Here is a 41605-nt window from a genome sequence, read left to right as displayed (position 1 = left end):
GTCGTTTCCACCCCTCCCCCGGCCCATGCCCCCAGAATTCACGGCACAGTTCCGAAACACGTTCCTTTTAGACCTTGCCAACGTTGAACCTTCAAGGAGCTGGCCGATGAAATCCACCCTGACGCAACACGTCTCGACAATCCTGGCCACCACCCTGGCCACCGCCGCCCTCGCCACCGGCGCCGCCACCGCGGCTCCGCTCACCCTCGACCCCGTGGCGACGCCCACCGACTCGGCCCTGGGAACAGGGTCGGCGAGCGGGGAGCGGTCAGATCACCTGCAAGATGCAGGGCGGTACCTGGATCGAGGGCGACAGCACCCGCCCCTCCTACTGCCATATCGGGTTCCAGCCGAGTTCCCTCACGATCGACGCCGCCCCGCCCGCGGCGCAGCCGGTGGCGACGACCACCGATTCGGGATCGTCCGGCTCGTCCAACTCGGGCTCCTCCGGCCTGGGAGACGTGCTCGGCCCGTGGATCTGCGGCGGCAGTTGGGACCCGGTGCGGCATGGCTGCTTCCCCAAGGTGGGAGAAACCAACTAGTCCGCGCGGTAACGAGATTCGGCCGGTCACCCCATGGGTGACCGGCCGAATTTTCAGCTGTTACAAGCGGTTCCGCTCAGTAGCGGTAATGGTCCGGCTTGTACGGGCCCTCCACGTCCACGCCGATGTACTCGGCCTGGTCCTTGGTGAGCTTGGTCAGGGTGCCGCCCAGGGCCTCGACGTGGATCTTGGCGACCTTCTCGTCGAGGTGCTTGGGGAGGCGGTAGACCTCGTTGTCGTACTCCTCCGGCTTGGTCCACAGTTCGATCTGCGCGATGACCTGGTTGGAGAAGGAGTTCGACATGACGAACGAGGGGTGGCCGGTGGCGTTGCCCAGGTTGAGCAGGCGCCCCTCGGACAGCACGATGATCGAGCGGCCGGTCTCCTTGAACGTCCACAGGTCGACCTGCGGCTTGATGTTCAGGCGGTCGGCGCCCGAGCGCTCCAGGGCGGCCATGTCGATCTCGTTGTCGAAGTGGCCGATATTGCCCAGGATGGCCTGGCCCTTCATCGCCTTCATGTGATCGAGGGTGATGATGTCCTTGTTGCCGGTCGAGGTGATCACGATGTCGGCGTCGGCGATGGCCTGCTCGACGGTGACCACGTCGAAGCCGTCCATCAGCGCCTGCAGCGCGTTGATCGGGTCGATCTCGGTGACCTGCACGCGCGCGCCCTGGCCGGCCATCGACTCCGCGCAGCCCTTGCCGACGTCGCCGTAACCGCAGATCAGCACCTTCTTGCCGCCGATGAGCACATCGGTGCCGCGGTTGATGCCGTCGATCAGCGAGTGGCGGGTGCCGTACTTGTTGTCGAACTTCGACTTGGTGACCGAGTCGTTGACGTTGATGGCCGGGAAGACCAGCTCGCCCGCGGCGGCGAACTGGTACAGCCGCAGCACGCCGGTGGTGGTCTCCTCGGTGACGCCCTTGACCGACTCGGCGATGGCGCCCCACTTGCCGCCGTCCGCCTCGAGGCTCGCGCGCAGCAGGTTCAGGAAGACCTTGTACTCCTCGGAGTGGGTCTCGTCCTCGGGCGGCACGACGCCGGCCTTCTCGAACTGGGCGCCGCGCAGCACCAGCATGGTGGCGTCACCACCGTCGTCGAGGATCATGTTGGCCGGCTCGCCCGGCCAGGTCAGCATCTGCTCGGCGGCCCACCAGTACTCCTCCAGCGTCTCGCCCTTCCAGGCGAAGACCGGGGTGCCCTTGGGCTGGTCGACGGTGCCGTGCGGGCCCACCACGACCGCGGCGGCCGCGTGGTCCTGGGTGGAGAAGATGTTGCACGACGCCCACCGCACCTGCGCGCCCAGCGCGACCAGGGTCTCGATCAGCACCGCGGTCTGCACGGTCATGTGCAGGGAGCCGGAGATGCGCGCGCCCTTCAGCGGCTGCACGTCGTGGTACTCGCGACGCAGCGCCATCAGGCCCGGCATCTCGTGCTCGGCAAGGCGAATCTCCTTGCGGCCGAACTCGGCCAGTGACAGATCCGCCACCTTGTAGTCGATCCCGTTGCGAACATCAGGGGTCATCGTGCTGGACACTGAGGTCGTCATCTGCCTCTCCTGGTCGGCTGCTTCCCCCAAACCCTACGCGGCGGCCGGAACGTCGTACGCGGCGAGGATGCGCTCTCGTTTGCGAGGTTGGATATTGGCCCGGCTGACATCGCCCGCGTAATGGGCCAGCAACCGCGGGTCCATCACGATGCGCCAGATCGGCGGGAACAGGGCCAGCAGAATCATGGTGGCGTAACCCGCCGGCAGCTGCGGGGCCTCCTCGGAGGAGCGCAGGGTCTGGTACCGGCGGCCGGGATTGGCGTGGTGGTCGCTGTGCCGCTGCAGGTGGAACATGAAGATGTTGGTGACCAGGCGGTCACTGTTCCAGCTGTCGCTGGGGGCGCAGCGGGCCCAGTTGCCGTTCGGCCGTTTGCTGCGCAGCAGGCCGTAATGCTCGACATAGTTGACCGTTTCGAGCAGCCCCGCGCCGATCACGGCCTGCAACAGCAGGTACGGCAGGATCGAGGGGCTGTAGATCGCCATGAGCGCGCCGAACAGCACGATGGTCATGCTCCACGCCTGCAGGATGTGGTTGTGGACACTGAACCAGCGGTGGCCCTTGCGCGCCAGCCGCTCGCCTTCGAGCCGGATTGCCGAACGGAAGCCGCCGATCACGCTGCGGGGCAGGAACTCCCACAGCGACTCGCCCATGCGCGCGCTGGCCGGGTCGTCGGGGGTGGCGACGCGGGCGTGGTGGCCCCGGTTGTGCTCGACGAAGAAATGCCCGTACGCCGACTGCGCCAGCGCCATTTTCGACAGCCAGCGCTCCAGGTTCTCGACCCGGTGCCCGAGTTCGTGCGCGGCGTTGATGCCGATACCGCTGACGAGTCCGAGGGTGGTCGCCAGACCGATCTTGTCGACCGTGGACAGGTCGGTGCCGGCCCACATGCACGACGCGATGATCAGGCCGATCACCTGGATCGGCAGGAACAGGTAGGTGCACCACCGGTAGAACCGGTCGTTGCTCAGTAGTTCGTAGTCCTCGTCGCGCGGATTGGTGCCGTCTTCCCCGACAACCCAGTCCAGCACCGGGATGGCGATCAGGATGATGATCGGTCCGAGCCACCAGAACACCGTCAGCTTGGTGTGCAGCACCAATTGTGAAGGCAGCAAGGCCGACATGGGGGCGATGAGCCCCAGCACCCACAGGTGGCGTTTGGGATCCGGCGAACCCAACCGTTTGCCGAACATTTGCACGTTTACTCCGCTACTCGACCTCATCCGACTTCGCCGCTACATATCTTGGAACCTGGTTGCTGTTACAGCACGCGCGTATCCCGAAAGGTGGTCACCGTTACATCATGAGCAGTCAGTTCCGACGCAACCGACCCTGTGGCTCCCGTCACTTCCAGTGCGCGCAATCGAGCGGCGAACCGCGCTCTGCGCAACCGGTCGCGGCTCAGCGCAACCACACGTACCGAACCTGCGGCCGTCCCGTTCGACCGTAGTCGGTGCGCCGTTCCACCACGCCGTCTTCGGCCATCCGCTCCAGATATCGCCACGCGGTCACCCGCGAAACCCCTACCGCGCGACCCGTTTCCCCCGCGGACAGACCGTCCGGCGCGGCCCGCACCGCGCGTGAGACCTCGTCCATCGTCTGCGGCGCAATACCTTTCGGCGAGGTGGGCCGCTGATCCGGGGTGCGCAGCACGCCGAAGGCGCGGTCGATGTCGTGCTGCGACACCGCCGTCTCCCCCGCCGGCAGCGCCGCACGGTACTCGACGTAGCGTTCCAGCTTCTCCCGGAAGGCCGCGAAGGTGAAGGGCTTCAACAAATACAGCACCACGCCGTGCGAGACGGCGGCGCGCACCAGGGCCAGATCGCGCGCGGAGGTGACCGCGATGACGTCCGGACGCGGCCGCAGCACCGCCAGCGCCGCGGCGACCGCGAGCCCGCTCATATCTGGCAAACCGATATCCATCAGCACCAAATCAACGGGGACGCCGGAAGATTGTGACCTTTTCGCGATCGTCAGCGCCTCGCGCCCGGTGTGCGCCACCGCCACCACATCGAAACCGTCCAGCCGTTCCAGGTAAGAGCGGTGTGCCGCAGCAATTTTCGGATCATCCTCGACGATCAGGACTCGGACCGTCGCGGGAGTCGTCGAATGCACCGTTCCCGGCGTGGTCTTCATCGCGGAAACCTCACGATCACAGCGGATTCCGGTTCACGCCGGGCCCGCAACTCACCGGTGTGCCGAGCCACCAGCCGCCGCACCAGCGCCAGTCCCAGACCGTGGTGGTCGGTCTTGGTGGAGTACCCGCGCTCGGTGGCGCGGGTGAACAGTTCCTCGGACATGCCCGGACCACTGTCGGCGACCCGCACGTACAGCTCGGCGTCGTCGCGCCGCACGGTCACCTCCAGCCACGCGTCCTCGTCGTGCCCGACCTCGTCGAGGGCGTTGTCGATGAGATTGCCCAGCAGCGTGACCATCTCGTGCGGGGTCAGCGGATCGGTGGAGTCGAGCAGGGTGTCGCCGGTGACGGTCAGTTCCACGCCGCACTCGGCCGCCTGCTCCACCTTGCCCAGCAGCAGCGCCACCACCGCGGGTTCGGCCACCGCCCCGGTGAGCCGGTCGATGAGGGCCTGGGACAGCTCGAGTTCCGCGGTCGCGAAGCTCACCGCCTCCCGGGGACGGCCCAGCTCCACCATGGTGACCACGGTGTGCAGCCGGTTGGCGGCCTCGTGCGCCTGGGCGCGCAGCGATTCGGCGAACCCGCGCACCGAATCCAATTCGCCCAGCACGTCCCGCAATTCGGTGTGATCGCGCAGGGTGACCACGGTGCCGATGCGGCGTCCGGCGTGTTCGACCACATCCTGATTCACCACCAGCACCCGCTCCGGCGTCACGTGCATCTCGTCGCGCACCACGCCGGCCCCCAAGCGCTGCAGCGACACCGGCAGATCCGATCGGGTCACCGGGCCGTCCGGCAGCCCGAGCAGCAGCCGCGCCTGATCGTTGACCACCTCGGCGGCGGCGTCGCCCTTGCCGAACACCAGCAGCCCCTCGTGGATGGAGTGCAGCACCGCGTCGTGATGCTCGTACATCATGCGCAATTCGGCCGTTCCCAGCCCGTGCGTCTGCCGTAACAGTCTGCGCCGCAACAACAGTGAGCTCGCCATGGCCAGCGCCAGCCCGCCCGCCGCGACGGCCAGGATGAGCGGCAGCTGGGCGCGCACCTGCTCGCCGATGTGAGTGCGGGTGACGCCCGCCGACACCAGCGCGACGATGCGGCCGTCGCCGTCACGCACGGGGGTGACCGCGCGGATCGAGGGCCCGAGGGTGCCGGTGAAGGTCTCGGTGAAGGTCTCCCCCGCCAGCGCGCGATCGATATTGCCGCTGAAGGGTTTACCGATCCGGTCGGTCTCGGTGTGGGTGTAGCGGGTCCGGTCCGGGGCCATCACCACGATGAAGTCCATGCCGGTGGCCTTGCGGATGGCTTCGGTCACCGGTTGCAGCGCGGCGGTCGGGTCGGGGCCGCGCACGCCGGCCAGGGTGGAGGGCGACTGCGCCACGGCCACCGCGGTGTCGACGACCTCCGCGCGGGTGGCGTCGTCCTGCACCCGGCGGGTCTGCAGGAAAGTCAGCATCGTCGCGGCGGCGATCACCGCGGCGAGCACCAGCACCTGGACGACGAACACCTGCCCGGCCAGAGTGCGGCGGGGTCTTCGACCTTTCACGATTCCTCCGGATGCTTCATGAACATAATTTACGCAACAGTGACCGGCGTCACTCGGTGGAACATGATTTCCGGCGTGACGAGCGACACCACCACACCACCGCGCCGAGACCGTACCCATTGGCTGTATCTGGCGGTCATCGTGGCCGTCCTGGGCGGCGTCCTGGTCGGCTGGCTGGCTCCGGGCTTCGGCAAGAGCGTCGGCGAACTGGGCACGATCTTCGTGAACCTGATCAAGATGATGATCACGCCGGTCATCTTCTGCACGATCGTGCTCGGCATCGGCTCGGTGCGCGCGGCCGCCCGGGTCGGCCGGGTGGGCGGGCTGGCGATCGGCTACTTCCTGGTCATGTCCACGGTGGCGCTGGGCATCGGCCTGGCGGTCGGCAATCTGCTGCACCCGGGTTCGGGCCTGAACGTGGCCGCGCACGCGAAGGAGGTCACCAAGTACGCCACCGACGCCAAGGCGGCGGGCGGCACCTGGCAGTTCTTCCAGGACATCGTGCCGACCACGCTGCTGTCGTCGCTCACCTCGGGCAAGGTACTGCAGGCGTTGTTCGTGGCGCTGCTGGTCGGCTTCGGCATCCAGGCCATGGGCGCGGCGGGTGAACCGATCCTGCGCGGGGTGGCCTCGGTGCAGAAGCTGGTCTTCCGGGTGCTGACCATGATCCTGTGGCTGGCCCCGATCGGCGCGTTCGGCGCGATGGCCAATGTGGTGGCGCGCACCGGATTGGACGCGGTCAAGCAGCTGGCGCTGTTGATGGTGGCCTTCTATCTCACCTGCATCGTGTTCATCTTCGGCGTGCTCGGCCTGCTACTGCGGGTGGTCACCGGAACCTCGATCTTCAAGCTGGTCCGCTACCTGGCGCGGGAGTACCTGCTGATCTTCGCGACCTCGTCCTCGGAGTCGGCGCTGCCGCGGCTGATCGCCAAGATGGAGCATGCCGGCGTGGACCGCACCACCGTGGGTGTGGTGGTCCCGACCGGGTATTCGTTCAATCTCGACGGCACCGCCATCTACCTGACCATGGCCACCCTGTTCGTGGCCGACGCCATGGGCAAGCCGCTGGCCTGGCACGAGCAGATCGGTTTGCTGCTGTTCATGATCGTGGCGTCCAAGGGTGCGGCGGGCGTGACCGGCGCGGGCCTGGCCACGCTGGCCGGCGGGTTGCAGAGTCATCGCCCGGAGCTGCTGGACGGCGTCGGCCTGATCGTCGGCATCGACCGGTTCATGTCGGAAGCACGGGCGCTGACCAACTTCTCGGGCAACGCCGTCGCCACACTGCTCGTCGGTACCTGGACCAACACCCTCGACCCGGCCCGTGTGCGCGCGGTGCTGGATCGCGAGATCCCCTTCGACGAGCGGGCCATGGTCGACGACCACCCGGCCGCCCCGCACGACAAGGACCTGGTTCCGGCCTGACCCCAACCCCTGGGCCGAAACCGGACCGCCGGCGCGTTCCCCCTGCTGCGCGTCGCCGGAACCCGCGCACCCTGTCCGCGCGACGAGCCGCCTCCGGCTCGCGCGGACAGGGTGCGCGCTCGTTTCTCAGGCGCCGACCGCGCCCAGCGCCAGGGTCGCGGCGATGGCATTGGCCAGCTCCGCACCCTTCTTCACGAAGTGCCGCGCGAAATACTCCAGATGCTCGGCGTGCTCATGGAAGTGGTGCGGGGTGAGTACGGCCGAGAACACCGGCACATCGGTGTCGAGCTGCACCCGCATGAGCGCGTCGACCACGGTCGGCGCGACGAAGTCGTGGCGGTAGATGCCGCCGTCCACCACCAGCGCGACCCCCGCGACCGCGGCATACGCGCCGCTGGTGGCCAAACGCTTGGCCTGCAACGGGATTTCGAAGGCGCCGGGCACCTCGATCACATCGATCTCGGTATACCCGCGCCCGAGCAGCTCGGCCCGGCAGGATTCGACAGCCTTGTCGACGATGTCGCTGTGCCAGCGGGCGGCGACGAGGGCGATGCGATTCGGCATGGGTGACATGGGGATTCCTCCTGTTCGCTGTCACCCAGGGCATAGACGCGAACAGGGCCCGACCGCGCGGGCGGACGTGCCGGTGCCGCGTTCTCTTCCATCCGGACTCTGACCGTCGGCTCCGGGATCACACCGGAATCTGCTGGACCCACACCCGAGGGTGTGGCGCTCGCGGGCTCGTGCGTCCGGATCGGCCCGGGTCGCCATTGCCGCCGGTGGGGAATTCCACCCCGCCCTGAGAACGTGTACGACCGGACAGTAACACGGGGGTTCCGCCGTCCGGAACCCCCGTGTCCCGGTCAGCGCAACAGTACGTCCGCGTCGGCGGGGAGGGCGTCGACGGGCCACCAGCGCAGATCGGTGGATTCCGAACTGCGTACCGGGACAGCGACTTCCGGGGCCTTGATCTTGAACAGCAGGTCCAGGTGCCGGGTGGGGACGCCGAGGGAGCAGGTGATGGGGTGGGCCTGCGCGCCGTAGAGGCCGGGCTCGAGGGTCAGGCCCTCGATGCCGGATTCCTCGGTCGCCTCGCGGAAGGCGGCCGCGGCGACCGAATCGTCGGATTCCTCGCAGTGGCCGCCGAGCTGGATCCACCGGCCCACCCGCGGGTGCAGGGTGAGCAGCACCTCGCGCTCGTCGTGGGAGAGCACGATGGCCGAGGCGGTGATGTGCCCGGCCGCGTGCTCACGCAGGCAGCCGCGCGGCGCGGAACCGAGGAAGGCCAGCATGGCCTCGCGCAGCGACTGCTCGGGACCCGTTGCCGGGGACCAGGTCTCGAGCAGTTCGGTGGCGGACTTGTGCAGCGACTCCGCGCTCACAGCTCGACCAGGCCGATGCCGGGCTCGCCGACCTCACGCGGGGCGAGCTCGTCGAGGGGGTAGCCGACGGCGATCGCGCCCAGCGGACTCCAATCCTCGGCCAGACCCAGCACCTCCCGGGTGACGTCGGGCGCGAAGATGGTGGACCCGATCCAGCAGCTGCCCACCCCGCGCACGGCCAGCGACACCAGCAGACCCTGCACGGCCGCGCCGACCGCGACGGTGAACATGGTCTTCTCCGCGGCCCGGCGGGTCTCGTCCGGATAGTCGTGCGCGCCGTCGGGCACGCAGAACGGGATGATCACCTCGGGGGCGTCGAACAGGATGCGGCCCCGCGCGACTCGCTTCTCCACGCTCTCCGGGGTGCGGCCGTCACCGGTCAGGTCGGCCCGCCACTTCTCGGCCATGGCCTCGAGCAGCTGGTCGCGCAGACCGCGCTTGCGCACCCACACGAACCGCACCGGACGGGTGTGGTGCGGGGCGGGCGCGGTGAGACCGGCGGCGACGGCGGCCCGGATGATCTCGGGTTCGACCGGGGTGTCGGCGAACTGGCGCACCGAGCGGCGCAACAGCAGCGCCTGTTTGCGGCCCAGGTCCACCGATTCCTCGGTACCGAGCCAGAACAGGTCCTCCTCGCCGCGGCGCAGCAGGTCCCCGGCGGTGGAGCCGTCGTCGGCGTAGTCGAGGCCGCGCACCACCGCGACCGGGACGCCGCCCAGCTTGCCCTTCACCAGATCCGCGGCGGCGGCCAGTTCGTCGGCGACCGCGACCAGGGTGACGTGCAGTTCATTGCCCTGCCCGTCGACCGCGCCGTTGTAGTCGTGCAGCACCCGCAGCCCGGACGCGCCGATGGCGGCGTCGATCTGGCCGTTGCGCCAGGCCCGGCCCATGGTGTCGGTGATGACCACGGCCACCTGCACGCCGAGCCGTTCGGCCAGGCCCGCGCGCAGGGCCTTGGCGCTGGCGTCGGGATCCTCGGGCAGCAGCACGAGCTCGTCCTGCTCGACATTGGAGCCGTCGATGCCGGCGGCGGCCTGCACGATGCCGAGTTTGTTCTCGGTGATGAGGGTGCGGTTCTTGCGGGCGAGCACCCGCACCGACTCCTCGAGCACCAGCCGGCGGCGGGCGGCGTCGCGCTCCTCGGGGTCGGTGGGCACGGAGACCACGCGGCCCTCGGCCTTGGCGACGATCTTGCTGGTGACCACCAGCACGTCGCCGTCCCGCAGCCAAGGCGCCTGTGCCGCAATGGCTTCGGCGACGTCGTCGCCGGGCCGGAATTCCGGCAGGCCCGGAATCGGCAGGATGCGCAGTTCGCCGCCGGACGCGTGGTCGCCCGGGGCCTGGATGGAATCCGTTGTCACGGTTTGACTCCCGCGATGTCGAGGGCTTCGCGAACCATCTCGGCGGTGGTCGCCGGGTCGGTCATGAGCAGGGGGACGCTGCGGACTTCGACGCCCGGGATGTCGGCGGTATCGCCGGTGTGGACGAGCCAGCCGTCGAGGATGCCGGTGCCCGAGCGCGCGCCGTAGTAGGCGCCGACCGCCTCCGCGGAGGTCTCCACGCCGATCACCGACAGGCATTCATCGGCCATGCCGCGCAGGGCTTTTCCGCCGATGACCGGGGACAGGCCGATCACCTTCGCGCCCGACGTGCGAATTGCGCCCCGAATGCCGGGGACCGAGAGGATGGCTCCGACGCTCACGACGGGGTTCGACGGAGCGAGCAGGATCACATCGGCCGACTCTATGATTTCCGTCACACCCGGCGCCGGTTTCGCAGCTTCCGCCCCAATAGTCACAAATCCATGGGTCTCAACGTTCGCCCGGTACCGGACCCACCACTCCTGGAAATGGATCGCGCGGCGTTCGCCAGCGTTCTCCGGGTCCGCGATGACGACATGGGTTTCGCAGCGGTCGTCGGTTGCCGGGAGCAGCTTCACCCCGGGCTGCCACCGATTGCAGAGCGCCTCGGTCACCGCGGAGAGCGGATACCCCTGACGCAGCATTTCCGAGCGGATGAGATGGGTGGCGATATCACGGTCGCCGAGGCCGAACCAATCGGGCTGGGCGTGGTATTTCGCCAGCTCCTCCTTGGCGCTCCAGGTCTCGTTCGCGTGTCCCCAGCCGCGTTCCGGATCGATGCCGCCACCCAGGGTGTACATGCAGGTGTCCAGGTCAGGACAGATGCGCAGCCCGTGCATCCAGACGTCGTCGCCGACATTGACGATGGCCGTGGTGTCGGCGCCGGGCAGCAGCTCGCGCACGCCCATCAGGAACCGGGCGCCGCCGACTCCGCCGACCAGGACCGCGATCCGCAGGCCGGCGCCGGGCGCGGTGTCCGCTTGTTCTCGAGTCACATCCGCACAGCCTATGCGGTGACGGGCCGAAAGCGGCTCGCAGCTCATTTGCTGTGAATTTGCTGCCTGATCTGCGGGAACGTCGCCAGAAGGGGTCACAGATGGTAACGGAATCGCTTCGGCAGCTTGACCATCGCCGCTCCCGGCGTGTCTAATCACAGGCATGTCATTCCGGGTCCGCGTGAGAGTGCAAGGCGCGGACGGGTTTTCGAACAGCTGTTCGCACCGGAGTGGCGCAAGCTCGGGGATGGCCGCGGGACTACGCCGCGGTGTTGGGCCGTCGGTGGGATCGGCTCCGACGGATTAATCATTCTGCGCTAACACACAGTGAGGAGGCGGAGCGATGGCCGATGAGCTGGCCCCGTCGGGCATTCCGGGCGGTGTATCGCAAACCGATTCCACGACTGGCGCAGCACCTGACTTCTGCGCCGACGATCGGAACGGATACGAGGGGGGTGAACCGATGACGACACGGCCGGGGGGCGGACAGTGGGCGCGAGCCGCCTACCAGCCCGAACCACCGCGGCTGAGCCTGATCGTCACCGGTGCCGAGGATATGTACGACACTTTCGCGCGCGGCGGTCGCATGATGACCGAAGCCGAACAATGGCAGGAACGGGCACTGTGCGCCCAGACCGACCCGGAGGCGTTCTTCCCCGAGAAGGGCGGCTCCACCCGCGAGGCCAAGCGCATCTGCCTGGGCTGCGAGGTCCGCGACGAGTGCCTGGAATACGCCCTCGCCAACGACGAGCGCTTCGGCATCTGGGGCGGCCTCTCCGAACGTGAGCGCCGCCGCCTCAAGCGCGGCATCATCTGAAGGAAAACCGCTGTAGCCGAGGGGAATTCCGGGCCGGGCGGGCCCGGGTCCCCTACTCCGGCTCGGGATCGATGATGTCCGGCTCCACCCCGAGATAGGTCGCGATCTGCTGCACGAGAACCTCGCGCAGCAGATCGACCAGGTCGTCCGGGTCACCGGCCCGCAACTCCAAAGGCTTGCGGAACAACACGACTCGCGCGCGGGTGGCCATGCCGTAGCGATCCACCCCCGCGGGGATCAGACGCGACAGCGGCACGGGTCCGTCGGCCACCACCTCATCGGGCCAGGTGACCGAATCCGGGTGCAGCGGACGGATTTTCGGCACGTCGTCCACCGCGATGTCGAGCTTGGTCAACTGCTCGTGCCAGCGGCTCTCCAAAGGCGCGAACGCCTCCAGCACCAGCCGGTCGAACTCCTGGCCGCGGGTGCGCCGGGCCGGAACCGTCGGAGGCAGCATCGGCCCGCGCACACCCCGCCCGCGGCGGATGACCGACCGCGCGGTGGGCGGCCGCCTCTTACGTGAACGGGTCATACCCTTGAATCTAACCCTTGCCCCGGACGGGTGCGCGCACCCGCCTCGCGGGCTCGCGGCGATGTCCGGGACACGCCCGGCGGGGCCCTTCCGGGCCACGATCGCACAGGTACCGCAGGCCCTTGTGGCACGAGTGAGACGCGGTTCATTGAGCGTGTCTGTGTCCACGGGGCCGTGAGGGGGGTTACCCTGCTTGGCGTGATCCCCATGCGTCGTTGCTGCCGTCCAGGCTGCAAGAACCCGGCCGTCGCGACGCTGACCTATGTGTACTCCGACTCGATGGCGGTCGTGGGTCCCCTGGTCACGGTCGCGGAACCACATTCCTGGGACTTGTGTGAAACACATGCCTCCCGGATCACCGCGCCGAAGGGATGGGAGTTGGTCCGGCACGAGGGCGGGTTTTCCAGCTCCACCCCCGACGACGACGATCTGACCGCCCTGGCCGAAGCCGTCCGCGAAGCCGGATTGCGCCGCCGCACAACGGATCCCGACCCGCGCGCCTACGCCGACTACGCCCCGGCCCCGCAGCGCACCACCCGCACGGGCCGCACCGGCCGCCGCGGGCATCTACGCGTCCTACCCGACCCGCCCAGCTGATCGAGCGCGCGCCGTCGAGCCATACCCGACGAGTCGCCCTCGGTTCACCGAATCACTTGACCCGACAAGTAGGGGCAGGCGAAGTCCGCCTCGGCAAGGGTCTGCTACTAGGGTGTTCCCCATGACAGTCGCCCGGTCCGCCGAGTCCGTTCAAGCAGTCATCAAGGCATACGACGTTCGCGGCGTGGTCGGCGAGCAGATCGACGCGGACTTCGTCCGCGATGTCGCGGGCTCCTTCGCCCGGCTGATGCGCACCGAGGGCGCGCAGCGCATCGTGATCGGTCACGACATGCGTGACTCCTCCCCCGAACTGGCCGCCGCCTTCGCCGAGGGCGTGCTCGCCCAGGGCCTGGACGTGGTGCACATCGGCCTCGCCTCCACCGACCAGCTGTACTTCGCCTCCGGCCACCTGGACTGCCCGGGCGCCATGTTCACCGCCAGCCACAACCCGGCCAAGTACAACGGCATCAAGCTGTGCCGCGCCAAGGCGCTGCCGGTCGGTCAGGACACCGGCCTGGCCACCATCACCGAGGAAGTCATCGCCGGCGTCCCGGCCTTCGACGGCCCGCGCGGCACGGAGTCCCGCGAGGACCTGCTCACCGCCTACGCCGACTTCCTGCACAAGCTGGTCGACCTGAGCGGTTCGCGCCCGCTGCGCATCGCGGTGGACGCCGGCAACGGCATGGGCGGCTACACCGTGCCCGCCGTGCTGGGCACGCTGCCGCAGTTCACCATCGAGCCGCTGTTCTTCGAACTGGACGGCTCCTTCCCCAATCACGAAGCCAATCCGCTGGATCCGAAGAACCTGGTCGACCTGCAGGACTACGTCCGCAAGACCGGCGCGGACCTGGGCCTGGCCTTCGACGGCGACGCCGACCGCTGCTTCGTGGTGGACGAGAAGGGCGACCCGGTCTCCCCGTCCGCGGTCACCGGCCTGGTCGCCGAGCGCGAGCTGACCAAGGAGCCGGGCGCCACCGTCATCCACAACCTGATCACCTCGAAGGCGGTGCCGGAGCTGGTGACCGAGCTGGGCGGCACCCCGGTGCGCACCCGCGTCGGCCACTCCTTCATCAAGCAGCAGATGGCGGCCACCGGGGCGATCTTCGGCGGCGAACACTCCGCGCATTACTACTTCCGCGACTTCTGGGGCGCCGACTCCGGCATGCTGGCCGCGCTGCACGTGCTGGCCGCGCTGGGCGAGAAGGACCGCACGATGTCGGAATTGGCTTCGGCCTACGCGACATACGCGGCCTCCGGCGAGATCAACTCGACGGTCGCCGACGCGCAGGAGCGGACCACCGCGGTGGTCGAGGCCTTCGGCGGCCGCGCCACCTCGGTCGATCGGCTGGACGGCGTCACCGTGCAGCTGGCCGACGGCGCCTGGTTCAACCTGCGCGCCTCCAATACCGAACCGCTGCTGCGGCTCAACGTCGAGGCGCGATCGCAGGACGATGTAGACGCACTCGTAACCGAGATCCTGAGCATCGTGCGCGCCTGACTGGAATAGTGGAATCACAGAGCTTGGATTCACCAGCGTCTGGTGACCCGATGAGGGGAGGTGGCAACGCCCGATGATCGCTGGGACACCGGTAATCGACCTCGATGACGTCGCCTCGCTGGAGGCGGCGGACGCCGGGGGTGTGCTGCGCTCCGCCGCATCGGGGGGAGCGCAGGTAAGGGCAACCGCCGCCGCGCTTTCCGAGGATGCGCTCGCCCGGCTGACCGATCTGCGCCCGCGCAGCCTGGTCCTGGTCTCGGGGAGCGGACGCGCCGCCCGCGCGGCCGCGCTGCTGATCGCGGCCCTGGGTGACCACACCAGCCTGCCGCTGGTGCCGGCGACCTCGATCCCGCCGTGGGTCGGGCCGCTGGACGTGGTGCTGGTGGCCGGTGACGACGCGGGCGATCCGCGCCTCGCCGAGGCGGTGGACCGAGCGCTCCGACGGGGCGCCGAAGTGGTCGTCGCCGCACCGGACGAGGGCCCCATCCGGGCCGCGGCCGCCGGACGCGCCACCATTCTCGCGCCGCGGGTGCGGGTGCTCGACCACAATCTGATGCTGCGCTACCTGGCCGCGGGCCTGGCCGTGCTGAGCACCGTCGACCCGCATCGGGTCGGACCGCTGGTGCCCGAATTGAACGCTCTCGCAGACCTGCTCGACGAGGAGGCGCTGCGCGACGGCCCGCAGCACGAGGCCTTCCACAATCCGGCCAAGACCCTGGCCACCCGCATGATGCAGCGCAAGCGCGTCGTGCTGGCCGGTGATTCCACCGCGGCCGCCGAGCTCGCCGGACACGGGTCGGAGGTGCTGCTGGCCGCGGCCGGGCAGATCACCGCGGCCGTCTCGCTCTCGGAAGCCATTGCCGCGCACGGCCGCCTGGTGCAGACCGCGGGCGTGGCCGCGCCCGGCTTCGACCCGCTGTTCCACGACGAGGAGCTCGACGGGCCCGCGCCGGTGGAGCAGGTCCGGATCTTCGTGGTGAGCGCCGGCCCGGACGAGGTCGCCGTGCGCCGCCGGCTGGCCGTGTTCGGCTCGGACGCCGGACTCGTCGACACCGACCTGATCACGGTGGACACGGAGGCGGCCGCCGCCCCGTCCGCCGACGCGCCCGGGCAGCCCGTGCCCGCCGCCGCGAGCGGCGAAGTCACTGAGCTTGCTACGAGCAGGCTTGCGGTACTCGCACTTCGGCTGGAGATGGCGGCCGCCTATCTCCGACTACTCGGTTCCCGCCCGGCCACCGGACCGGGTCGCTACGACGGGGGCAATTACTAGTGCACGAACTCGTTGGTGCGCTGCGTTCCTACGCTTGGGGTTCGCGCACCGCGCTCGCACAGCTGTGCGGACGACCGGTTCCCTCCGCGCATCCGGAAGCCGAACTCTGGTTCGGGGCGCACCCCGCCGATCCAGCCCGCGTACAGATCAACGGTCACAGCGAATCCCTGCTGGAGCTGGTCAGCGCCGACCCGCAACACGAACTCGGGCCGGTGGCAGGCGAATTCGGCGGACGGCTGCCGTTCCTGCTGAAGATCCTGGCCGCCGAGGAGCCGCTCTCGCTGCAGGCGCATCCCAGCGTTGAACAGGCCCGGGCCGGGTTCGCGCGGGAGAACCACGCCGGGGTGTCCATCGACTCGGCCATGCGCAACTACCGCGACGAGAACCACAAGCCGGAACTGGTGGTGGCGCTGGGCCGCTTCGAGGCACTGGCCGGGTTCCGCGATCCGCGCCAGACCGTGCGGCTGCTCGCCGCCCTCGACGTCCCGGAACTGAGTCAGTACGCCGATCTGCTTGCCGCCCAGCCCGACTCCGCGGGCCTGCGCACGCTGTTCACCACCTGGATCGCGCTGCCGCAGGCCAGCCTGAGCACGCTGCTGCCCAAGGTGCTCGACGGCTGTGTGCGCTACCTGTCCGAGGCGGGCAGCGGCGGCAAGGAATTCGTGTCCGAGGTGCGCACCGCGCTCGAGCTGGCCGAGGCCTACCCCGGTGATGCCGGAGTGCTGGCGGCGCTGCTGCTCAACCGCATCACGCTGGAGCCCGGCGAGGGCCTGTTCCTCGATGCCGGGAACCTGCACGCGTACCTGCGCGGGGTGGGCGTGGAGATCATGGCCAACTCCGACAATGTGCTGCGCGGCGGTCTCACCCCCAAGCACGTGGACGTCCCCGAGCTGCTGCGGGTGCTCGACTTCGAGCCGCTCGACCTGCCGGTGGTCCGCGCGGAGCAGGTGTCGGACAGCGTCTTCCGCTATCACACGCCCGCGTCGGAGTTCACGCTCAGCCGCTTCGAGCTGGAACCGGACGCCGAGCCGGTGACGGTGGTGCGTTCCGGTCCGGTGATCGCGCTGGCCACCCATGGCCGGGTGCGGTTGTTCCAGGGCAATCACGACCTGATCGTGGAGCGCGGTCGGGCGGCGTGGATCTCGGCCGCGGACGGCGGAATCCGGGCTCAGGCGGTGGACGGTCCCGCGCAGCTGTTCTGCGCCGCGGTCGGCGAGGAGTGACGAGCGGACGGTAGGCTCCTCCCGGTCACACACGTTTTCTCGGCAAAACGGACATCGGAAGGGGCGGTTCATTGTCTGCGGGCGGCGGTAAGAAGGCCATCCTGGCGGCGCTGAGCGCGAATGCCGGCATCGCGGCGGCCAAATTCGTCGGCGCGGCCATCACCGGCTCCGCGTCCATGCTCGCCGAGGCCGTGCACTCGGTGGCCGACACCTCCAACCAGGGCCTGCTGCTGCTCGGTCAGCGCCGCGCCGCGCAGGAGGCCGACGAGCTGCACCCGTTCGGCTACGGCCGCAACCGCTACTTCTATTCGTTCGTGGTCGCGCTGGTCATCTTCGCGCTCGGCTCGGTGTACGCCATCTACGAGGGCATCCACAAGATCGAGCATCCCGAGGAACTGTCCAACCCGATCGTCGCGATCGTCATCCTCGGCCTGGCCATCGGGCTCGAGGGCTTCAGCTTCATCACCGCCATGCGGGAATCCAAGCCGCTCAAGGGCAATGCCAGCTGGTGGCGGTTCATCCGCAACTCGCGCAACCCGGAACTGCCGGTGGTGCTGCTGGAGGACTCGGGCGCGCTCATCGGCCTGGTCCTCGCCTTCGCCGCGATCAGCCTGACCATGATCACCGGCGACCCGGTCTGGGACGGCGTCGGCACCCTGTCGATCGGCATCCTGCTGGGCGTCATCGCCGTCATCCTGATCGTCGAGATGCAGAGCCTGCTCATCGGCGAGGGCGCGACCCCGGAGGAGGACGCGGCCATTCGCGCCGCCCTGGTCGACGACCGCTGCATCGACAAAGTCATCCACCTGCGCACCCAGTACCTGGGCCCGGAGGAGATGCTGGTGGCCGCGAAGGTCGCCATCGTGCCCGGCCTGGAGATCGCCGAGATCGCCGCGGCCATCGACGAGGCCGAGACGCGGGTGCGCGCCGAGGTCCCGGCCGCCCGGGTCATCTATCTGGAACCCGATCTCTACCGCGCCCAGCCGGTCCAGCAGTAGTCAGCGATCGGCGAGGCGGACCACGAACCGCAGTCCCGACCAGGTGCCGTCGATGGCGGCGACCTTGTTGTCCACCAGGCCCTGCCCCAGACCGTAAGCGCGAGCGGCGTTCTCACCGAGATCGGTGGGGACGCCGCTCGACTTCTTGGGCCAGGCCAGCCACAGGCCGCCGTCGATCGCGAGCCGCTCCCGCCAGCCGGGGAACCGGCGGGTCAGGGCGGCGCGGTCGGGGCAGAAGCCGAGGATCCCGTCATAGGGCCCGACCCCGGCGCGGCGGTGCAACAGCACCCCGCCGGGCAACTCCCCCAGCTCGAATCCCGCGGGTGCCGAGGCCAGCAGCACCCGGCTCCCGGGTTTGATGCCGAGCTTGCGTGGGAGCGGCGTGCCCGAGTAACCGGCCATGGCCGCAGCGTAACAATCAGTTGCGCCAGCGGCCGGTGAGCAGTTCGAGCGGATCGGTCGGGATGCCGAACTCCTTGCGCAGGGCGTGGCGGGCGGCGCGGTAGCCGTTCATGCCGTGCACGCCCGGTCCCGGCGGGGTGGCCGAGGAGCACAGGTAGACGCCGGGCAGCGGGGTGGCGTACGGGTTCCAGCGCGGGGCGGGCCGGAAAACGGTCTGGCGCAGGGTCATCGCGCCCGCGGAGATGTCGCCGCCGATGTAGTTCGGATTGTGCGCGGGCATGGTCACCGCGGTGCGGACATGGGTCGCGAGGATCAGGTCGCGAAAGCCGGGCGCGAAGCGTTCGACCTGCGCGGTGATGGTCTCGGTGAGGTCCTCGGCCGAGCCGTTGGGCACGTGCGCGTAGGTGTAGAGGGTGTGCTTGCCCGCGGGCGCGCGGGTGTCGTCGACGACACCGGGCTGGATGGCCAGCACATAGGGCCGCTCGGCGTGCCGCCCTGCGGCGACGGCCTTTTCGGCGGCCACGGCCTCGGCGCGGGTGCCGACCAGGTGCAAGGTTCCAGCCCGATCACACCCCTGCGCCTGCCACGGCACCGGACCCGAGAGCGCGAAATCCACCTTGCAGGCCGCGCCGCCGTAGCGGAACCTGTTGAGCGCGAAGTTGTATCGCGCGGGCAGCGTCGCGATGCGCTGCAGCTCGGCGGGCGCGACATCCAGCAATACCGCTCGGACCTCGTCGAATTCGTCGAGGGAGTCGACGCGGTGGCCGGTGACGATCCGCCCGCCGTGCGTGCGCAGATCCTCGGCGAGGGCGTCGATGATGGCCTGGCTGCCGCCGCGCGGCACCGGCCAGCCGCGCACATGGGCGAGCGTGCCCAGCAGCATGGCCACACCGGCGCCCGGAAATCCGCGCGGCGGCCGGATGGCGTGCGCGGACACACCGGTGAGCAGCGCGGGCGCCACCTCCTCGCGAAAACGCATGTTCCACAACGGCGTCGCCTGTTCGACCATCCGGCGCAGGACGCGCAGTTCGATCCCGGGGTCCAGGCGCAGCATGCCGGTCGGGTCGATCGGCGGATGCCGCAGATCCGACATGAGCAGGGCGACCAGGTCCTCCCACTTGCGCACCAGCGGACCGAACAGCCGCCGCCACGCTCCCCCGTCGCGGCCCAGGCCGTCGGCGGTGTGGTCGAGGTCGAGCCAGGCCAGCCCGGCGCGGCCACCGTCCAGCGGATGCGCGTAGGACACCTGCGGGGTGAGCAGTTCGACCCCGTGCGCCTTCAGATCGAAGGCCCGAAAGAACGGGGACGCCACCGCCATCGGATGCGCGCCCGCGCACAGGTCGTGGTGGAAGCCCGGCAGCGTGACCTCGCCGGTGCGGCACCCGCCCCCGATGCCGTCGGAGGCCTCGTATACCTCGACGTCGAGCCCGGCGCGGGCCAGGATCACCGCCGCCGCGAGCCCGTTGGGACCGGATCCGACCACCACCGCGTCAGCCATGCGTTCAGCGTATGCCGGGGTGGGAGGTCCGTGGGTGATCAGTGGGGTCGGTCACCGCGAACCCATTGGGCGACCAGGATTTCCAGGCGCTGCTGCCGAAAGTCGGGCCGCAGGCGGCCACCCCGATCCAGCGTGGCCAGGCCGTGCATGGTGCTCCAGGCGACCTCGGTGAAGGTCTCGGGGTCGTGCGGCGGCGCGAAGGGCGCGAAGGTGAGCAGCAGTTCGACGAACGCGTCCTTGAGGGCCTGCGGCGCGTCGGGGCCGAATTTCAGGTCGGTGCGCAGCAGGAAGATGGCGTCGTAGAGGGCGGCGCTGTCGCGGGCGAAGTCGAGGTAGCCCTGGACCACCGCGCGCAGGGCCTGTTCGGGGGTTTCCGCGGACTCGCGGAGTTCGCGGACCACCCCGGCGAATTCGGCCATCCCCGCCTCGGCGACCGCGGAGACGATGGCGTCCTTGCCGGCGAAGTGGCTGTACAGCACGGGCTGGCTGTATTCGATGCGATCCGCGAGCTTGCGCACCGTGACCGCGTCCCAGCCCTCGGTCTCGGCGATCTCCCGCGCGGTGTCGATGATGCGCTGCCGCCGTTCGATGCGTTCGCGTTCCTTGCGGGTCTGAATGGCGCTCATGACCGAACTCTAGCACCGCTAGACAATCTACCGATGCAAATGCCGTGACCCGCGACACGGCACGATGAATTCCGGTGGGGCGCACCGTCCCCACTTCTGACACCCCAGCGCACAGGAGACTGACATGGCGACCACCAAGCCCCACGGCCCGGCTTCGTACTTCCCGTCCATCGAGGCCAAATACGGCCGCTCCGTGGACGACTGGTTCACCCTGCTCGCCGAGACCGGCATCACCGGGCAGAAGGACCTGGTGAACTGGCTGAAGACCGAGCACGAGATGGGCCACGGGCACGCCACCGCGCTGGCGCAGTTCCACCTCAACCCGGGCAAGTGGGAGCGCTGATCGCGCCCGCGGAAACCTCCGCCGCACACCCGAAATCGGCCGCCCCATCCATGGGAGCGGCCGATTTCGTTGTGACGGATCAGACGTCGGTGGAGAAGCGGATGCCGCCGTCCGGGATGTCGACCCCGGGCCAGATACGCGCGCCGCGCAGCAGTTCACAGCGCGCGCCGACATTCGCGCCGTCGCCGATGACGGCGTCGCGGACCAGGGCGCGCGGACCGATCCGGGCACCGAAGCCGATGATCGAACGTTCCACGGTGGCGCCGGCTTCCACCCGCGCCCCGTCGAACAGGATCGCGCCGTCCAGGCGAGCGCCCGCGCCGACCTCGGCGCCGCGGCCGACGACCGTGCCGCCGATCAGGAGCGCGCCGGGCGCGACGCCCGCACCGGGGTGAACCAGGGATTCGCCGCGCTGCCCCGGCAGCGCCGGGGACGGGGCGATGCCGCGGACCAGGTCGGCCGAGCCGCGCACGAAGTCCTCGGGAGTGCCCATGTCGCGCCAGTAGGAGACGTCGACGTGGCCCTGGATGTGCGCGCCCTCGGCGAGCAGGGACGGGAAGGTCTCGCGTTCGACCGACACCGGTCGGCCCGCGGGGATCTTCTCGATGTACTCGCGGCGGAAGACGTAGCAGCCCGCGTTGATCTGATCGGTCGGAGGATCCTGGGTCTTCTCCAGGAACGCGGTGACGCGGCCGTTCGCGTCGGTGGGGACGCAGCCGAAGGCGCGGGGGTCGCTGACCCGCACCAGGTGCAGGGTGACGTCCGCACCGGAGGTGTGGTGGGTCTCGAGCACCCCGCCCAGGTCGGTGCCGCCGAGCACGTCGCCGTTGAACACCAGCACGGTGTCGGCGCGCAGCTTGGGCAGCACGTTGCGGATGCCGCCGCCGGTGCCGAGCGCCTCGTCCTCGGTCACGTATTCGAGCTCGAGGCCGAGGTCGGAGCCGTCGCCGAAGTGCTCTTCGAACACCTCCGCCTTGTAGGAGGTGCCGAGCACCACATGGGTGATGCCGGCGTCGGCGATGCGCGCGAGCAGGTGCTGCAGGAACGGCAGTCCGGCCGTGGGCAGCATCGGCTTGGGGGCGGACAAGGTCAGCGGACGCAGACGGGTGCCCTGGCCTCCGACCAGGATCACCGCGTCCGTGGACCCGGCGGTGTTACCGCTGTTCGCCATCTTCTCCCCTGTGTCAGGTGGTCAGTGATACGCGACCGCAGATCCTAACCGCCCCAAATGTTAAACAGAGCCGTTTCGATCCCGTTCGCGCAGTGCGGATCGAACCGCAAGTTTGCAGCGCACCGCAAGTCCAGCTTTCAGTGCCACCCGAAGTGGGGCCTGCCACCAGTGCGGATGCCGGTCGGCCTGGAAACGGTACGCGCTGGCGTGATGCGCAGGCAGCATGGTCTCCGGATGACGACCCGCGGCATGCCCCTTGGCGTGCGTGACCTCGGCGGACGGCACGAAGACATTGTGCCAGCCCGCCCGGCCCATCCGGTCGCCGAAGTCGACATCCTCCATGTACATGAAGTAACGGGAGTCGAAACCGTCGATGGAATCGAAGGCCGCGCGGCGCACCAGCAGGCAGGAACCCGACAGCCAGCCCACCGAACGCTCCGAGATGGCCTCGTTGTCCTGGCGGTAGCGCAGCGTCCACGGGTTCTTGGGCCAGATGCTGCCCAGGATGGCGTGACCGGCGCCGTCGGCGATGCCGGGCACCGAGCGGGCGGACGGGTAGGTGCTGCCGTCCGGCTCGAGCACCTTCGGGCCCAGCGCACCGGCACGCGGCCAGCGACGGGCGGCGGCCAGCAGTTCGTCGATGGCGTCGGTACCCCAGCGCACGTCCGGGTTGGCGATGACGATGAACTCGATGTCCGGATCGATCTCGGCCACCGCGCGGTTGATCGCGCCGCCGTAGCCGATATTGCCGCCGGTGCGCAGCAGGCGCACGTGGGCGTTGGCCTCGGCCGCCAGTTCCGGGGAACCGTCGACCGAGCCGTTATCGGCCAGGATGACCTGCGGCTTCTCACCGGTCGCGATGGCCAGGGTGCTGATGAAGTGTTCCAGGTGCTCGCCGGGCGAGTAGGTCACCGTGACGACTGCCAGCTGCGGTTTTTTCGCCGCGGCGGGGGGCTGTCCGACAGAATCCGAGGGGCTCACGGGGGCCCAGGATAGTCGGAGACGGCGGCCAATGCGTCGTTCAGTGCCAGCTTCCAGTCCCGCAACGGCGACAGGCCGCCCGAGACCCACGAATTGCCCGAAAGGACCGAATACGCCGGGCGCGGAGCGGGTCTCGGGAAATCCTCGGTGCCACAGGGCCGTACGCGTTCGGGGTCCGCGCCGAGCCCGGCGAAGACCGCGCGCGCCAGATCGAACCAACTGGCTTGTCCGGCATTGGTGGCGTGCAGGATTCGGGGTCCCCCGGGATTGACGCCCGTCCCCAGCATCCCCGCGAGTTCCAGCAGACCCGCCGCGAGATCGAGGGCGTAGGTAGGTGAGCCGATCTGGTCGTTCACCACCGTGATGGTGTCGCGCTCGCCTTCCAGCCGCCGCATGGTCGCCACGAAATCACCGGTGTCGCCGGTGTAGACCCAGGCGGTCCGCACGATGCGCGCGTCCGGCGAATACTCCAGAACCGCTTGCTCGCCAGCGAGTTTCGTCCGCCCGTACACCGTGGCCGGTCCGGTCGGATCGTCCGGTTCGTACGGGTGGGAGGCGGTGCCCGGAAACACGTAATCGGTGGAGACGTGAATGAGCCGGGCGCCGCGTTCGGCGCACACCCGGGCCAGCACGCGCGGCCCGGTGGCGTTCACCGCGAAGGCGGCCTCGGGCTCGGACTCGGCCTGATCGACGGCGGTGTAGGCCGCGCAGTTGATCAGTACGTCACCGGGTTTCACCAGTTCACGCACGGCGTCGGCGGCGGTGATGTCGAGATCGGCGTGGGCCAGGCCGCGCGCCCCGGGGGCGAGGGCGGTCAGGGCCCGGCCGAGCTGGCCGCGTGCTCCGGTGACCAGCAGCCGGGCGGTCTCGTGGCGCGGCCGCCCGGTGGTCGGGCTCACGTCGTCGGCAGTCACGGCTGTCAGTGTGGCACGCCACGTCCGCCACCCCGCGAACCCCTCGCGACCTGTGGATTCATTCGGACAGACCGGGTAATCGGGCGACATCGCGCGACTCACGGAGTCCGGGCTACGGCAACTGAACGGTTACCGCCACTAGCCTGCAGGGTGGGGGGTCTCCCATTCGATTCGACCTCGCTTGCCGGGGTCCAGTGGGCCGAGTTTGGAAAGGACAGTCGGTTGCCGGAGAGTGCCTGGGCATCGGTGCCGAAAGGGTCCCGCCCATCAGCGATGCGCCCGCGGCAGCGGGGCGGGCCGGGCCGGGCGCTGGCCGCGCTGGCCGCGGTGCTGGCCCTGACGGTGACCGGACTCGGCTGGCACAGCGTGGACCAACTGGTGTCGGGCATCGAGCGGATCGGCAATCTGGGGCTGGGCGGCGGCAAGTCCGACGGCGCGACCGACATCCTGATGGTCGGCATCGACGCGCGCACCGACGCGCACGGAAATCCGCTCACCCAGGACGAATTGGCCATGCTGCATGCCGGCGACGATGGCGAGGGCGGACTCAATACCGACACCATCATCCTGATCCGGGTGCCCAACAACGGGCGATCCGCTGTAGCCGTCTCCATCCCGCGCGACTCGTACGTGGACATCCCGGGCTTGGGCAAGGGAAAGATCAACTCCGCGTATGGCATCACCAAGTCGACCCTGCAGCAGAAGCTGATCGATCAGGGCGTCTCCCCCGCCGAGGCGGACAAACGCTCCACCCAGGCCGGGCGGCAGGCGCTGGTCAAATCGGTGGCCGGGCTCACCGGCATCACCGTCGACCACTACGCCGAGGTCGGGCTGCTGGGCTTCGTGCTGCTCACCGATACGGTCGGCGGGGTCGACGTGTGTCTGAACAACGCGGTGGACGAACCGCTCTCGGGCGCGGACTTCCCCGCGGGCAAGCAGAAGCTCGACGGCGCACAGGCTTTGAGCTTCGTGCGCCAGCGCCACGACCTGCCGCGCGGCGATATCGACCGCATCGTGCGCCAGCAGGTGTACATGGCGCAGCTGGTGCACCAGGTGCTCAGCGCCAAGGTGCTCGCCAGCCCCGGCCGGTTGCAGGAGCTCAGCGACGCGGTCGGCCGCACCGTGGTGCTCGATGACGACTGGGACGTGCTCAGCTTCCTGCACCAGCTGCAGGACCTCGCGGGCGGCGAGGTGAAGTTCGAGACCATTCCGGTCAAGGACCTCAACGGCTGGACCGACAATGGCGAATCCGTGGTCCGGGTGGATCCGACCGCCGTGCACAAGTACGTGACCGCCGCGGTCGGCGACGACGAGGACACCAAGGGCGACGGCGGCATCGAGCCGTCCACGGTCGTCGCCGACGTCTACAACGCCTCCGGCACCGGCGGCCTGGCCGGGCAGGCCGCACAGGCGCTGGCGGCCAAGGGTTTCCGCACCGGCACGGTGGACAACTGGATCGGCGGGCCGGTGCAGAGCAGCCGGGTGCTGGCCGCCTCGGGCGGCGACCCCAAGGCGCGCGCGGTGGCGCAGGCGCTGGGCGGGCTGCCGGTGATGGCGGAGCCGGGACTGCCCGAGGGCTCGGTCCGCGTGGTGCTGGCGGGTGACTATTCTGGTCCGGGTTCGGCGAAGGGCAGCGCCACGTTCGATTTCTCCGGAACCGCGACCGCGACGCCCGTGCCCCCAGCCCCACCTATCGACGCCGGCACGAACGGACCGAAATGCGTGAACTGAACGAGACCCTCACCGAAGCGGTGCTCGACCCCATCCTCGCCCGCGACCCCGCCGGGCCGCGCATCACCTATTACGACGACGCCACCGGCGCGCGCATCGAACTGTCCGCGCTCACGCTGGCCAACTGGGCGGCCAAGACCGCCAATATGATTCGCGACGAATTCGGGCTCACCTCCGGCGCCCGGGTGGCGGTCCTGCTGCCGGCGCACTGGCAGACCGCCGCGGTGCTGCTGGGCTGCTGGTGGGCGGGCGTCGAGGTGGTGCTGCACGCCGATCCGGACGCCGAACTGGCGCTGGTGACCGCCGACCGCATCGACGAGGCCGACGGCATCGCCGAGGTGGCCGCGCTCTCGCTGGACCCGATGGGCATGCCGGTGCGCGACCTGCCGATCGGCATCACCGACTACGCCACCTCGGTCCGCGTCCACGGCGACCAGTTCCGCCCGCACGGCATCGGCTGTGCCCTGGACGGCACCTCGGTCTCCGCCGTCCTCGACGAGGCCCGCAAATCGGCTGCCCGCCAGGGCTTCACCGCTGAGGACCGGATCCTGTCCACCACATCCTGGGACACCCCCGCCGAACTGATCGACGGCTTCGTCGCGGTCCTGGCCGCCGGCGCCTCACTGGTCCAGGTCACCAACCCCGACCCCGCCGCCCAGGAGCGCCGCGTCGCCTCCGAGCGCGTCACCGCCCAACGCCGCTGACGATCCGCCACCCGGCGATGTGTGGTTCCAGGGGCTCGCCCGGCCGCGGGGAGGTGGAGGCCCGAGCTACGAGAGTTGTTGCTCCTACCCCGGTAGGAGCACACATTCCCGCCTCGGGATGTTTATCCACAGCAAGCGTGTACGTACCGTGGAATCATCCGATGACGAGGGAGTCCCGCGATGATGAGTCCCCGATACTGGGCCCGATGGATGGTCGAGCACGGCGCCCCGCGCTGGGGCCTGCGTTGGCAGGCCCGCCACGACGTTCCGTTCGCCAAACTGATCACCACGTCGGACGCGCTCCACGATCCGTATCCCCTGATCGAGGACATCCGTGCCCGCGGCCGCCTGGTGCACAACCCGTACACCTGGGCGACGGCCGACTACGAACTGATCCGCACCATCCTGCGCGACAACCGCTTCGGCGCGTTCGGCCCGGACGGCGTGGACATGCCCGCCTGGCTGCGCGATCGCCTGAAGCGGGCGCAGACGCCGCCGAATCCGGTGGAGCCGCCGTCCATGCTGATGATCGATCCGCCCGATCACACCCGCATCCGCAAGTCGGTGTCGGCGGCGTTCACGCCGCGCGCCATCGGCCGGCTGCGTGATCGGGTGGAGTCGGTGACCGCCGAACTGCTCGACGAGCTGCCGCCGGAGGGCTCGGCCGATCTGATCGCGGCCTTCGCCCAGCAGGTGCCGATCGCCATCATCACCGAGATGCTGGGTTTCCCGCAGGCGTCTCGCGACGAGTTCCTGAGCTGGGGTGACGCCGCCAGCCCGCTGCTGGACATCGGCATCTCGTGGCGGGCCTGGCGCGACGCGTACGCGGCCATGGGGGTGATGGACGAGTACCTGAACGGGCATCTGGCCAAGCTGCGGGCCACCCCGGGCGAGGACATCCTGTCCAGTCTGGTGACGGCCGGGGAGCTGAACGAGCGCGAGCTGAAGGCGACCGCGAGCCTGCTCATGGGCGCGGGGTTCGAGACCACCGTGAACCTGATCGGCAACGGGGTGGTCCAACTGCTGTCGCATCCGGAGCAGCTGGCCATGCTGCGCGCGGATCCGGACCTGTGGCCGCAGGCGATCGACGAGATCCTGCGCTTCGACCCGCCGGTCACCATGACCGCGCGCATCGCCCTGGCCGACGCCGAGGTCGGCGATCAGCGGCTGGCGGCGGGCAGCGTCCTGGTGATGTCGCTGGCGGGCGCGAACCGGGATCCGAAGAAGTTCACCGACCCCAATCGGTTCGACATCACCCGCGAGAACGCCCGCGAGCATCTGACCTTCTCCAGCGGCATCCACACCTGTCTGGGCGCGAGCCTGGCCCGGATGGAGGGCGTGCACGCGCTGCGCGCGCTGTTCGACGCGTTCCCGGATCTGGCGCTGGCGGGCGCGCCCGAACGCCGCCCGCTCTACACGCTGCACGGGTACGCGCACATGCCCGCGCACCTGGGCCGCCGGGCCACCGCCACCGTGTAGCCCGCCGCGGTGGGTCGGGATCGGTTGCGGCTCAGTAGAAGCCGACGACGTCGTCGCCCCACACGGAGTTGCGGTCGCGGTCGGGATCGTCGATGACCCGGTCCATGCTGTCGATGACGAGCGTGGTCCGGGTGGCGGCGTGGTAGGGCGGCCAGTGCTTGGATCCGTCGATGGCGGCGGGCACGCCGTACTCGGCGAAGGCCAGCCAGCGGCGCATCACCCGGCCCGAAACCTCCTGCGCCGCTTTGCGTCCGCCGAGCCAGAAGGTCGGGTCGTAGTCGAAGGAGCCGAAATTGCCGAAGACATAGGGCAATTCGGTGGCGTGGCCCGCGCCGACCCGCGCCGCCTTGAGCATCGGGGTGGCGTGGTCGAACCGGTACATCCAGGTCGGCGAGTGCGCGGAGTGCGCGTCGGCCACCCACTGCGAGGGCATTCGGAACGCGGCGTCGGTCGACATGATCATCGCGCCGCGCGGCGTGCCCGCGGCGTAGGCGGCCGCGAACTCGGCGACGCGTTCGGGTGACAGGCCCGGATGCTCGGCGGCGACCGAGCGCAGCATGGAGTTCACGGCGTCCGGGGTGACCGGCATGATCGGTGAGCGCAGCAGCCGGAACAGCGAGGATTCGTCCTTGTTGGTGCCGATGAGCAGCGGCACCCGATGCGACCGGCCCTGCTGGAAGCGCTCGCTCGGGTAGCCGGGCAGCACATCGCCGTCCACCACGGGCGCGGCGGCCAGACGACCCGGTTCCCGCGCGGGCACCTCGTCGAAGAGGGTTCCGGCCGCGGTCACCATGCGTTCGAGGGGCATGGTGAGCAGTTCGGGCGCGCGGTCGGGTGTCAGCTCCAGCAGTTCCAGATAGCGCTTGGCCACCACAGCGGCTCGCTCCGGACCGAAAACCGCTGTGGCGGGCGGGGATTGGGCGATGGCCCGATGGAACAGGCCCGCCGACAGCGGCGAGGTGAGCAGCGCGGTGACGCAGCCCGCGCCCGAGGATTCGCCGAAGACGGTGACATTGCCCGGGTCCCCGCCGAAGGCCGCGATATTGTCGCGCACCCAGGCCAGCGCGGCGATCTGATCATGCAGGCCCAGATTCGGGACGAACTCCTCGCCCAGCGACGACAGGTCCAGGAAGCCCAGCGCGCCGACCCGGTAGTTGACGCCGACCACGATCACCTGACCGGCCTCGGCGAGGCGGCGGCCGTCGTAGATGGCCTGGGCGGCGGTCCCCAGGCAGTACGCGCCGCCGTGCAGCCACACCATGACCGGGCGGGGTTCGTCGACGGCGGCGGCCGGAGCCCAGACATTGAGCCACAGGCAGTTCTCGCCCATGCGCAGATTGGCGTCGACGGGCACGAAGCCCGGGGTCTGCGGGGCGACGTCGCCGTAGCGCACGCATTCGCGGACACCGATCCAGGGCCGCGGGGGCTGCGGCAGGCGGAAGCGGTGCGGACCGGCGGTGCTGTCGGCGTAGGGAATGCCCTTCCAGACCGCGGCCGACCCGATGACGGCGCCGGACACGTCGCCGTGCACCGTCCGTGCCACCGGCACGTCATCGCCTTCGGTCCGCTCGTCGAAGATCCGAGTGTTCATACGACACCTCCTCGTACTCCGTAAATCGAGGGTACTTGTGGCCCGGGGGTCGCCGGGCGATCATCGTCAGCGCGCCGCACGAGGTCGGCGGTGTGGTCTACGCTGGCCGGGTGCCGAGCTATGCGTATCGATGCCGCAGCTGCGGCGACACCTTCGAGCTGACCCGTCCGATGGCCGAGGCGTCCGCCCCCGCGACCTGCCCCGACGGCCACGACGACACCGTCAAGCTGCTGACCACCTTCGGAACCGTGAGCCGGGGCGGCGCCGCCCCGGTGTCCATGCCCGCCCCGCCGGCGGGCGGCGGCTGCTGCGGCGGCGGAGGCTGCTGCTAGCGCGCCGGTCCGGCGTTCTCGTCCGTCTTCTTGTCCGCGTGGCCCAGTGAGCGATCCGGGGCCACGCGGTCGCGGACGCGTTGTTTCAGCAGGGCGATATCGGGAAATCCGCCGTCGGCCTTGCGTTCCCAGATCTGCTCGCCGTCGACGGTGATGCGGAAGACGCCGCCCTCGCCGGGGACCAGGGCGACCTCCGACAGATCGGTGGCGAAGGTGGTCAGCAACTCCTGGGCCATCCAGCTCGCGCGGAGCAGCCAGCGGCACTGTGTGCAGTATTCGATCGCTACGCGAGGCATGTCCGCGACCCTATCCCGCCCCACCGACAGCCCCGCCCGCACCCGTCGGCGGCCCTCGGTACGCACTGCCCGCATCGTCCGAATCAGTGGCGGCGGAACGACTTCCGCATCCGGCCCGGCCGCGTCGTGACACCCGGATCTGTCGGTGCCCTCGGATAGAAAGATGTCAACCGAGGAAGGGGGATGGATGACCACCGCTTGGACCGCCGATCACATCGGCTCGCTCGCACCGGACGCCGCGTCGCTGACCGCCGCCCGCAAATTGCGCGGCAAGTGGAGCGGCACCGGGATTCACGACACGGCGCTGTGGGGGCTGTGCAAGGGCAGCGGCAGCCGCCCGTACCAAACCATCGTCGACCTGGCCGGACCCGCGTACAAGTGCACGTGCCCGAGCCGCAAGTTCCCGTGCAAGCACGCGCTGTCGCTGCTGCTGTCGTGGAGCGCCGGCGAGGTGCCCGCCGCGGACGCCGTGGGCGATTTCGCGGCCGACTGGCTGGGCGGCCGGGCCGCCCGCGCCGCCAAGAAGGCCGCGCCCGAGGCCAGGCCCGCGGCGAGCGCCGGGGCCACCGCCGATCAGCGCCGCGCCCGGGTCACCGCGGGCCTGGCCGACCTGGACACCTGGCTCACCGATCAGGTCCGCACCGGCCTCGCCCAGTCCGACCGTTCGATGCGGGCCTTCGAGACCGTGGCCGCGCGCATGGTCGACGCGCAGGCCCCCGGCGTGGCCGCCACGCTGCGTCAATTGCCGCTCGCCACAAGCCATTCCGACTGGCCCCGGCTACTCTTGCGCGAATACGCCCGGCTGCACCTGCTGGCGGCCGCGCACACCCGCCTCGACGAGCTCTCCCCCGGCCTGCGCGCCAGCGTGCGCACCCACATCGGCTACCAGACCCCGGCCGACTCGGTCCGCGCCGAACCCGCGGTCCGTGACCGCTGGCAGGTCCTGGGCGTCCGCACCACCACCGAGGACGGCCTCTACACCCGCCGGGTCTGGCTGCGCGGGCGGGCCTCGGGCCGCTGGGCCCTGATCCTGGACCACCACTACGGCAGTCCCGCCTTCCCCAACGACACCCCGGCTCCGGGCTTCCAGGTGGACGCGAACCTGCACTTCTACCCCGCCGCCGCGCCGCTGCGCGCCATCTGGGGCGACCGCCACGAAGACATTCCCGAACCCTTCACCACGATCCCGCTGCCGGTCGCCACCGGCGAGAAGAACCGCGGCGACCAGGTCGCGGCCGCTGGATCCAGCATCGATCCACTCGAATCCGATCCGGCGAACACCGACACGGGCAGCATCGCGGCGGCACTGGTCGAACAAGCGCGGGCATTGGGAGCCGATCCGTTCCTGCGGTCATGGCCGGTGCTGCTCGTCGATGTCGTTCCGGTTCGCGGCGAAAAGGGCTGGGAAATAGTGGAATCCGGTGGCGACGCGCTGCCGGTGTCGACGACCGAGGGTGAGCCGTGGCGGCTGCTCGGGCTGTCGGGTGGGCACGCGGTGACGCTGCTGGCCGAGTGGACCGCGGACGGACTGGTTCCCGTCGCGGCGCTCGCCGACGGGGTGATGGTGGATGTCGGTGTGGCACTGGGGACTCCGAACCCGGTCCGCGGCGGGATCGAGGACGCCGGTAGCGCCGAGCTGGTGTCGGCGGCCCTGGTCGGCACGGCACGGCGGCAGGCCGATCTGTCGGGATTGGCCGCGCCCGTCACCTCGGCGGCGACCGCGTTGAGCGGGGATCCGGCGGTCCTACTGCTGGAATCCATTGCGCTGCAGGATTGTTTCGCTCGCGGCGGCGTGACCGCCGGTTCCGGTGAGCACGGCGCCGCCGCGTCCGATGACGAACGGCCGTTGCTGCCAGCCGCCGCGGGAGCGCGCTTGATCGACATGCTGTCGGACAATTCGTCGTTCCTCGAGGAGTGGTTCGCCCTGGCCGGGCCGCGGGACTTCCGCGCGCCGGACGGCCTGGTGAGCGTCCTGCTCGATCGCGCCAAAGCGCTCGCGCCGCATCGGGAGCCGCTGCTACGGCTGGCCGGGGCGCGGGGACGGTGGCTGGCCGGACAGCATCCGGGCTGGAAATCGCTGGTGCGCGCGGCCGCCGAGGACGACAGCGTGTGGTCGCACGGCCGGGCGACGGAGCGGCGCAGCTGGCTGACCCAGCTGCGGCAGCGCGATCCGGCGGCCGCGAGCGCCGTGCTGGCCGGGTCGTGGAGCACCGAGTCCGGGCCGGGTAAGTCCGATCTGCTGGCTGTCCTCGCCGACGGGCTCTCGCTCGCCGACGAGCCGCTGCTCGAGACCGCGCTCGACGATCGGCGCGCGGAGGTGCGGCGGCTGGCCGCGGACCTGCTGGGACGACTGCCGGATTCGGCGTTCGCGCAACGGATGTCGCGGCGGGCCTCGGCCTGGCTGAGCTTCGGCGCGCGCCCGGTCACGCCGCGACTGGTCACCACCGGCCCCGGCGTGCTCGACGACGCGGCCCGCCGCGACGGCGTCGGGGATTCCTTCGGCTACACCGCCTATCGCGCCGACGGCGCACCCGATCTGGCCACCGAATGGCTGCACCGGGTGGTGGCGGCCACGCCGTTGCGGCATTGGGAACGGCTGCTCGGGTCGCCCGAGGAGGCGGTCCGGGTGTCCATGGCCGACGGCGTGCGCGGACCCATGGTCGCCGGCTGGACCGATGCCGCACTGGCACAGGGCGATCCGGCGTGGGCGCGAGCCCTGTTCGGTGCGATCTCCGGCCCGGCCGCCCGCGACGCCGATTCCGACAAGCTGCGCGCCCTGTTCGCGCTCCAGCCCGAGGCCGATCAGGTGCGGTACCTGCGCGGCCTGGATTCCAGCTGGCTCGCCGAGATCGAATCCCTGTTGCGCGCCATGCCCCGGCAGTGGCCCGGCCCGATGGCGGAGCACGTGCTGCGGCTGCTCACCGAGCGCGCTCAGCTGTGCGCCGACCGGCCGGGTGCGCCCAGCCTGGTGCCCGGCTCGTATCGGACGCTGTTCCGCGCGGCGTCCGCCCACTTCCCGGTGGAGCTGGCCGGGATGGTGTCCGGTCTGGCCCGCCGCTGCGCGGATCCGTACTGGGAGCAGGCCTTCGACCAGCTCGCCCATGACCTCATTGAACGCAAGACGATGCTCGAGGAGTTGCAGTGACCATTGCTCAGGAAGTCACCCTCGCTCAGGAACCGGACGCCCTGCTGCGCCCGCACGCCGAACAGGCCTTCGCCGACGAGCTGAAGGCCCTGGCCGCGGCCGACGACCGCCCGCGTCCGCCCTCCTGGAACCTGTCACCGTGGGCGGTGGTCACCTATCTGCTGGGTGGCACGCTGTCCGACGGCACCGTGATCACGCCCAAATACGTGGGCCCGCGCCGGATCATGGAGGTCGCGGTCGCCACCCTGGCCACCGACCGCGCGCTGCTGCTGATCGGTGTCCCCGGCACCGCGAAAACCTGGGTGTCGGAACACCTCTCGGCCGCCATCGCGGGACATTCGACGCTGCTGGTGCAGGGTACCTCCGGAACCGCGGAGGAGGCCATCCGCTACGGCTGGAACTACGCCCGGCTGCTGGCCGAGGGTCCGAGCGAGGCCGCGCTGGTGCCCTCGCCGATCATGACCGCCATGCGCGCCGGCTCCATCGCCCGGCTCGAGGAGCTCACCCGTATCCCGTCGGACGTCCAGGACGCGCTGATCACGGTGCTGTCGGAGAAGACGCTGCCGGTGCCGGAACTGGGCACGGAGGTGCAGGCGGCCAAGGGCTTCAATGTGATCGCCACCGCCAACGACCGCGACCGCGGCGTCAACGAACTGTCCTCGGCGCTGCGCCGCCGGTTCAACACCGTGGTGCTGCCGCTGCCGGCCGGGGAGGACGAGGAGGTCTCCATCGTCACCCGCCGCGTCGAACAGCTCGGCGTCGCACTGGAACTGCCCGCCGTGCCCGCGGCCGTCGAGGAGATCCGCCGCGTGGTGCGGGTGTTCCGCGAACTGCGCTCGGGCATGACCGAGGACGGCCGCACCAAGCTCAAGTCGCCGACCGGCACGCTGTCCACGGCCGAGGCGATCTCGGTGATCACCAATGGCATCGCGCTGGCGGCGCACTTCGGCGACGGCGTGCTGCGGCCCGCCGACATCGCGGGCGCGGTGCTGGGCGCGGTCATCAAGGATCCGGTGGCCGACCAGGTGGTGTGGACCGAGTACCTGGAAGCCGTTGTGCGCCAGCGCCCCGATTGGTCCGACTTCTACCGTGCCTGCCGCGAGGTGCACGATTGACATCCTCCCGCCCTTACTGGGCAGGGATTCCCGACTTCGCAGTCGAATTTTCCTGCTTCGTCGCCGACCGCCCGCCAGGAGTACTCCTTTGAGGTCTTACACCGGCTCCACAGGCCGTCACCGCCAGCCCGGCGGCCACAAGGTTCTTCGCGGCGTTGATATCCCGGTCGTGGGAGACACCGCAACTGCACGTCCACGAACGGACGCGCAGGGGCATCGACTCCGTCAACGCCCCACATTCGGAACACACCTTCGACGACGGGTACCAGCGGTCGACCACGATCAGGTCGCGCCCGTACCAGTCGGCCTTGTATTCCAGCATGTTCCGGAACTCTCGCCACGCCGCGTCGCTGATGGCGCGGGCGAGTTTTCGGTTCTTGACCATATTGCGCACGGTCAGGTCCTCAATCACGAGCGTTTGGTTTTCACGCACGAGACGAGTGGTGATTTTGTGCATGTGGTCTCGTCGGCGGTCACTGATCCTGGCGTGGATACGGGCGATCGCCACGCGAGCCCTTTCCCGGTTGGCCGATCCTCTCGTCTTACGGGCAAGGCGGCGTTGGGCTTTCGCCAGGCGCACGCGATCGCAACGCTCATGACGTGGATTGCTGAACTTTTCGCCTGTCGAGAGGGTGAGCAGGTGATCGAGCCCGGCGTCGATACCGACCGCCGCACCAGTCGGCGGCAGCGCCGCGACAGTGGACTGACACAGCAGCGACACGAACCAGCGTCCCGCAGAATCCCGCGAAACGGTGACCGTGGACGGTGGCGCATTTGTGAGACCGCTGGTGCGGACTCCAGTTTCCTCCCCGGCCTGAAGGCTGGGAACTACACGGGAGGAACCCAATGACCACTACCGTCGCAGCGACGGCCCAGACGCGTGTGTTCGGCATCCGCCACCATGGACCAGGTTCGGCGCGCTCGCTGGCGCTGGCGCTGGCGCGGTTCCGTCCCGACGCCATTCTCATCGAGGGCCCTTCGGACGCCGATCCGCTGGTCGGTTACGTCGCGGCCGAGGGCATGTCACCGCCGGTGGCCCTGCTCGCCTATCAGCCGGACAGTCCCGCCGAGGCCGCGTTCTGGCCGTTCGCGACCTTCTCCCCTGAGTGGGTGGCGCTGCGGTTCGCGGCGGAACACGGTGTGTCCGTGGGCTTCTGCGATCTGCCGGCCTCGATCTGCCTGGCCGTGGCGGACGAGCCGGGCGATCGGACCGACCCGCTCGGCATCCTGGCCTCGGCCGCCGGATACGACGACGCCGAACGCTGGTGGGACGCCATCGTCGAATCCGCCTCGGACGCCGATATCTTCCCCGCGGTCAACGAGGCCATGGCCGCCCTGCGCGAGCACGCGGAGGATCTTCCGGAGGTCTCGGAGGAATCCGATTCCGTTGTCCCGGCCGAGGGGTCCGGGACAACGGAGGAGGAGCCCTTCTCGGCCGCCACGGCGCGGATCACGGTGGACGCGCACACGCTGCGGCGTGAGGCGCACATGCGACAAATCATGCGAAAAGCCTTGAAGGACGGGGCGAAACGGCTGGCCGTGGTGTGCGGCGCGTGGCACGCGCCCGCGCTGGAGGGCAAGCTGGGCCCGGCCGCGGCCGATGCTCGGCTGCTCAAGGGCCTGCCCAAGGGCAAGGCCACGCTGACCTGGGTGCCGTGGACGCATTCGCGGCTGGCGAGCTCATCCGGCTACGGCGCGGGCATCACTTCCCCGGGCTGGTACCACCACCTGTTCACCGAGACCGATCAGCCGATCGCCCGCTGGCTCACCAAGGTCGCGGGCACCCTGCGCGCCCACGATCTGCCGGTGTCGAGCGCGCACATCATCGAATCCATCCGGCTGGCCGAGACTCTCGCGACCCTGCGAGAGCGGCCGCTGGCTGGACTGTCGGAGGTCACCGAGGCCACCCGGTCGGTGCTGTGCGACGGCGACGAGATCCTGTTGCGGCTGGTCAGCACCGAACTGGTGGTGGGCGAGGCGCTGGGGACGGTGCCCGAGGGCACGCCGACGGTGCCGCTGGAGGCGGACCTGCGGGCCCAGATCAAGACGCTGCGGCTCAAGCAGCAGGCGCTGGAACGGACCGTCGACCTGGATCTGCGCACCGACGGCGGGCTCGCGAGATCGCGTCTGCTGCACCGGCTCCGGCTGCTCGGCATCGGGTGGGGGCGGCTGACCGACAGCCAGGTCCGCAATGCGGGCACCTTCCGCGAGACCTGGACCCTGCGCTGGCGGCCGGAACTGGCGATCGCGATCGTGGAGGCGTCGCGCTGGGGCACCACCCTGCGGTCGGCCGCCGAGGCGAAGATCCTCGACGCCGCCCGGGACCCGGACGCCACGGTCGGGAAGGTGGCGTCCGCGCTGGAGGAGGCGCTGCTGGCCGATCTCGGCGGAGCCACCGACGGACTGATCGCGCGGCTGGAGACGGTCGCGGCTCTGGATCACGATGTCACCCACCTGATGTCGGCGCTGCCCGGCCTGCTGCGCATCGCCCGCTACGGCGACGTGCGCGGCACCGACGGCGCTGCGCTGACCCGGGTGGCGGACAGCCTGCTGGTCCGCAGTTGCGCCGGCCTGCCGGGCGCGGTGACCGGACTCGACGCCGACGCGGCCGCCGCGCTGCGCGGCCGGATCGACGCGGTGCACCTGGCGCTGTCGAACCGCGACGACGAATGGGCCTCGGGGACATGGCTGTCCACCCTCGAGACGCTGGCCGATCGCGACGACGTCAACGGCGGCATCGTCGGCCGCGCCGTGCGGCTGCTCTGCGACGCCGAGCGCATCGGCGGCGAGGAGTCCGGCCGCCGACTATCCGCGGCGCTGTCGGTCGGCCGCACCGCGCCGGACAAGGCGGCCTGGATCGACGGCTTCCTCGGCGGCCGCGGCCTGCTGCTGGTCCACGACCGAAACCTGTTGTCACTCATCGACGGCTGGCTGTGCGGGCTCGACGAGGACCAGTTCGTGGCCACCCTGCCCCTGCTGCGCCGGACCTTCGGCGCGTTCGAGGCCGGGGAGCGGCAGGCCATCGGCCAGGCCGTCCGTCACGGCGCGCCGACGGCTGCGGCCACCGGCAGCGCGCAGTACGACGCGATCCGCGGCGCGCTGGCCATGCGTTCGGCCGCCGAGATACTCGGGGTGGCCCGATGAGCCGACACGGCGGTAGCCGGAACGGGCCGCGGAGCCTTCGACCGCGGCTGCGGGGCGGGCGCGCGGGCGAGCCCGGCCGGCAACTCGACTCCCTGTGGGGCACAGGCAGTTACCACTCATACACATCCTGGGGGATGGCATGAACGAGATCGACGAAGGGCAGCTGCGGCGGTGGCGGCTGGTGCTCGGCAGCGCCGGGGAGGCCGGGCTCGGGTGCGGCGGCCTGCGCAGCGCCGACGATCAGGCGATGGACCGCGCGCTGGGGTCGCTCTACGACTCCGGGCAGGGCGGGGGCGGACGGCGCTCGGGCGGGCTCGGCGGGTCCGCGCCGCAGGTGTCGCGGTGGCTGGGCGATATTCGCCGCTACTTCCCCTCGACCGTGGTGGAGGTGATGCAGCGCGACGCGGTGGATCGGCTCAACCTCACCGAATTGCTGCTGGAGCCCGAGCTGCTGGAGGCGGTCGAACCGGATGTGCACCTGGTCGGCACGCTGCTGAGCCTGAACCGGGTGATGCCGGAGACCACCAAGGCCACCGCCCGCATGGTGGTGGAGAAGGTAGTCAAGGAGATCGAGCGGCGGATCGCGGCGCAGACCGTGGCCGCCGTGGGCGGGGCGCTGAATCGGGCGGCGCGGGTGTCGCGCCCCAAGCTGCGGGATATCGACTGGGACCGCACGATTCGCAAGAACCTGGCGAACTATCTGCCCGATCACCGGACCGTGGTGCCCGAGCGGCTGGTCGGGTACGGCCGCAAGGCGCAGGCGGTGAAGCGGGATGTGGTGCTGGCCATCGACCAGTCCGGGTCGATGGCGTCGAGTGTGGTGTACGCGTCGGTGTTCGGCGCGGTGCTGGCGTCCATGCGGTCGCTGCGCACCTCGCTGGTGGTGTTCGACACCGCCGTCGTGGATCTCACCGAGAAGCTGTCGGATCCGGTGGAGGTGCTGTTCGGCACGCAGCTGGGCGGCGGCACCGATATCAATCGGGCCATCGCGTACTCCCAGTCGCTCATCACCCGCCCGACCGATTCCCTGTTCGTCCTGATCTCCGATCTCTACGAGGGCGGCGTCCGCGCGGAGATGCTGCGGCGCATTCGCGCCATGAAGGAATCGGGGGTGCAGGTGGTGGTGCTGCTGGCGCTGTCGGACGAGGGCGCCCCCGCCTACGACCGCGACAATGCGGCGGCGCTGACGGCCCTGGGTGTGCCCGCTTTCGCGTGTACCCCGGACAAGTTCCCGGACCTGCTCGCGGTGGCGCTGGACCGAGGCGATGTTGGGACGTGGGCACACAACACGTTCCGCGGGCAGCCATAATGGGTGCGCTTGAGATTGGAAACGCCTGATGTTCGCGGCCCGTCTCGTTCTGGACTGAGCGGAGCGGAGCGGGCGAAGCGGAGGAGCGGAGGGAGGGAAGAACGAGACCTCCAGGGCCGCGAACCCGCCCGCAGCGAAGCGGAGGGCAGAGATTACGGAAGCGGGTGCTCGGTTTGCGCTCTGGTGATGTGTTCGCCGGCTACGTCATCGAACGCGAGCTCGGCCGTGGCGGCATGGGCTCGGTGTATCTGGCCAAGCACCCGCGGCTGCCCCGGATGACCGCCCTCAAGCTGCTCAATCAGGAGATGTTCTCCGACGACGAGATTCGCGCCCGCTTCATTCGCGAGGCGGATCTCGTCGCCCGGCTGGACCACCCGAATATCGTCACCGTCTACGACCGCGGCGACGAGGGCGAGCAGCTGTGGATCTCGATGCAGTTCATCGACGGCGTGAACGCCTCCTCCATCAGCCCCGGCACGCTGCCCCCGCTGCGGGCGGTCCAGATCATCACCGAGACCGCCAAAGCACTCGACTACGCGCACGGCCTCAATGTCCTGCACCGGGACGTGAAACCGGCCAATATCCTGCTGGCCCGCTCGTCCTCCAAGACCGGCTCCAGCGAGCGGGTCTACCTGACCGACTTCGGTATCGCCCGCCTGCGTGACGACACCGGGCATCTGACCCAGACCGGCACCGTCACAGCCACTCTCGCCTACGCCTCCCCCGAGCAGCTGACCGGCGCGTCCCTCGACGGCCGCTCCGACCAGTACTCGCTGGCCTGCACCCTGTTCCAGCTGCTCACCGGCGCGGTCCCTTTCGAGGGCACCAGCCCGGCCGCCGTCATCCGCGGCCATCTGCAGCAGCCGCCGCCCCCGGCGAGCCCGCTGCGCCAGGCCCTGCCCCGCGCCATCGACGCCGTCCTGGCCAAGGCGCTGGCCAAGCGCCCCGCCGACCGCTACCGCTCGTGCGTCGAATTCGCCACGGCCGCCGAACGAGCCCTCTCGGCTCCGGCCGCCCCGCCGCGTCCCCCGACGCCCGCGCACCCGCAGCCGATCGTGGCCCCGCGTCCGCCGACCCCGGCCCACCCGCAGCCGGTGATCCAGCGCCCGCCGACGCCCACCCCGTCGACCCCGCGCCCGCTGGTCGGCCCCGGTCCCACCTACACCAACCAGGGTCCCGCGTACCCGTCGCCGCCGGCCCCGGCTCCGTCGTACCCCCATCAGCAGGCCCCGTCCTACCCGCACCACCCCATCCCGAACCAGCAGAACTCGACGCCGGCGTACCCGAACCAGCCCGCGCCGCAACATTTCACGAGTCAGCAGGGTCCGTCGTACTCGCCGTCGCAGACCTACGCGCACCACACCCCGCAGCCGAATTACGCTCCTCAGCAGCGGAATTCGAACAGCACGGCCTGGCTGATCGCCGCCATCGTCACGGTGCTGGTGATCGTCATCATCGTGATCGCGGTGATCATCAAGAGCAGCAAGTCCAAGGCCGACGCCCCGCTGCAGCCCGACACCATCGTGTATTCGGCCTTCGCCGACCATCGCACGCCCGAGAGCATCCTCGGCGACAAGGCCTTCCGCATCACCCTGTGAAACCTGGGGGATCTCCCCCATCCGGATTCCAGGGATCCGCCGGATTCCTCGAGGACGCAGGCGGACATAGCGTCAAGTCATGGTCAAACGCTGTGCCGCCGTCCTCGGCGTTCTACTGATCGCCGGGGCGACCGCCGGTTGTACCGAGCCCGCGGAGTCCTCCCTCGCGCAGCGGTTGCACCAGGACGCCGACGCGATCCACGCCCTCGGCATCAGTGGTGTGCAGGCTCGCGTCATCGAGCCCGACGGCACGCAATCGGTCGCCACCAGCGGGACGGCCGACCTGGCGACCGGCGACCCGGTCCCGTCCGACGGGTACTTCCGGATGGCCAGCACCGCCAAGACATTCGTCGCCACCGTGGTCCTGCAACTGGCGGGCGAGGGCACGCTCACCCTCGACGACACCGTCGAGCGGTGGCTGCCGGATATGGTGCGGGGCAATGGGAACGACGGCGCCCGGATCACCCTCCGTCAGCTGTTGCAGCACACCAGCGGTATTCACGACGACCTGCCCGGGTACACCACACCCGAGGAGTACACCCAGCAGCGCTACGACATCTACACCCCCGCCCAGCTGATCGCCCGGGCCATGGCCCACACGCCCGACTTCGCGCCCGGCTCGGGCTGGCAGTACTCCAATACCGGCTACATCCTGCTCGCCGAGATCATCCAGCGCGCCACCGGCCGACCCGCTCACACCGAGATCGAGACCCGCATCGTCACCCCGCTCGGCCTGCGCGGAACCCGGTGGCTCGGCGACTCGCCCACGCTCCCGCAGCCGCACGCCCGCGCCTACCAGTTCTTCGGCCCCGGTTCCGAAGTCGACGTCACCGACCAGGTCGCGCTGGAACCCGAGAACCTGTCCTGGGTCACCACCACCGCGGACGAGAACACCTTCTTCCGAGCCCTGCTCGGCGGCCGCCTGCTCCCGGCCGACCGGCTGGCGGAGATGAAGCGGACCGTGCCGGTGAGCGGGGACCTCGAAACCATGTGGCCGGGTGGCCGATACGGCCTCGGTCTCGCCGAACGCCCGCTGAGCTGCGGCGGCGCCTACTGGTCCCACGAGGGCGGCGACGGCGGCTACATCACCCTCAATGGCGTCACCGGCGACGGCGCCCGCAGCGTCGTGGTCTCCATGTCCGAGGCCCTCGGCGATTCCCCGGAGCACATCCTGGCCCAGGAATCCGCGGCCGCCACCCTGATCGACCACGCCCTGTGCCCGTAACCGAACGCTGCTATCGTCTGCCCGCACTGCGGGTTCGGTGCTGGTCAGGACGATGAAGCGAGGGTTGCGGGCGTGGATGGCGGGGCCGGGCGGGGCGGGCGTCCCGATCAGCTGACCGCAAAGCAAAGGGC

General features: G+C 70.0%; 37 protein-coding genes and 1 riboswitch. Of the genes, 19 read left to right on the top strand and 18 right to left on the bottom strand.

The window, feature by feature from the left end; translation table 11 throughout:
• Nucleotides 1-284: 284 nt before the first annotated feature.
• The gene (locus ACFV4K_RS14645) at nt 285-542 is read left to right on the top strand and encodes a hypothetical protein (protein WP_379275084.1); all 258 of its coding nucleotides are present in this window, start codon (nt 285-287) and stop codon (nt 540-542) included.
• A 76-nt stretch (nt 543-618) separates the two neighbouring features.
• On the opposite strand, the gene ahcY is transcribed toward ACFV4K_RS14645, so the two are convergent.
• The 4 genes from ahcY to ACFV4K_RS14625 all read right to left on the bottom strand — a co-directional run bounded on the left by ahcY (nt 619) and on the right by ACFV4K_RS14625 (nt 5685).
• Entirely contained in the window at nt 619-2094 is a 1476-nt protein-coding gene (gene ahcY, locus ACFV4K_RS14640) for an adenosylhomocysteinase (protein WP_379275083.1), read from the bottom strand.
• 33 nt (nt 2095-2127) lie between these two features.
• A complete protein-coding gene (locus tag ACFV4K_RS14635; protein WP_379275081.1) occupies nt 2128-3285 on the bottom strand; it encodes an alkane 1-monooxygenase in 1158 nt (385 codons plus the stop codon).
• A 208-nt stretch (nt 3286-3493) separates the two neighbouring features.
• Nucleotides 3494-4228: a response regulator gene (locus ACFV4K_RS14630; RefSeq protein ID WP_379275080.1), complete on the bottom strand. Its 735-nt coding sequence runs from the start codon at nt 4226-4228 to the stop codon at nt 3494-3496.
• Nucleotides 4225-5685, bottom strand: coding sequence for an ATP-binding protein (locus ACFV4K_RS14625; RefSeq protein WP_379275094.1), 1461 nt, complete (start codon nt 5683-5685; stop codon nt 4225-4227). Before ACFV4K_RS14625 ends, ACFV4K_RS14630 begins: the two co-directional genes overlap by 4 nt.
• Before the next feature lie 153 nt (nt 5686-5838).
• Here ACFV4K_RS14625 and ACFV4K_RS14620 point away from each other — a divergent pair, with 153 nt between their 5' ends.
• Entirely contained in the window at nt 5839-7197 is a 1359-nt protein-coding gene (locus tag ACFV4K_RS14620; RefSeq protein WP_379275092.1) for a cation:dicarboxylate symporter family transporter, read from the top strand.
• A gap of 126 nt (nt 7198-7323) precedes the next feature.
• On the opposite strand, the gene ACFV4K_RS14615 is transcribed toward ACFV4K_RS14620, so the two are convergent.
• The 4 genes from ACFV4K_RS14615 to cofD all read right to left on the bottom strand — a co-directional run bounded on the left by ACFV4K_RS14615 (nt 7324) and on the right by cofD (nt 10896).
• Nucleotides 7324-7770 (bottom strand): 6,7-dimethyl-8-ribityllumazine synthase, encoded by a 447-nt coding sequence (locus ACFV4K_RS14615; RefSeq protein WP_379275078.1) that lies wholly within the window; start codon nt 7768-7770, stop codon nt 7324-7326.
• Between the two features lie 76 nt (nt 7771-7846).
• A riboswitch (FMN riboswitch) is annotated at nt 7847-8008 on the bottom strand.
• A gap of 52 nt (nt 8009-8060) precedes the next feature.
• Nucleotides 8061-8579, bottom strand: a complete 519-nt coding sequence (locus ACFV4K_RS14610; protein WP_379275076.1) for an NUDIX hydrolase — start codon at nt 8577-8579, stop codon at nt 8061-8063.
• The gene (locus tag ACFV4K_RS14605; RefSeq protein WP_379275074.1) at nt 8576-9940 is read right to left on the bottom strand and encodes a coenzyme F420-0:L-glutamate ligase; all 1365 of its coding nucleotides are present in this window, start codon (nt 9938-9940) and stop codon (nt 8576-8578) included. The genes ACFV4K_RS14610 and ACFV4K_RS14605 overlap by 4 nt, the downstream gene beginning before the upstream one ends.
• Nucleotides 9937-10896: a 2-phospho-L-lactate transferase gene (cofD, locus tag ACFV4K_RS14600; protein WP_379275090.1), complete on the bottom strand. Its 960-nt coding sequence runs from the start codon at nt 10894-10896 to the stop codon at nt 9937-9939. Before cofD ends, ACFV4K_RS14605 begins: the two co-directional genes overlap by 4 nt.
• A 595-nt stretch (nt 10897-11491) precedes the next feature.
• Between cofD and ACFV4K_RS14595 the strand changes: the two genes are divergently transcribed.
• The gene (locus tag ACFV4K_RS14595) at nt 11492-11752 is read left to right on the top strand and encodes a WhiB family transcriptional regulator (RefSeq protein ID WP_213560898.1); all 261 of its coding nucleotides are present in this window, start codon (nt 11492-11494) and stop codon (nt 11750-11752) included.
• Between the two features lie 52 nt (nt 11753-11804).
• Here ACFV4K_RS14595 and ACFV4K_RS14590 read toward each other — a convergent pair whose 3' ends face one another.
• Nucleotides 11805-12284 (bottom strand): metallopeptidase family protein, encoded by a 480-nt coding sequence (locus ACFV4K_RS14590; protein ID WP_357087107.1) that lies wholly within the window; start codon nt 12282-12284, stop codon nt 11805-11807.
• 207 nt (nt 12285-12491) lie between these two features.
• Between ACFV4K_RS14590 and ACFV4K_RS14585 the strand changes: the two genes are divergently transcribed.
• The 5 genes from ACFV4K_RS14585 to ACFV4K_RS14565 all read left to right on the top strand — a co-directional run bounded on the left by ACFV4K_RS14585 (nt 12492) and on the right by ACFV4K_RS14565 (nt 17870).
• Nucleotides 12492-12881 (top strand): DUF3499 domain-containing protein, encoded by a 390-nt coding sequence (locus tag ACFV4K_RS14585; protein WP_379275089.1) that lies wholly within the window; start codon nt 12492-12494, stop codon nt 12879-12881.
• Nucleotides 12882-13002: 121 nt separating this feature from the next.
• Nucleotides 13003-14379, top strand: coding sequence for a phosphomannomutase/phosphoglucomutase (locus ACFV4K_RS14580; RefSeq protein ID WP_379275073.1), 1377 nt, complete (start codon nt 13003-13005; stop codon nt 14377-14379).
• Between the two features lie 73 nt (nt 14380-14452).
• Nucleotides 14453-15649, top strand: coding sequence for a tobH protein (locus ACFV4K_RS14575; RefSeq protein ID WP_379275072.1), 1197 nt, complete (start codon nt 14453-14455; stop codon nt 15647-15649).
• Nucleotides 15649-16872, top strand: coding sequence for a mannose-6-phosphate isomerase, class I (gene manA, locus ACFV4K_RS14570; protein ID WP_379275071.1), 1224 nt, complete (start codon nt 15649-15651; stop codon nt 16870-16872). The genes ACFV4K_RS14575 and manA overlap by 1 nt, the downstream gene beginning before the upstream one ends.
• A 71-nt stretch (nt 16873-16943) precedes the next feature.
• Nucleotides 16944-17870 (top strand): cation diffusion facilitator family transporter, encoded by a 927-nt coding sequence (locus tag ACFV4K_RS14565; protein ID WP_379275070.1) that lies wholly within the window; start codon nt 16944-16946, stop codon nt 17868-17870.
• Here ACFV4K_RS14565 and ACFV4K_RS14560 read toward each other — a convergent pair whose 3' ends face one another.
• From ACFV4K_RS14560 to ACFV4K_RS14550, 3 genes are read right to left on the bottom strand one after another with little or no spacing between them, the layout of a single operon-like run.
• On the bottom strand, nt 17871-18272 hold the full coding sequence (locus ACFV4K_RS14560; RefSeq protein WP_379275068.1) for a hypothetical protein: 402 nt from the start codon (nt 18270-18272) through the stop codon (nt 17871-17873).
• 16 nt (nt 18273-18288) lie between these two features.
• Complete coding sequence (locus ACFV4K_RS14555; RefSeq protein ID WP_379275066.1) at nt 18289-19770, bottom strand: phytoene desaturase family protein; 1482 nt, start codon at nt 19768-19770, stop codon at nt 18289-18291.
• A 38-nt stretch (nt 19771-19808) separates the two neighbouring features.
• A complete protein-coding gene (locus ACFV4K_RS14550; protein WP_379275064.1) occupies nt 19809-20396 on the bottom strand; it encodes a TetR/AcrR family transcriptional regulator in 588 nt (195 codons plus the stop codon).
• A 124-nt stretch (nt 20397-20520) separates the two neighbouring features.
• Here ACFV4K_RS14550 and ACFV4K_RS14545 point away from each other — a divergent pair, with 124 nt between their 5' ends.
• A complete protein-coding gene (locus ACFV4K_RS14545; RefSeq protein ID WP_379275062.1) occupies nt 20521-20739 on the top strand; it encodes a DUF4287 domain-containing protein in 219 nt (72 codons plus the stop codon).
• A gap of 79 nt (nt 20740-20818) precedes the next feature.
• Here ACFV4K_RS14545 and ACFV4K_RS14540 read toward each other — a convergent pair whose 3' ends face one another.
• From ACFV4K_RS14540 to rfbD, 3 genes are read right to left on the bottom strand one after another with little or no spacing between them, the layout of a single operon-like run.
• Nucleotides 20819-21910: a sugar phosphate nucleotidyltransferase gene (locus ACFV4K_RS14540; protein WP_379275060.1), complete on the bottom strand. Its 1092-nt coding sequence runs from the start codon at nt 21908-21910 to the stop codon at nt 20819-20821.
• A 60-nt stretch (nt 21911-21970) separates the two neighbouring features.
• Entirely contained in the window at nt 21971-22891 is a 921-nt protein-coding gene (locus tag ACFV4K_RS14535) for a glycosyltransferase family 2 protein (protein WP_357087136.1), read from the bottom strand.
• Complete coding sequence (gene rfbD, locus ACFV4K_RS14530) at nt 22888-23805, bottom strand: dTDP-4-dehydrorhamnose reductase (protein ID WP_379275058.1); 918 nt, start codon at nt 23803-23805, stop codon at nt 22888-22890. Before rfbD ends, ACFV4K_RS14535 begins: the two co-directional genes overlap by 4 nt.
• Nucleotides 23806-24078: 273 nt before the next feature.
• Here rfbD and ACFV4K_RS14525 point away from each other — a divergent pair, with 273 nt between their 5' ends.
• The 3 genes from ACFV4K_RS14525 (at nt 24079) to ACFV4K_RS14515 (ending at nt 27719) form a co-directional block, all read left to right on the top strand.
• Nucleotides 24079-25536 carry an LCP family protein gene (locus ACFV4K_RS14525; RefSeq protein WP_379275056.1) on the top strand — a complete coding sequence of 486 codons (1458 nt, stop codon included), beginning with the start codon at nt 24079-24081 and terminating at the stop codon, nt 25534-25536.
• Entirely contained in the window at nt 25524-26240 is a 717-nt protein-coding gene (locus ACFV4K_RS14520) for a TIGR03089 family protein (RefSeq protein WP_379275055.1), read from the top strand. Before ACFV4K_RS14525 ends, ACFV4K_RS14520 begins: the two co-directional genes overlap by 13 nt.
• Nucleotides 26241-26423: 183 nt before the next feature.
• Complete coding sequence (locus ACFV4K_RS14515; protein ID WP_379275087.1) at nt 26424-27719, top strand: cytochrome P450; 1296 nt, start codon at nt 26424-26426, stop codon at nt 27717-27719.
• A gap of 31 nt (nt 27720-27750) precedes the next feature.
• On the opposite strand, the gene ACFV4K_RS14510 is transcribed toward ACFV4K_RS14515, so the two are convergent.
• The gene (locus tag ACFV4K_RS14510; RefSeq protein ID WP_379275053.1) at nt 27751-29310 is read right to left on the bottom strand and encodes a carboxylesterase/lipase family protein; all 1560 of its coding nucleotides are present in this window, start codon (nt 29308-29310) and stop codon (nt 27751-27753) included.
• A gap of 110 nt (nt 29311-29420) precedes the next feature.
• Between ACFV4K_RS14510 and ACFV4K_RS14505 the strand changes: the two genes are divergently transcribed.
• On the top strand, nt 29421-29642 hold the full coding sequence (locus tag ACFV4K_RS14505) for a zinc ribbon domain-containing protein (RefSeq protein ID WP_379093988.1): 222 nt from the start codon (nt 29421-29423) through the stop codon (nt 29640-29642).
• Here the strand turns inward: ACFV4K_RS14505 and ACFV4K_RS14500 are convergent.
• Nucleotides 29639-29938, bottom strand: coding sequence for a SelT/SelW/SelH family protein (locus ACFV4K_RS14500; RefSeq protein ID WP_379275051.1), 300 nt, complete (start codon nt 29936-29938; stop codon nt 29639-29641). The two genes, ACFV4K_RS14505 and ACFV4K_RS14500, sit on opposite strands and share 4 nt — an antisense overlap.
• A gap of 187 nt (nt 29939-30125) precedes the next feature.
• Between ACFV4K_RS14500 and ACFV4K_RS14495 the strand changes: the two genes are divergently transcribed.
• Nucleotides 30126-33083 carry a DUF5691 domain-containing protein gene (locus ACFV4K_RS14495; protein WP_379275050.1) on the top strand — a complete coding sequence of 986 codons (2958 nt, stop codon included), beginning with the start codon at nt 30126-30128 and terminating at the stop codon, nt 33081-33083.
• 2 nt (nt 33084-33085) lie between these two features.
• Nucleotides 33086-34198 carry an AAA family ATPase gene (locus ACFV4K_RS14490; RefSeq protein WP_379275086.1) on the top strand — a complete coding sequence of 371 codons (1113 nt, stop codon included), beginning with the start codon at nt 33086-33088 and terminating at the stop codon, nt 34196-34198.
• 13 nt (nt 34199-34211) lie between these two features.
• On the opposite strand, the gene ACFV4K_RS14485 is transcribed toward ACFV4K_RS14490, so the two are convergent.
• Nucleotides 34212-35045, bottom strand: a complete 834-nt coding sequence (locus ACFV4K_RS14485) for an RNA-guided endonuclease InsQ/TnpB family protein (RefSeq protein WP_379275048.1) — start codon at nt 35043-35045, stop codon at nt 34212-34214.
• On the opposite strand from ACFV4K_RS14485, the gene ACFV4K_RS14480 reads away from it, so the two are divergent.
• From ACFV4K_RS14480 to ACFV4K_RS14465, 4 genes are all read left to right on the top strand, one after another.
• The gene (locus ACFV4K_RS14480) at nt 35045-37342 is read left to right on the top strand and encodes a DUF5682 family protein (protein ID WP_379275046.1); all 2298 of its coding nucleotides are present in this window, start codon (nt 35045-35047) and stop codon (nt 37340-37342) included. The genes ACFV4K_RS14485 and ACFV4K_RS14480 overlap by 1 nt on opposite strands.
• A 139-nt stretch (nt 37343-37481) precedes the next feature.
• Complete coding sequence (locus ACFV4K_RS14475; protein ID WP_379275044.1) at nt 37482-38651, top strand: VWA domain-containing protein; 1170 nt, start codon at nt 37482-37484, stop codon at nt 38649-38651.
• Nucleotides 38652-38824: 173 nt separating this feature from the next.
• Nucleotides 38825-40249, top strand: coding sequence for a protein kinase (locus ACFV4K_RS14470; protein WP_379275042.1), 1425 nt, complete (start codon nt 38825-38827; stop codon nt 40247-40249).
• A 79-nt stretch (nt 40250-40328) separates the two neighbouring features.
• Nucleotides 40329-41474, top strand: a complete 1146-nt coding sequence (locus ACFV4K_RS14465) for a serine hydrolase domain-containing protein (protein WP_379275040.1) — start codon at nt 40329-40331, stop codon at nt 41472-41474.
• The last annotated feature ends 131 nt before the right edge of the window (nt 41475-41605 follow it).

The organism is Nocardia sp. NPDC059764 (assembly GCF_042732555.1).
Taxonomy (GTDB): domain Bacteria; phylum Actinomycetota; class Actinomycetes; order Mycobacteriales; family Mycobacteriaceae; genus Nocardia.
The sequence above is the reverse complement of the archived record's forward strand: the minus strand, read 5'-3'. Positions and strand labels throughout refer to the sequence as shown.

What these genes read in the sequence shown, in the direction of transcription:
- ACFV4K_RS14645 (WP_379275084.1), top strand. Translation starts at nt 285, where the DNA reads ATGCAGGGCGGTACCTGGATCGAGGGCGACAGCACCCGCCCCTCCTAC.
- ACFV4K_RS14615 (WP_379275078.1), bottom strand. Translation starts at nt 7,770, where the DNA reads ATGTCACCCATGCCGAATCGCATCGCCCTCGTCGCCGCCCGCTGGCAC.
- ACFV4K_RS14465 (WP_379275040.1), top strand. Translation starts at nt 40,329, where the DNA reads ATGGTCAAACGCTGTGCCGCCGTCCTCGGCGTTCTACTGATCGCCGGG.
- ACFV4K_RS14580 (WP_379275073.1), top strand. Translation starts at nt 13,003, where the DNA reads ATGACAGTCGCCCGGTCCGCCGAGTCCGTTCAAGCAGTCATCAAGGCA.
- ACFV4K_RS14525 (WP_379275056.1), top strand. Translation starts at nt 24,079, where the DNA reads ATGCGCCCGCGGCAGCGGGGCGGGCCGGGCCGGGCGCTGGCCGCGCTG.
- ACFV4K_RS14585 (WP_379275089.1), top strand. Translation starts at nt 12,492, where the DNA reads ATGCGTCGTTGCTGCCGTCCAGGCTGCAAGAACCCGGCCGTCGCGACG.
- ACFV4K_RS14625 (WP_379275094.1), bottom strand. Translation starts at nt 5,685, where the DNA reads ATGCTGACTTTCCTGCAGACCCGCCGGGTGCAGGACGACGCCACCCGC.
- ACFV4K_RS14510 (WP_379275053.1), bottom strand. Translation starts at nt 29,310, where the DNA reads ATGAACACTCGGATCTTCGACGAGCGGACCGAAGGCGATGACGTGCCG.
- ACFV4K_RS14545 (WP_379275062.1), top strand. Translation starts at nt 20,521, where the DNA reads ATGGCGACCACCAAGCCCCACGGCCCGGCTTCGTACTTCCCGTCCATC.
- ACFV4K_RS14520 (WP_379275055.1), top strand. Translation starts at nt 25,524, where the DNA reads ATGCGTGAACTGAACGAGACCCTCACCGAAGCGGTGCTCGACCCCATC.
- ACFV4K_RS14475 (WP_379275044.1), top strand. Translation starts at nt 37,482, where the DNA reads ATGAACGAGATCGACGAAGGGCAGCTGCGGCGGTGGCGGCTGGTGCTC.
- ACFV4K_RS14575 (WP_379275072.1), top strand. Translation starts at nt 14,453, where the DNA reads ATGATCGCTGGGACACCGGTAATCGACCTCGATGACGTCGCCTCGCTG.
- ACFV4K_RS14555 (WP_379275066.1), bottom strand. Translation starts at nt 19,770, where the DNA reads ATGGCTGACGCGGTGGTGGTCGGATCCGGTCCCAACGGGCTCGCGGCG.
- ACFV4K_RS14630 (WP_379275080.1), bottom strand. Translation starts at nt 4,228, where the DNA reads ATGAAGACCACGCCGGGAACGGTGCATTCGACGACTCCCGCGACGGTC.
- ACFV4K_RS14590 (WP_357087107.1), bottom strand. Translation starts at nt 12,284, where the DNA reads ATGACCCGTTCACGTAAGAGGCGGCCGCCCACCGCGCGGTCGGTCATC.
- ACFV4K_RS14500 (WP_379275051.1), bottom strand. Translation starts at nt 29,938, where the DNA reads ATGCCTCGCGTAGCGATCGAATACTGCACACAGTGCCGCTGGCTGCTC.
- ACFV4K_RS14515 (WP_379275087.1), top strand. Translation starts at nt 26,424, where the DNA reads ATGAGTCCCCGATACTGGGCCCGATGGATGGTCGAGCACGGCGCCCCG.
- ACFV4K_RS14550 (WP_379275064.1), bottom strand. Translation starts at nt 20,396, where the DNA reads ATGAGCGCCATTCAGACCCGCAAGGAACGCGAACGCATCGAACGGCGG.
- ACFV4K_RS14560 (WP_379275068.1), bottom strand. Translation starts at nt 18,272, where the DNA reads ATGGCCGGTTACTCGGGCACGCCGCTCCCACGCAAGCTCGGCATCAAA.
- ACFV4K_RS14635 (WP_379275081.1), bottom strand. Translation starts at nt 3,285, where the DNA reads ATGTTCGGCAAACGGTTGGGTTCGCCGGATCCCAAACGCCACCTGTGG.
- ACFV4K_RS14620 (WP_379275092.1), top strand. Translation starts at nt 5,839, where the DNA reads ATGATTTCCGGCGTGACGAGCGACACCACCACACCACCGCGCCGAGAC.
- ACFV4K_RS14595 (WP_213560898.1), top strand. Translation starts at nt 11,492, where the DNA reads ATGTACGACACTTTCGCGCGCGGCGGTCGCATGATGACCGAAGCCGAA.
- ahcY (WP_379275083.1), bottom strand. Translation starts at nt 2,094, where the DNA reads ATGACGACCTCAGTGTCCAGCACGATGACCCCTGATGTTCGCAACGGG.
- ACFV4K_RS14480 (WP_379275046.1), top strand. Translation starts at nt 35,045, where the DNA reads ATGACCACTACCGTCGCAGCGACGGCCCAGACGCGTGTGTTCGGCATC.
- ACFV4K_RS14540 (WP_379275060.1), bottom strand. Translation starts at nt 21,910, where the DNA reads ATGGCGAACAGCGGTAACACCGCCGGGTCCACGGACGCGGTGATCCTG.
- ACFV4K_RS14495 (WP_379275050.1), top strand. Translation starts at nt 30,126, where the DNA reads ATGACCACCGCTTGGACCGCCGATCACATCGGCTCGCTCGCACCGGAC.